The 57,671-nt window shown below is 60.2% G+C and carries 52 protein-coding genes (1 of these 52 running past the window's edge); 27 read left to right on the top strand and 25 right to left on the bottom strand.

What is annotated here, in order from left to right; all coding sequences use genetic code 11:
- From uvrC to D2E25_RS00250, 3 genes are all read right to left on the bottom strand, one after another.
- On the bottom strand, positions 1-270 hold the 5' end (the start) of the coding sequence (gene uvrC, locus D2E25_RS00260; protein WP_125979064.1) for an excinuclease ABC subunit UvrC. 2,088 nt of this gene lie to the left of the window's left edge; the window shows 270 of its 2,358 coding nt (coding positions 1-270); its start codon is at positions 268-270; its stop codon lies beyond the left edge, outside the window.
- Between the two features lie 151 nt (positions 271-421).
- Complete coding sequence (uvrA, locus tag D2E25_RS00255) at positions 422-3,376, bottom strand: excinuclease ABC subunit UvrA (protein ID WP_164514692.1); 2,955 nt, start codon at positions 3,374-3,376, stop codon at positions 422-424.
- Positions 3,377-3,676: 300 nt separating this feature from the next.
- A complete protein-coding gene (locus D2E25_RS00250) occupies positions 3,677-4,441 on the bottom strand; it encodes an SDR family oxidoreductase (RefSeq protein WP_125979063.1) in 765 nt (254 codons plus the stop codon).
- A gap of 177 nt (positions 4,442-4,618) precedes the next feature.
- On the opposite strand from D2E25_RS00250, the gene D2E25_RS00245 reads away from it, so the two are divergent.
- Positions 4,619-4,798: a hypothetical protein gene (locus D2E25_RS00245; protein WP_125979062.1), complete on the top strand. Its 180-nt coding sequence runs from the start codon at positions 4,619-4,621 to the stop codon at positions 4,796-4,798.
- 27 nt (positions 4,799-4,825) lie between these two features.
- Here the strand turns inward: D2E25_RS00245 and D2E25_RS00240 are convergent, their stop codons facing one another.
- Both D2E25_RS00240 and D2E25_RS00235 read right to left on the bottom strand, forming a co-directional pair.
- Positions 4,826-5,716 (bottom strand): deoxyribonuclease IV, encoded by an 891-nt coding sequence (locus tag D2E25_RS00240; protein ID WP_125979061.1) that lies wholly within the window; start codon positions 5,714-5,716, stop codon positions 4,826-4,828.
- Positions 5,717-5,737: 21 nt separating this feature from the next.
- Positions 5,738-6,169, bottom strand: coding sequence for a VOC family protein (locus D2E25_RS00235; protein WP_125979060.1), 432 nt, complete (start codon positions 6,167-6,169; stop codon positions 5,738-5,740).
- 210 nt (positions 6,170-6,379) lie between these two features.
- On the opposite strand from D2E25_RS00235, the gene D2E25_RS00230 reads away from it, so the two are divergent.
- Positions 6,380-6,994, top strand: coding sequence for an isochorismatase family protein (locus tag D2E25_RS00230; protein ID WP_125979059.1), 615 nt, complete (start codon positions 6,380-6,382; stop codon positions 6,992-6,994).
- A gap of 25 nt (positions 6,995-7,019) precedes the next feature.
- Here the strand turns inward: D2E25_RS00230 and D2E25_RS00225 are convergent, their stop codons facing one another.
- Both D2E25_RS00225 and D2E25_RS00220 read right to left on the bottom strand, forming a co-directional pair.
- A complete protein-coding gene (locus D2E25_RS00225; protein ID WP_125979058.1) occupies positions 7,020-8,285 on the bottom strand; it encodes a sensor histidine kinase in 1,266 nt (421 codons plus the stop codon).
- Positions 8,282-9,013 carry a response regulator transcription factor gene (locus D2E25_RS00220; RefSeq protein ID WP_164514640.1) on the bottom strand — a complete coding sequence of 244 codons (732 nt, stop codon included), beginning with the start codon at positions 9,011-9,013 and terminating at the stop codon, positions 8,282-8,284. The genes D2E25_RS00225 and D2E25_RS00220 overlap by 4 nt, the downstream gene beginning before the upstream one ends.
- Positions 9,014-9,177: 164 nt before the next feature.
- Here D2E25_RS00220 and D2E25_RS00215 point away from each other — a divergent pair, with 164 nt between their 5' ends.
- The 4 genes from D2E25_RS00215 to D2E25_RS00200 are packed head-to-tail and all read left to right on the top strand — an operon-like array spanning position 9,178 to position 12,231.
- Positions 9,178-9,363, top strand: coding sequence for a hypothetical protein (locus tag D2E25_RS00215; RefSeq protein WP_125979056.1), 186 nt, complete (start codon positions 9,178-9,180; stop codon positions 9,361-9,363).
- 42 nt (positions 9,364-9,405) lie between these two features.
- Entirely contained in the window at positions 9,406-11,139 is a 1,734-nt protein-coding gene (locus D2E25_RS00210; RefSeq protein WP_125979055.1) for a hypothetical protein, read from the top strand.
- Between the two features lie 19 nt (positions 11,140-11,158).
- A complete protein-coding gene (locus tag D2E25_RS00205) occupies positions 11,159-11,806 on the top strand; it encodes an ABC transporter ATP-binding protein (protein WP_125979054.1) in 648 nt (215 codons plus the stop codon).
- A gap of 50 nt (positions 11,807-11,856) precedes the next feature.
- Positions 11,857-12,231 carry a hypothetical protein gene (locus D2E25_RS00200; protein WP_125979053.1) on the top strand — a complete coding sequence of 125 codons (375 nt, stop codon included), beginning with the start codon at positions 11,857-11,859 and terminating at the stop codon, positions 12,229-12,231.
- A gap of 32 nt (positions 12,232-12,263) precedes the next feature.
- On the opposite strand, the gene D2E25_RS00195 is transcribed toward D2E25_RS00200, so the two are convergent.
- Positions 12,264-12,965, bottom strand: a complete 702-nt coding sequence (locus D2E25_RS00195) for an SOS response-associated peptidase (protein WP_125979052.1) — start codon at positions 12,963-12,965, stop codon at positions 12,264-12,266.
- A 70-nt stretch (positions 12,966-13,035) separates the two neighbouring features.
- The gene (locus tag D2E25_RS00190; RefSeq protein WP_125979051.1) at positions 13,036-13,335 is read right to left on the bottom strand and encodes a DUF2316 family protein; all 300 of its coding nucleotides are present in this window, start codon (positions 13,333-13,335) and stop codon (positions 13,036-13,038) included.
- Positions 13,336-13,647: 312 nt separating this feature from the next.
- Here D2E25_RS00190 and D2E25_RS00185 point away from each other — a divergent pair, with 312 nt between their 5' ends.
- A complete protein-coding gene (locus tag D2E25_RS00185) occupies positions 13,648-14,607 on the top strand; it encodes an aldo/keto reductase (RefSeq protein WP_125979050.1) in 960 nt (319 codons plus the stop codon).
- A 201-nt stretch (positions 14,608-14,808) separates the two neighbouring features.
- The gene (locus D2E25_RS00180) at positions 14,809-16,230 is read left to right on the top strand and encodes an amino acid permease (protein WP_125979049.1); all 1,422 of its coding nucleotides are present in this window, start codon (positions 14,809-14,811) and stop codon (positions 16,228-16,230) included.
- A gap of 103 nt (positions 16,231-16,333) precedes the next feature.
- Here D2E25_RS00180 and D2E25_RS00175 read toward each other — a convergent pair whose 3' ends face one another.
- Complete coding sequence (locus D2E25_RS00175; protein ID WP_125979048.1) at positions 16,334-16,978, bottom strand: pyridoxamine 5'-phosphate oxidase family protein; 645 nt, start codon at positions 16,976-16,978, stop codon at positions 16,334-16,336.
- A gap of 169 nt (positions 16,979-17,147) precedes the next feature.
- Here D2E25_RS00175 and D2E25_RS00170 point away from each other — a divergent pair, with 169 nt between their 5' ends.
- The 7 genes from D2E25_RS00170 (at position 17,148) to D2E25_RS00140 (ending at position 22,552) form a co-directional block, all read left to right on the top strand.
- Complete coding sequence (locus tag D2E25_RS00170; protein ID WP_125979047.1) at positions 17,148-17,783, top strand: GNAT family N-acetyltransferase; 636 nt, start codon at positions 17,148-17,150, stop codon at positions 17,781-17,783.
- A gap of 219 nt (positions 17,784-18,002) precedes the next feature.
- Positions 18,003-19,259, top strand: coding sequence for a Fic family protein (locus D2E25_RS00165; protein WP_125979046.1), 1,257 nt, complete (start codon positions 18,003-18,005; stop codon positions 19,257-19,259).
- 79 nt (positions 19,260-19,338) lie between these two features.
- The gene (locus D2E25_RS00160) at positions 19,339-19,632 is read left to right on the top strand and encodes a response regulator (protein ID WP_164514639.1); all 294 of its coding nucleotides are present in this window, start codon (positions 19,339-19,341) and stop codon (positions 19,630-19,632) included.
- Between the two features lie 63 nt (positions 19,633-19,695).
- Positions 19,696-19,995, top strand: a complete 300-nt coding sequence (locus tag D2E25_RS00155) for a helix-turn-helix domain-containing protein (protein WP_164514638.1) — start codon at positions 19,696-19,698, stop codon at positions 19,993-19,995.
- Positions 19,974-21,299 (top strand): sensor histidine kinase, encoded by a 1,326-nt coding sequence (locus D2E25_RS00150; protein ID WP_125979043.1) that lies wholly within the window; start codon positions 19,974-19,976, stop codon positions 21,297-21,299. Before D2E25_RS00155 ends, D2E25_RS00150 begins: the two co-directional genes overlap by 22 nt.
- A 232-nt stretch (positions 21,300-21,531) precedes the next feature.
- Positions 21,532-22,014, top strand: coding sequence for a hypothetical protein (locus tag D2E25_RS00145; RefSeq protein WP_125979042.1), 483 nt, complete (start codon positions 21,532-21,534; stop codon positions 22,012-22,014).
- Positions 22,015-22,174: 160 nt separating this feature from the next.
- Positions 22,175-22,552, top strand: coding sequence for an SdpI family protein (locus D2E25_RS00140; protein WP_164514637.1), 378 nt, complete (start codon positions 22,175-22,177; stop codon positions 22,550-22,552).
- A gap of 370 nt (positions 22,553-22,922) precedes the next feature.
- On the opposite strand, the gene D2E25_RS00135 is transcribed toward D2E25_RS00140, so the two are convergent.
- Positions 22,923-24,233 (bottom strand): DUF2142 domain-containing protein, encoded by a 1,311-nt coding sequence (locus D2E25_RS00135; RefSeq protein ID WP_164514636.1) that lies wholly within the window; start codon positions 24,231-24,233, stop codon positions 22,923-22,925.
- A 188-nt stretch (positions 24,234-24,421) separates the two neighbouring features.
- Here D2E25_RS00135 and D2E25_RS00130 point away from each other — a divergent pair, with 188 nt between their 5' ends.
- The 5 genes from D2E25_RS00130 to D2E25_RS00110 all read left to right on the top strand — a co-directional run bounded on the left by D2E25_RS00130 (position 24,422) and on the right by D2E25_RS00110 (position 29,001).
- Positions 24,422-24,943: a GNAT family N-acetyltransferase gene (locus D2E25_RS00130; protein ID WP_125979039.1), complete on the top strand. Its 522-nt coding sequence runs from the start codon at positions 24,422-24,424 to the stop codon at positions 24,941-24,943.
- Positions 24,936-25,394: an ASCH domain-containing protein gene (locus D2E25_RS00125; protein WP_241216884.1), complete on the top strand. Its 459-nt coding sequence runs from the start codon at positions 24,936-24,938 to the stop codon at positions 25,392-25,394. The genes D2E25_RS00130 and D2E25_RS00125 overlap by 8 nt, the downstream gene beginning before the upstream one ends.
- 56 nt (positions 25,395-25,450) lie before the next feature.
- On the top strand, positions 25,451-25,939 hold the full coding sequence (locus D2E25_RS00120; RefSeq protein ID WP_125979038.1) for a GNAT family N-acetyltransferase: 489 nt from the start codon (positions 25,451-25,453) through the stop codon (positions 25,937-25,939).
- A gap of 303 nt (positions 25,940-26,242) precedes the next feature.
- Positions 26,243-27,328 (top strand): glycosyltransferase family 2 protein, encoded by a 1,086-nt coding sequence (locus D2E25_RS00115; RefSeq protein ID WP_125979037.1) that lies wholly within the window; start codon positions 26,243-26,245, stop codon positions 27,326-27,328.
- Positions 27,325-29,001 carry a glycosyltransferase family 39 protein gene (locus D2E25_RS00110; protein WP_164514635.1) on the top strand — a complete coding sequence of 559 codons (1,677 nt, stop codon included), beginning with the start codon at positions 27,325-27,327 and terminating at the stop codon, positions 28,999-29,001. The genes D2E25_RS00115 and D2E25_RS00110 overlap by 4 nt, the downstream gene beginning before the upstream one ends.
- 109 nt (positions 29,002-29,110) lie before the next feature.
- On the opposite strand, the gene D2E25_RS00105 is transcribed toward D2E25_RS00110, so the two are convergent.
- Entirely contained in the window at positions 29,111-29,476 is a 366-nt protein-coding gene (locus D2E25_RS00105) for a phage holin family protein (RefSeq protein WP_125979035.1), read from the bottom strand.
- Positions 29,477-29,761: 285 nt separating this feature from the next.
- Between D2E25_RS00105 and D2E25_RS00100 the strand changes: the two genes are divergently transcribed.
- The gene (locus tag D2E25_RS00100) at positions 29,762-30,178 is read left to right on the top strand and encodes a peptide deformylase (RefSeq protein ID WP_125979034.1); all 417 of its coding nucleotides are present in this window, start codon (positions 29,762-29,764) and stop codon (positions 30,176-30,178) included.
- A 106-nt stretch (positions 30,179-30,284) separates the two neighbouring features.
- On the opposite strand, the gene D2E25_RS00095 is transcribed toward D2E25_RS00100, so the two are convergent.
- The 10 genes from D2E25_RS00095 to D2E25_RS00050 form a co-directional block, all read right to left on the bottom strand.
- Positions 30,285-30,755: an aminoacyl-tRNA deacylase gene (locus D2E25_RS00095; protein WP_164514634.1), complete on the bottom strand. Its 471-nt coding sequence runs from the start codon at positions 30,753-30,755 to the stop codon at positions 30,285-30,287.
- On the bottom strand, positions 30,752-31,948 hold the full coding sequence (locus D2E25_RS00090; protein ID WP_125979032.1) for a DUF3322 and DUF2220 domain-containing protein: 1,197 nt from the start codon (positions 31,946-31,948) through the stop codon (positions 30,752-30,754). The genes D2E25_RS00095 and D2E25_RS00090 overlap by 4 nt, the downstream gene beginning before the upstream one ends.
- A complete protein-coding gene (locus D2E25_RS00085; protein ID WP_125979031.1) occupies positions 31,945-35,490 on the bottom strand; it encodes an ATP-binding protein in 3,546 nt (1,181 codons plus the stop codon). Before D2E25_RS00085 ends, D2E25_RS00090 begins: the two co-directional genes overlap by 4 nt.
- A 1-nt stretch (position 35,491) precedes the next feature.
- The gene (locus tag D2E25_RS00080) at positions 35,492-36,175 is read right to left on the bottom strand and encodes a DUF4194 domain-containing protein (protein ID WP_125979731.1); all 684 of its coding nucleotides are present in this window, start codon (positions 36,173-36,175) and stop codon (positions 35,492-35,494) included.
- A 68-nt stretch (positions 36,176-36,243) separates the two neighbouring features.
- Positions 36,244-37,785: a DUF3375 family protein gene (locus D2E25_RS00075; protein WP_125979030.1), complete on the bottom strand. Its 1,542-nt coding sequence runs from the start codon at positions 37,783-37,785 to the stop codon at positions 36,244-36,246.
- Positions 37,786-37,903: 118 nt separating this feature from the next.
- On the bottom strand, positions 37,904-39,118 hold the full coding sequence (locus D2E25_RS00070; RefSeq protein WP_125979029.1) for an ABC transporter permease: 1,215 nt from the start codon (positions 39,116-39,118) through the stop codon (positions 37,904-37,906).
- Positions 39,111-39,809 carry an ABC transporter ATP-binding protein gene (locus D2E25_RS00065; RefSeq protein WP_125979028.1) on the bottom strand — a complete coding sequence of 233 codons (699 nt, stop codon included), beginning with the start codon at positions 39,807-39,809 and terminating at the stop codon, positions 39,111-39,113. The genes D2E25_RS00070 and D2E25_RS00065 overlap by 8 nt, the downstream gene beginning before the upstream one ends.
- Complete coding sequence (locus tag D2E25_RS00060) at positions 39,806-40,930, bottom strand: peptidoglycan-binding domain-containing protein (RefSeq protein ID WP_125979027.1); 1,125 nt, start codon at positions 40,928-40,930, stop codon at positions 39,806-39,808. The genes D2E25_RS00065 and D2E25_RS00060 overlap by 4 nt, the downstream gene beginning before the upstream one ends.
- A 58-nt stretch (positions 40,931-40,988) precedes the next feature.
- Positions 40,989-41,804, bottom strand: coding sequence for a hypothetical protein (locus D2E25_RS00055; protein WP_125979026.1), 816 nt, complete (start codon positions 41,802-41,804; stop codon positions 40,989-40,991).
- Positions 41,805-41,929: 125 nt separating this feature from the next.
- Positions 41,930-42,724: a hypothetical protein gene (locus tag D2E25_RS00050; protein WP_125979025.1), complete on the bottom strand. Its 795-nt coding sequence runs from the start codon at positions 42,722-42,724 to the stop codon at positions 41,930-41,932.
- A gap of 196 nt (positions 42,725-42,920) precedes the next feature.
- Between D2E25_RS00050 and D2E25_RS00045 the strand changes: the two genes are divergently transcribed.
- A complete protein-coding gene (locus D2E25_RS00045; RefSeq protein ID WP_125979024.1) occupies positions 42,921-43,592 on the top strand; it encodes a response regulator transcription factor in 672 nt (223 codons plus the stop codon).
- Positions 43,589-45,319 (top strand): sensor histidine kinase, encoded by a 1,731-nt coding sequence (locus D2E25_RS00040; RefSeq protein ID WP_125979023.1) that lies wholly within the window; start codon positions 43,589-43,591, stop codon positions 45,317-45,319. The genes D2E25_RS00045 and D2E25_RS00040 overlap by 4 nt, the downstream gene beginning before the upstream one ends.
- A gap of 40 nt (positions 45,320-45,359) precedes the next feature.
- Here the strand turns inward: D2E25_RS00040 and D2E25_RS00035 are convergent, their stop codons facing one another.
- A complete protein-coding gene (locus D2E25_RS00035) occupies positions 45,360-46,145 on the bottom strand; it encodes a M15 family metallopeptidase (RefSeq protein WP_241216880.1) in 786 nt (261 codons plus the stop codon).
- 295 nt (positions 46,146-46,440) lie between these two features.
- Here D2E25_RS00035 and abc-f point away from each other — a divergent pair, with 295 nt between their 5' ends.
- Complete coding sequence (gene abc-f / locus D2E25_RS00030) at positions 46,441-48,042, top strand: ribosomal protection-like ABC-F family protein (RefSeq protein WP_125979022.1); 1,602 nt, start codon at positions 46,441-46,443, stop codon at positions 48,040-48,042.
- A 357-nt stretch (positions 48,043-48,399) separates the two neighbouring features.
- Here abc-f and D2E25_RS00025 read toward each other — a convergent pair whose 3' ends face one another.
- The gene (locus D2E25_RS00025) at positions 48,400-52,230 is read right to left on the bottom strand and encodes a SpaA isopeptide-forming pilin-related protein (protein WP_125979021.1); all 3,831 of its coding nucleotides are present in this window, start codon (positions 52,228-52,230) and stop codon (positions 48,400-48,402) included.
- 145 nt (positions 52,231-52,375) lie between these two features.
- Positions 52,376-53,767, bottom strand: coding sequence for an LPXTG cell wall anchor domain-containing protein (locus tag D2E25_RS00020; RefSeq protein ID WP_125979020.1), 1,392 nt, complete (start codon positions 53,765-53,767; stop codon positions 52,376-52,378).
- Positions 53,768-54,064: 297 nt separating this feature from the next.
- Between D2E25_RS00020 and D2E25_RS00015 the strand changes: the two genes are divergently transcribed.
- The 3 genes from D2E25_RS00015 (at position 54,065) to D2E25_RS00005 (ending at position 57,357) form a co-directional block, all read left to right on the top strand.
- Complete coding sequence (locus tag D2E25_RS00015; RefSeq protein ID WP_125979019.1) at positions 54,065-54,430, top strand: YccF domain-containing protein; 366 nt, start codon at positions 54,065-54,067, stop codon at positions 54,428-54,430.
- Positions 54,431-54,602: 172 nt separating this feature from the next.
- Positions 54,603-55,478 carry a MurR/RpiR family transcriptional regulator gene (locus tag D2E25_RS00010; RefSeq protein ID WP_125979726.1) on the top strand — a complete coding sequence of 292 codons (876 nt, stop codon included), beginning with the start codon at positions 54,603-54,605 and terminating at the stop codon, positions 55,476-55,478.
- A gap of 238 nt (positions 55,479-55,716) precedes the next feature.
- The gene (locus tag D2E25_RS00005) at positions 55,717-57,357 is read left to right on the top strand and encodes a peptide ABC transporter substrate-binding protein (RefSeq protein ID WP_164514691.1); all 1,641 of its coding nucleotides are present in this window, start codon (positions 55,717-55,719) and stop codon (positions 57,355-57,357) included.
- Positions 57,358-57,671: the final 314 nt, after the last annotated feature.

The raw sequence follows: 57,671 nt of genomic DNA, 5'->3' as shown, positions 1-57,671 counted from the left end.
CGGCTGAAAATAATTGGTCAGGCGATTGCGCAGGCTTTTCGCCTTGCCGACATAAATGACACGGCCTTCGCCGTCGCGCCACTTGTAGACGCCCGGCTTGGCCGGAATGTCGCCGGTTTTCGGACGGAACAGGTCGCGACTGTCGCCCAGCAGCGGGGCGCCGTTTTTGTTGACTCCTGCCGACATGTCGATATCGGCCATGTCCTGCTGCAGGGCGCCTGCCGTTTTGCGCCACACGTCAGGTGCGTGGCGTTCGATGTCGTTGGTCATGATCCTCCCCCCTCCATGGCAAGAAGCCACGCGTCGTATGCGCACAAAGCGGGTGGAGCTGAGGATGCGTTGTCCGACCGTAAGCTTGGCCGAACGGCCTTGAGTGTGTCGGACAATGCATCCTCAGCGGAATCCCGCGCCATAAGCACGCTCAGTTTGCGTTCTTAGCGTTTTCAAGCATTGGCTTGAGGAACTTGCCTGTCCACGATTGCTCGCATTGCGCGACCTGCTCGGGTGTGCCTTCGGCGACGATCGTGCCACCGCCATCGCCGCCTTCCGGACCAAGATCGATGATCCAGTCGGCGGATTTCACGACATCGAGGTTGTGTTCGATGACGATCACCGTGTTGCCCTTGTCGACCAATCCCTGCAGGACGAGCAGCAGTTTGCGCACGTCCTCGAAATGCAAGCCGGTGGTTGGCTCGTCGAGAATGTACACGGTTTTGCCGGTGGAACGGCGCTGCAGTTCGGTGGCGAGCTTGACGCGTTGCGATTCGCCGCCGGACAGGGTTGGCGCCGGCTGACCAAGACGGATATAGCCCAGACCCACCTGCACGAGGGTGTCCAAGTAGCGTGAGATCGATGGGTACGCCTTGAAGAACTGCGCGGCCTCCTCGATTGGCATGTCAAGCACGTCGGAGACGGTCTTGCCGTTGTACTTGACTTCGAGCGTCTCGCGGTTGTAGCGCTTGCCGTGGCATTCCTCGCATTCCACGTACACATCCGGCAGGAAGTTCATCTCAATCTTCAACGTGCCGTCACCATGGCATGCCTCGCACCGGCCTCCCTTCACGTTGAACGAGAAACGTCCCGGGCCGTAGCCGCGCACCTGCGCTTCGGGCGTCTTGGCAAACAGCGTGCGGATCTTGTCCCAGACTCCCGTGTAGGTGGCCGGATTCGACCGCGGCGTGCGCCCGATCGGGTTCTGGTCGACGTGGATCACCTTGTCGCACTGGTCGACGCCTTCGATGCGCGTATGCTTGCCGGGTACGATGCGTGCGCCGTTGAGCTTGTCGGCGAGTACCGGGTAGAGGATCGTGTTCACAAGCGTGGATTTACCCGATCCGGATACGCCGGTGACGACCGTCATTACGCCCAGCGGGAAGTTCACGTTGATGTTCTTCAGGTTGTTCTCGCGGGCACCGACGACGCGCAGTTGCCGAGTTTTGCTGACTTTGCGGCGGCTGTCCGGGGTTTCGATGGCACGCCTGCCGGCGATGTAGTCGCCGGTGATCGACCGTGGCGCATCGACCAGCTTGCGCGCTGGACCCGAATAGACGACCTCGCCGCCGTGTTCGCCGGCGCCCGGACCAATGTCGACAACCCAGTCGGCTTTCTCTATGGTTTCCTGATCGTGCTCGACGACGATCAGCGTATTGCCGAGGTCGCGCAGATGGTGCAGGGTTTCGATCAGGCGCTCGTTGTCGCGCTGATGCAGGCCGATCGATGGCTCGTCAAGCACGTACATGACGCCGACGAGCCCGGAGCCGATCTGTGTGGCGAGCCTAATGCGCTGTGCCTCGCCGCCGGACAGGGTTTTCGCAGCGCGCGACAGCGTCAAATAGTTCAGTCCGACGTCGTTGAGGAAGCCGAGACGAGCGCGAATCTCCTTGAGTACCTCGCCGGCGATGCGCGCGGCTGCGCCGGTCAGCTCGAGCCCGTTCACCCATGCCAGTCCCTTTTCGACCGGCATATCACATACGTCGGCGATGGATTCGCCATCCACCGTTACCGCCAGCACTTCGGGGCGCAGACGCCGCCCCTGGCATGCCTGACACGGCACCTCGCGCATGTACGACTCGTAGTACTGCTTCATCTGGTCGGAATCGGTCTCGTTGTAGCGGCGCATCAGCGTGCGCACCACGCCTTCGAATCCGGTGGAGTATTCGCGCAGACGCCCCCAACGGTTGCGGTAGGAGACGTTCACCTTGAAATCGTGACCGTAGAGAATGTCATGTCGCACATCCTCGGGCAGATCACGCCACGGGGTCTTCATCGAGAAGCCAAGCTCGTCGGCTAGGCCTTGCAGGATGTGCCCGTAGTATTCGGTGGCGGTTTTGCCGCCTCCCCACGGTTCGATTACGCCATCAGCGAGCGACTTGGAATCGTCAGCAATAACGAGATCTGGATCAATTTCCAGTTTGTAGCCAATACCATCGCATGCGGGGCAGGCACCATAGGGGGCGTTGAACGAGAATGTGCGCGGCTCGATCTCGTCGAGTTGCAGCTGGTGCCCGTTCGGGCATGCACGATGTTCCGAGAACGGCTGGCGACGGTTCGGGTCCTTCTCGTCAAGATCGACGAAGTCGGCGACCATCACGCCTTTGGATAGTTTCAACGCTGTCTCAACCGAGTCGGTGAGACGCTGACGGATGCCGTCGCGGATGACCAGACGGTCCACCACGACCTCGATGGTGTGTTTCTTCTGCTTCGTGAGCTTGATGTCGTCGCTCAGCTGGCGCATTTCGCCGTCGATGAGCGCACGCGCGTAACCGTCGCCGCGCAGCAGTTCAAGTAGATCCTCAAACTCGCCCTTACGACCGCGTACCACCGGTGCGAGGATCTGGAAGCGTGTACGTTCCGGGTTCTTCAGTAGCGTATCGACCATCTGCTGCGGGGTCTGCGCACTGACCGGCTCTCCGCATTCGGGGCAGTGCGGCACGCCGGTGCGAGCGAACAGCAGACGCAGATAGTCGTAGATCTCCGTGATCGTGCCGACCGTCGAACGCGGGTTGCGGTTCGTGGTCTTCTGATCGATCGACACGGCCGGGCTTAGACCTTCGATGAAGTCGACATCCGGTTTGTCCATCTGCCCGAGGAACTGGCGTGCATACGCGGACAGCGACTCCACGTATCGACGCTGACCCTCGGCGAACAATGTGTCGAACGCGAGCGATGATTTGCCCGAGCCGGACAGGCCGGTGAATACGACCATGCGATTGCGTGGTACCGCAAGATTTACGTTCTTCAGGTTGTGCTCGCGCGCACCCTGAATCGTGATCTTTAGATCGTTTGGAATATGCGAGATGTCAGCGACGAGCGCACCGTGATCCTCGCGCATCGGAGCCTTTTTGATCTCGCGCGTGAGGAACGAATCGCTGGTCATCACACGTTCCACCACCACGTCACCGTTCGCGCCGGTCTTCGTGCCCGCCCGTTTCGTCGCCACGATCCCCGCCTTTCGTTGTCATCCGTCTGGGTTCGATCCGACCTCTAGGATACCTGAACGCGCGACAGATTTCGAACGCATGTTCGATGGCGTGTTGTGTGCGGGAAACGCACCTTCCACCTCTTCGCCTAGACGGGACAAATACCAGCAGAAGCGCAAACGGGGGCAGCCAACCGCCATGTGGCAGATAGCCGACCCCGCTCTAGAATGCTTGGATCATGATCGCAGCAGCGCGTCTCAGCGCTCGCGATACACCTTGGTGTAAGAGCCTTCGGCGCGCGGACGCACGACGATCGAATCGATATCCACCGTGTCCGGCTGGCCGAGCGCCCAGCGCACGCATTCGGCAACATCCTCGGCAGTCAACGGACTAGGCACACCGTCATACACAGCCGCCGCCTTCGCTGCGTCACCACCGAAGCGCTTGAGTGAGAACTCATCGGTGTGCACCATACCGGGCGCGATGTCGATCACGCGCACCGGCTCGCCGATCTGCTCGAGACGCAGCACGCGCGCCATGACCTTCTCGGCGAACTTCGACGCACAGTATCCGGCACCGCCCTCATACGGTTCGATGCCGGCCGTCGACGAAATAACGAGCACGGTGCCGCCGCCGGGGGCCTGCTTGAGCGCCGGCAAGAGCTTTTGCGTGATGCGCAACGTGCCGATCACATTTAGCTCGTACATGTTGCGCCAATCGTCGAGATTTGCGGTTGCCACCGGATCCTTGCCGAACGCCGCGCCCGCACAGTTGACAAGCGCCTTGACTCCACCGCCCTCCAATATCCGGTCCACGGCCGCCTGAGTGCTCTCCTCGTCGGTGATGTCACACACCACATAGCTGACCTTATCGCCGAGCTCGTCGGCGAGCGCCTTGAGTTTTGCTTCGCGTCGTGCGAGTGCGACGACGGTCCATCCGTCTTTGACGAGTGCGCGTACGCTTGCCGCGCCGATGCCGCTGGATGCGCCGGTGACGACAGCGCGTTTATCAGTGTCCTTCATCGCGAACCTCCTTGGTTTCGGGATGCGTGGCCGTGGATGTAATCGTTCACGGTTTGTCGCTGTCCATGATAGCTGTGCCGTGGTGGCGGCCAGGGTGTGATTATTCACGTGTGGGTCACCGTGCGGCAAAGTGTGCTGGCTATGGTGGGAGCCGTCCGCAATCCAAAGGAGGTTGCTATGTATAAGACTGTTGTGGTTGGCTATGCGCCGCATGCTGCGAGTATGGCTCAGCAGGTGGAGGCGAAGTCGAATGAGATGGAGTTGCAGGGTTGGCGACTGGTGTCGTTTTCAGTGACGAATTCTGCGAAGGGGATTCTGGTGTTTCATCGTGATGAGTCGGCCGATCGGGGCGAGTGACGGGTAGGAATCGGCCGGCTCGATCGGTTAAGCGTCGCGTAGTCCGCGCAGGAGTGTGATTTCGTCGCGATGCGTGGTGTCGGTGAGCTCCTTGGTTTCGAGAATCATCGGCAGCTCGGCTGTGCGCTGGTCGTTCACCAGCTGTGTGAAGAATGCGGTGCCGAGTTGACCGTCGCCGATGTTGGCGTGACGGTCCTTGTGTGAGTTGAGACCGAATTGCGAGTCGTTCGCATGGATCGCCTTGAGTCGTTTCAGACTGATGGCGTCGTCGAATGTGCGCAGTACCCCGTTGAAGTCGTGGAGCAGGTCGTATCCGGCGTCGTAGACGTGGCAGGTGTCGAGTGTGACGCCAATGTGCGCTGCGCCGTCCGTGTCGCCCACGCCGTCGATGATCGTCGCTAGTTCTTCGAAGCTTCGCCCGCATTCGGTGCCTTTGCCGGCCATGGTTTCGAGCAGAATCGGCACGTATGCCGCGTCCTGCGCATGGCCGTTGGCCGCGAGCGCGTCGAATACTTGGTTGAGTCCGTCGGCGATGAGTTTGCAGCCTTCTGCGGCGCCTTGGCCGACATGTGAGCCGGGGTGGATGTTGAGGTAGATCGGCTGTCCTGCTTGCCCGATCGGTGCGAGCAGCTGGATGTCTTCGGCGAGCGCGTGGATGGCGAATTCGCGTTTGGCTTCGTCTTTGGCGGCAAGGTTGTACACGTATGGGGCGTGCGCGACGAGCGGCCCGTAGTGTTCGGCGGTGAGTCGGTGCGCGAAATCAGTTGCGCCTGCTGGATCGAGTGATTTGGATTTTTTGCCGTACGGCGAGCGCGGGAAGAATGCGAACGTGGTGCCGCTTTCGGCATGCGAGCGTTCGATGAGCTTGTTCCAGCCGCCGCTGGTCGATAAGTGTGATCCGATAAGAAGTTCTGTCATGGTCGTCTCGTTTCGTGTTGGCTATTGCTGGTTGTGTTCGTCGTTCATCGCATCGGGCCAGCCGCTCCAGTCGGTGACGGCCTCGATATTATTACCGTCCGGGTCGAGGACGAACGCCGCATAGTATCCGGGATGGTAGGCGCGGGGCCCGGGGGCTCCGTTGTCGGTTCCTCCGGCGGCGAGTGCGGCTGTATAGAAGGCTCGGACGGCGTCTGGACTGTCGGCGAGGAATGCGATGTGGGTGACCGGGCAGGCTGACGTGTCCGGCACGATGGCCGCTTCGTCCATCGGCGACACATAGAAATCGGAATGCAGCGTGCCGTCGTCGACGCCGAATCCGATGGTGGGTTCATGGTGGGCTTTGGCGATGTAGCCGAGCGGCGCGAGTGCTTTCGTGTAGAACGCGATGCTGCGGTCGATATCATGTACTTTGAGCGTCAGATGGTCAAGCATACTGTCACTGTAGCGCGGCACCTTGTTCTTGGACAGTTTGGAACATTAGGTACTCATCCGCATTGGCATTACATGGTTGAAAGCATTCCCGGGACGATGCGGCGGACATCGCCGCAGCCGGAGGCCAAGTGGCGGCCGAAGTCGAACAGCTCCATAGCTGAACCGTTAGAGTAGATGGCGGTTTATCGGCATTCGTTTGAGGAGGCAAGCATGACAGGGAAGGCGTTGATCATCGTGGATGTGCAGCCGACGTTCTGCGAGGGTGGCGAGCTCGGCGTGGATGGCGGCAATGCGGTCGCCGAACGGATCACCGCGTACGTGACCGCGCATCGCGGCGAATACGCGTATATCGCGACTACGCAGGACTGGCATATCGAACCGGGCGCGCACTGGTCGGAACATCCCGACTATGTGGACACGTGGCCGGTGCACGGCAAGGCCGGTTCCCCGAACGCCGAACTGCATCCGGCGATCCGCGCGCTTGACATTGAGCATCACTTCAAGAAGGGCCAGTATTCGGCCGCGTATTCCGGATTCGAAGGCATCGAAGACAACACCGACCGCATCCAGTCGCGCGAGGAGGTGGCGGCCGCCCAGTCGGCCGGGCGGACCTTGGCCAACGCGTTGAAGGCCGCCGGCGTCACGCAAGTGGTCGTGGTCGGCATCGCCGAATCGCATTGCGTCAAGGAGACCGCGCTCGACGCACGCAAGCTCGGCTATCAGGTCACTGTGTTCGAGGATCTCACGGTGCCGGTCAGCGAGGAGCTCGGCGTCGCCGCCCGCAAGGACATGGCCGCCGCCGGTATCACCCTGCGTCGCTCCTGATCTTGTTGATCTTCTTCTGACCGTTCTACGAACGCAACGGCAGACGCGCGGACAGGGTCCAGTCGCTGCCGCGCACGGTGTGGTCGAGCGTGCCGCCGAGACGGCGGACGCGCGCGGCTTTGACATGCAGCCCGGTTCCGGAGTTCAGGACATCGCCAGAAGGGTCGGGACCAGTCTGCATGCGGTTGTGAGAGGTCAGCGTCGCCTGCTGGTCGTCGAGCGCAATATGAATGGCGCAGTCGGTGTGCGGTTGCGCGTGTTTGGCGATGTTGTTGCCGGTCTCGTCGATGAGATCGTGCAGTTCGTTGACCGCATCGACGTCGTAGCGTTGCGGCAGCGAACCGGATACCGCGGCGCCCACGGTGAAGCCGAGCGATTCGAGACGCCCGGCGACCGTGTCGAGATGCTCGCGCAGTATGACGGTCTCGCCGGCCGGATCGGCGTCAGTGGCGGTCTCCACGACCGGCGGCCGACTGCCGTCGAGAATGCCGATGACGTCGCGGGTTTCGTCGAGCACACCCTGCGAGATGCCGGACAGGTCGGCCAGTTCCGCGCGCAATCGCGCCGCGTCCGGCGCGTCGGCATCCCATTTGGCCCGATCGTTGGCGATGCGCAGGATGAGATAGGCGAGCCGGTTGGTGACCTGATCGTGGATACGCGTGGCCGCCGCCGTACGCCGCTCCTGCTCACGCATGACGCGACGCCGCTGCTCCAGCTCCCGTTCGGCTTCCCGCGCATGGTCGAGCCGTTGCTTCCACGCCATGAGCAATCCCACAAGCGGAGCGACGGGAATCAACAGTAATACCGCCATCGCAGCGGGATCATCGGCGACCCGCACAACGCCCATCATCGTCCCTGCCGTCAGCGTCAATAATTGTGCACCTGTGGCAACGACCCCGTGCCGTGTATTACAACGCGTCGCCAGCATGCCGCCGACCGCGGCCGGCATTGTCATCAACAGCACTCCCCCGGCCAACGTCGGCGACAGACACGCGCACGCCCACACCAATGTGACGGCATAGCCCGAAAACAGCGGATGCCAATACGCGACGACCGACAGCACGCAGGCGACGGCGATCATCAGCGCCGACGGTATCATAACGGCCCCGTTTGCGAGCGCCGCCGCCGCGAACGGTATGGTCAGCCCGGCCGAGGCTGCGACGATTATCGCCGTGAGACGATTCATGACGGTATTGCGGACGCTGCTGTCCGTCGTGCAGTCACCTTGCGGATCATTGACGCTGACATTGATGCCGGTTGCGGCGTTCGGCTTTGCGCTGGGACCGCTCATAGCAGTCCCCTGCGCTCGCAGATGGCGACGAGGTTGGCGCGGTTGAGTGCGCCGAGTTTGTCGCAGGCGCGTTTGAGATACGTGGCGATGGTGTAGCGGCTCAGTGAGAGCGATCGGGAGATGGCGTCGGTTTCCATGCCGTCGGCGAGCATGCGGATGATCTGCAATTCGCGCGTCGACGGCATGGTCGTCGCGGGATCGGCGACCGACGCGACCGGTGACGTTGCACCGGTTTGCGCTGTCGCCGCACCGTTGTCCGTCTCGCCGGCGGCTGCTCCGCTGTCGGGCGCATCCGTGTCGTGAAAGATGACGCCGTCGACCGGCGAGGAACTGGCCTTGCCGCGCGCAGCTTGCAGGATGGCGTTGCGCATGCCGGATAGGTCGGTTTTCGACACGATGGCCTGTGCGCCGGCGCGAGCGGCCTGTGCCGCGTAGGTACGCAGCGTGAACGACGTGATGCACACCAGTCCGATGGTCAGTCCGGCGGCGCGAATGCGTTGGCAGACTTCAATGCCGGGTAGGGGTTCCATCGACATGTCGACCAGTAAGACGTCCGGTCGGGTATGCGGATCACGGCACAGGTCGACGGCGTGGTTGCCGTCGCCGGTCGTCCAGGCCACATTGATGCCGCTCATACGTGTCAGCAGCGAGCGCAATGCGCCGAGGGTGAGCACGTCGTTGTCGGCCACGCCCACCGTGACCGGCGCAATGGTTTTCTTCGTCTGCATGCCTCCATTATCCGCCGCCGCATTGCGTGCGCACATGATGTCCCTCACCGGGGGACATCGCTGGAACCCGAGGTTCGTCGCACGTACGCTGAAGCCGATTCTCGACGGCGTATCAGAACGTCAGGAAGTCGCTCAAATCGTTTCGCGCGAAAAAGGAGGCCGTCATGCATCGCAGACTGTTGATGGTGTCGTCCGCGCTGATGTGCGCGCTGGCCGTGTTCGTGGCGTGGGTGCTGTGCGATCTGCATGACCGTTCCCTGCCGCAGGAGTTGCATCCGTCCGCCGTGGTCACCGTGACGCTGCCCGACGGGATGGATGACGCCGATGCGTTGCGGCAGTTGGTCGAGTAAAACGGCGAGCTCGGCTTGGGTTTGGTGAAGATCGTGCCGGATATGGAGCATGGCACCGACGCGCAGGTTTTTGTGCCGCTGGCCGGTACTGCGCTGCCGGGTTTGGAATCGGGTGCGTCGATCCGTCGGTTCGGCGGTCTACCCGACGGCAAGGTCGCCGGATCGGATCGTCTGGACAGTGCGTCGGCGAGCGGCCAGTATCTGGTATGCGGGCGATGGGATGATTCTGCTCGCAGCGCTTTGGACGATTGGGCGACGAGTATGGGCGTGCGACTGGAATACGGCGACGACGATCTGGCTGGTGATCTGCGCATGCTGTTGGGACAGTCGAGTTTTCGCGTCGCCGTGGGTGCCGCGGTGGCGTTGACGGCCGTGCTGGTGTTGTTCTGGCTGTCTTTCAAGGCACGATCGCGAGCGCTGCGTGTGTTGGCCGGGGTGCCGGCGTGGAAGATCCAGGTCGATGACGCGGTCGGTCTGATGCTGCCGATGCTTGCGGTCGCCGTGATCGTGGACGCGGCGGCCGTGCTGGGCGTGCTTGTGTCGCGTGGCTGGGTGTTTGTCCCGTATCTGCTGCGTGTGACGCTGTTGCTGGAGGCTACGGTTGTCGCCTGCCTGTTGGCGTTTGCGTTGGTGTTGTCGGCCGTCTGCTGGCCGTCCGCGTGCATGATCGCCGATCGGCGGCCCATGCCGCAGGGATTGCTGTGGGCGAGCGTGCTGGTCAAGGCGGTGGTGTTCGTCGCGGTACTGGCCGTGATCGCACCGTCGGCGTCTTCGTTCCGGGATGCGACTGATGCGGCGCGCGAACAGTCTGTATGGCAACGGTTGCGCGATCAGGTGTCCGTGTCCGTCACGTTCGGCCCCGACCAAACCGATATGAACGTGAAGACCGCCGCTTTGATCCATGCGATGGAGCGGCAAGGCAAGGCCGCATTGTCGTATACGTTCACGGACGGACCGGAGCAGCGAACCACGGCGGATACGCCGGTGACCGGCATCGTGTCCCGCTCTTGGCTCGATCTGGTCGGCATCGATCCCGACGCCACGACCGGTATCGCGCCGGTGGGCGCCGACCGGCTGGACGAGCAGTCGCGGCAGGTCGTCGATCAGTTCTCCACGTGGGCCACGGATGACGCGCAGGCCAAACGACTGCGCACCGAATCACGGTATTACGTGTTGGACGGCGTGACCGTGCCGTTGCTCAAAGGCGGCTCCGACGACATGCTGTTCTCCCGTCACGCGACGATCATCGTCGTACCGGATCTCGACGGATTCTCCGATTCCGGATTCCTCACGCCGGCCCTCTCCTCGCGCAACATCATCCTGACCGGGCTCGACGACACACGCCGACAGGTCGCCCGCGCTGGATTGGGCTCGGCGGTGTCGGTGCGGTACATCGCCGAAGCGCAGATCCTGCGCGCCCAGTTCTCTGCGTATTTCGCGTGGATGCAGGCCGCGGCGATCATCCTGTTGCTGGCCGCGTTCGCGATGGTCGCCCTCGTCGGTGCCGACGTGCGTGCCACGCTGCGCGCCGGTCACGACTATCCCCTGCTGCTGGCCGGATACGCGCCCGGACGTCTCGCCGCGCCGACGATTCTTATGGAGACCCTGTTCGCGTTGGTCGCAGCCGGCATCGTCTGTGTCATCCTCGTCGTGCAACAGCTGGACGGCATTCCGATCACTCTGTTCGTCGCAACCATCGCCGCGCTGTTCTCCGCCGTCTGCCATCGCACGGCCACCGCCAGCCGGTTCCGCGCGATCAACGACCGCACTCTATAAACCTTCAAGGAGCATCACCATGACCACCATCACTTGCCGGAACCTCTCGACTGGCATCAACGGACACACCATCACTGACGGCATCAACCTCGACATCACGCCCGGCACGATGACCGCACTGACCGGGCCGAGCGGCTGCGGCAAGACCACGCTCCTGCATACCATCGGCCTGTTGCAAACCCCGACGGCCGGCACGCTGGCCATCGACGACATCGACGCGACCGGCTGGAACCAGCGTCAACGTCGACGGTTCTGGCGGGACAAGGCCGCGTTCATCCTGCAGGACTACGGCATCATGGACGAGGAGACTGTCGGTTTCAACGTCAGCATGCGACTCAACCGTCTCGGATTGTCGGTCGGTGGCGACCGGCGACGTATCCGCAACGCCCTGCGTCTGACCGGACTCGTCTCCCGCGCCGACGAGACAGCGTCGCACTTAAGCGGCGGCGAAAAGCAGCGTCTCGGCATCGCCCGCGCCATCTACAAGAACGCGTCCGTGATTCTCGCCGACGAACCCACCGCCTCGCTCGACGCCGGCAACCGCGCCAACATCATCCGGCTCCTGCGCGAACGCGCCACGCAAGATGCGGCGATCATCCTTGCCACCCATGATCCCGTGCTTGTCGACGCATGCGACAACGTCTATCAGGTCACCCCGTCCTCGTGACCGCATCATCAGCAACATCGTTCATCAGCACAGACACAGGAGAATTCACCATGACCATTTCATCTCGTCCCCGCACCACCGTCATCACCGCAACGGCCGCGTTCCTTGCAGGCGTACTCATCGCCGCGGCACTGGCCGTCACTGGTACGATCACGTTCCATCGCGCAGACAGCGTCCCCTGCAACAGCCTCACGTCCTACGCGCAGGTGCAGGCCGCGTTCAGCGACAAGGCCAGCATCATCGCGCGCATCAAACACGTCGGCACCGATGTGAGCGTAACTCCAGTCAAAGCCGATTGCCCGGATTCGTCTGAACGGCTCGGATACCTGCGCGTCACCTATGCCAATGACAGCGAACGCGACGCCATTCAACACATCCTCGGTAATGAGGAACTCGGCGTATACGTCACTCTCGGCAAGCGGTGAGCATGAATGGCGATTTCTTCCGGTATTCCGCGTCAGAACAAACTGGGCGTGTGTATCTGCGGCAATGGGCGAATCAGCGTGCGGCCGTCGTCCTCAGGGCCGAACGCGGCGACCTCATGGAAGGCGAGGCTTCGGGACATTTCAGTGCCGCCCGCTCGCATATCCGTCATCAACGACGCACCGTCGATCGAACGATCAAGCCATGCGTCGGCCATGTCGTGCGGCACGAGCAGAGGCATGCGGTCATGGACCGTGGCCGGACCGTCTACAGCCTGACAGGTGAGTATCGTCGCGGTCAGCAGCCAAGGGGTCGAGCCTTGCGGGGCACGCCACCATGAGAACAGTCCGGCCAACATCAGCGGCGCGTCATCCGGCGCATGAAAATAATACGGCCGGCGACCGCGATATTCGTAGTATCCGGAGGCGGGGATAATCGCGCGCATGGATTTGGCAGATGCGGCGAACGTAGGCTTGTCGCGCGCCGATTCGATACGCGCATTGTACGTGGGATACGGCAGTTCTTTGTCCGCGCTCCACGCCGGAATCAGCGACCAGTAGGCGCCGGCCAGATGGCGTTTGCCGTCCCTCCCCTGCGCCACGATGCCGATGCCGTGTTTGGGCTGGAGATTGTACGAGGGCGCCGGAAGCGCGGCGGGATCGATGTCGTCCTCATCCACGTCGAAGCGGGCCGCAATCACATTCCAATCAAAATCGGCCGCAAAGCATCTGCACATGGCGTCAATATCCTTTTTGTCAATCCATTACCGTTACGGCATCATGTGAAGCCACATACGTCGGCACGGCTCAGTCGAGTCGGTTCGCGTCGATGACCCGGTCGTCCAAAAACCAGTAGTCGTGCGGGTCGCCACGCAATGCGCTGAACGGCACCGGCTCCACGCCTGCGGCTGCGGCCTTATCCAACAGATACTGGCGCACGATCCACGGGTATTCCAGCACGCCGGACCGCAATCCGATAATGCGCTCGATGCTCTTGCCGGGCACGCCGAAGTCGGCGCCGATCTGTTCCGCGCTCAATCCCAGCAGAGCCATGTTCTCGCGGAACTCGCGAATGGTCGCTGCACGCTGCTCACTGGTTAACGACATGCTGCACTCCCCTTGCAATTGGTGGCATATGTTCCTCAAACATGGTAGTTGCACGCCAGTCTTGTGCAGGCAGAGAACACGATCCGCGCACAACAACCGGTATCATCTCGCGTCACGAAGTCAGTGTCATCAAATTCGTAAGCACTCTCAGCTGGGAGCGGAAACCGGGCGCGTCCCCTGCTCCCGACTCGCCGAGCTGAGAGACAATAAGCATGATTTGCAGCCGATCGTTCAGCCAACCCAGTATTCGGTAAAGTGACAACGGCGGTCTGCAACAGCGACAATCGACAATGCAGATGAAAGGACGGCAACATGACCGATCAGCGCGTGAAGGTGGGCAACAGCGATCTGGAAGTGTTCCCACTGGTATTGGGCGGCAACACGTTCGGCTGGACGAGCGACGAGGCGACCAGCCGCAAGGTGCTTGACGAATACGTCGAAGCCGGCGGCAACTTCATCGACACCGCCGACGTGTATTCGGCGTGGGCGCCGGGCAACGCGGGCGGCGAATCCGAGATCATCCTCGGCCGCTGGCTGGCCGTGCGCGGCAATCGCGACAAGGTGGTCATCGCCACCAAGGTGAGCGAACACCCGCAGTACAAGGGGCTTTCGCACGACAACGTGATCGCTGCGGCGAACGAATCGCTGCTGCGCTTGGGCGTCGACACGATCGACCTGTACTATGCGCACTTCGACGACAAAAACACGCCGCTCGAAGAGACCGCCGCCGCGTTTGACGAACTGGTCAAGGCCGGTAAGATCCGCGCGATCGGGCTTTCCAACTACACGGCCGACCGCATCGAGGAATGGTTCCATATCGCCCGCGAGCACGGCTACGCGCTGCCGGTCGCCTTGGAGCCGCACTACAATCTCGTCACCCGCGGCAACTACGAGCGCACACTCGCACCGGTCGCCGCACGTGAGAACCTCGCCGTGTTCCCATACTTCTCGCTGGCAGCCGGCTTCCTGACCGGCAAGTACCGTTCCGCCGCCGACGCGGAAGGCAAGGCGCGCCAAGGCATGGTCGCCGACTACCTGACCGCTGATGGATTCGCTCTCATCGACACGCTTGACGCCGTCGCGAAGGCACACAATACGGCGATCGCGACGGTCGCGCTCGCATGGCTGCGCCACCGCCCGCAGGTCGCCGGCCCGATTGCCTCCGCTCGCACGCCCGAACAGCTGCCCGCCCTGCTCGACTCGGTGACGCTCGACCTTGCCGCCGACGAGATCGCCGCACTCAACAAGGCATCCGAACCGTTCACCAAGTAGCCATCAAATAACGTCGATACGCGCAACCCGTTCGGCTAATACTAGGAAGCCGGCGCTCAACCTGAACACAAGCAGGTTGATCGCCGGCTTCGTCATTTCATCCCCGCACAGTCTGCAAATACGCACACCATCTGCTCACCCCGGTATCATTGGTTCGTCACAATCCGAACAGCGGCCACGCGCAATCAGAGGAGCCCGAACATGGCGGATGCCGGCAAAGACACAACCAGCGCAACGAACGGACAAACCGGGCTCGAACGGAAAATGGAGTCGCGCCACTTGACGATGATCTCATTGGGCGGCGTGATCGGCACCGGCCTATTTGTTAGCTCCGGCTACACCATCCACCAGGCGGGCCCGCTCGGCGCGATCCTCGCGTACGCGGTCGGTTCGCTGCTGGTCTACTGCGTGATGGTCTCGCTCGGCGAACTCTCGGTCGCCATGCCCTACGCCGGCAGCTTCCACCTGTACGCCAAACGATTCATCGGCCCCGGCACCGCGTTCACCATCGCCATCCTGTACTGGCTGAACTGGGCGGTGGCGCTCGCCAGCGAATTCACCGCCGCCGGACTGCTTATGCAACGCTGGTTCCCGCATTCGCCCGCATGGGTGTGGTCGGCCGTGTTCATCGCGGTCGTGTTCACGCTCAACATCATGTCGGTGCGACTGTACGGCGAGGCGGAATTCTGGTTCGCCTCGATCAAGGTGCTGGCGATCGTCGCGTTCATCCTCATCGGACTATTGGCGATGTTCGGCGCGATCCCCATCGCCGGGTACGATCACGCGCCGCTGTTCGCCAATTTCACGGCGGACGGCTGGTTCCCGAACGGTTTCGCCCCGGTGTTCTCCACGCTGCTTACCGTCGTGTTCGCGTTTTCTGGAACCGAAGTGGTGGGCGTGGCCGCCGGCGAGACGAAGGACCCGTCGAGCGCGATCCCGAAGGCCGTGCACACCACGGTGTTCCGTCTGGCGATCTTCTTCATCGGTTCGATCGCGGTGATGGCCTCGCTGATCCCCTGGCACAAGGCCGGCGTGGAGACCAGCCCGTTCGTGCTGGTGTTCCAGTCGATCGGCATGCCGTTCGCTGGCGACGTGATGAACTTCGTGGTGCTGACCGCCGTACTGTCCGCTGCGAACTCCGGCCTGTACGTGTGCTCGCGCATGGTCTGGTCGCTTGCGAAGGAGCATCTCATCCCAGCGCGTTTCGCCAAGACGAACTTCCACGGCGTGCCCGTGTGGGCCGTGCTGTTCAGCATGGCCGGCTCGCTGCTCGCGCTCCTGTCCTCCGTGATCGCCGCATCCACCGTGTATCTGGTGTTGGTGGCCGTTTCCGGACTGGCCACGTTGGTGGTGTGGTTCTCGGTGTGCGTGTGCCATATCCGCTTCCGGAGCGAATGGATGCGCGGCGGGCATTCCGTTGAGGAACTGGGTTACCGAGCGCCCGGATATCCGCTGCTCCCCTGGCTCGCCATCGTGATGTGCATCGGCGCACTGGTGCTTGTCGTGCTGGATGAGACGCAGCGTTCGACCCTGTATTGCATGATCCCGTTCGTTATCTGTTGCTATGCAGGCTATTACGCGTTGGAGCGGCGGCGTGCGCGGCACGAGCGCGACGACGACTGACGGCATCTGTCCCCGCATAGTGGCGTTGCCGCATGTGCGTCGGCGTCACGCGCGATCGGAACGGACGCACGCGCAATAGTCGCGGCGTTCTCCGATCCCCTAATCACGATGCCGTCGGACCGTTTTCGGCCGACTCACCGGCGTGATGTGCGCGATTCGGTTTGGCGTGTGCCTTCGCGGTGAGCCGGGTCGCTTCGATCTTCCACACGGTGACGCTGTTCACCTGCGCGTCGGTGAACTCGACGTGCGGCATATGCGCCTGATGCGCCATGAGCAGCTGCAGTCCGCGACGGCGTTCGTCGAGATCGTCCACGATCGAGGCGACGCCATTGCCAACGATCGACGTGAACGCCTCACCCCAGTTGCAGGCCGTGCGTCCCTCGATCACCTCGCAGTCGGTGCGCATGGCGAACGACACGGGCAGTCGGTTGCCGGCCGCGCGGATCGCGTCAAGCTTGCGCCCGCGCGACGCGGAATGCATCCACAGCGTAAGGCCACCGGTTTCGTAATCGTATTCGTAGCCGAAATTCAGCGGCACGATCGTCAGCCCCTCGGCATCCATGTACGCCATGTCGATAATGTCGCATCGGCTGATGATCTCGACTATCTGCGCGTGGTCAATAATCTCCCGATCCGCACGCCGCATCCTGCGATGCTCGCCGGCGACCGTGCGTTCGTCGTCGCGCCGCTTCGTCCGATGCGCGCTGCCGGTCAGTTCATTGGCATTGCCGGTATTCTCTGCGCTCATGATCGTTCACTCCCGTCTTCGGTCATCGTTGTCGATAAGGAACATGCTATATCGCTGCGCTACAGGCCCGATGAGATTCTTACCGACTGGGATGCATCTCCTCAGCAACTGGGCACAGCCGTGTAATGTTGGCATACGATCCACACGCCTTAACTAATCAGGAGGTCCGATGAGCGAGATTATTGAAACCTCGCGCCTACTACTGCGCCAGTGGAAGACCGGCAACCGCGCCGAGGCCGCATCCCTGTTCAGGTACGCTTCGGACCCGCGGATCGGACTGCCGTGCGGCTGGCCACCGCATCAGGACATCGAAGAGAGCATGGGCGTCATCCGTGACGTGTTCTCCCCGACCGAGCACAACTGGGCCATCACCATTCGGGACGCCGCGGCGGAAGACACCGATACCGGCGCTGACGAACCCATCGGCTGTATCGAACTGAAACCGCTCCGTCACATCGATGACGGGCCGGACTACACGATTGACGAACGCTACGCCCGGCACGTCGGCGGCAACGCGCTGGAACTCGGCTATTGGATCGGCCGCCCGTTCTGGGGCAAGGGATACATGCCCGAGGCGTTGCGCGCCGTGCTCGGTTACGCGTTCGGCACGCTGCATGTCGACGCCGTGTGGGGTGCGCACTACACGGACAACACGCAGTCCGGCCGCGTGATGGACAAATGCGGCATGCAGGTCACCGGCGAATCGAAGCACAACCATTTCCCGCTCATCGACGAATACCACGACGAGACACTCCGCATCATCACCGCCGGCGAATGGCAGACGGAGCGCGGAACCATCCGGTAGGTTCGCGGCAGACGATTCAGCACCAACCCAGATCGTTCGTCGAAACGCCGTGGGGAATCGTAAACATCCGATCCTTCCCCGTGAATATGCGTCGCCATGACCAATACCAACCGATAGCCACCACGATATAGACTGTCTATAGGTCGATATTGCCAAAAACGACCTATAGCATCATTGTTGCGACCCTTGCAATGGTCGACTGACTGGAAAGCGGCGCATATGGGAACAGGCTACAAAAGCATCAGACAGACCGCGCATATGAGCCGGTCAACGAAGAGACCGGAGGAAATCGCCGACGAAGAATATTTGCGGCGTCTTGACGGATGGAGCACGTTCCGCTCCGGCATCACCCTGCGCGGGCATGAGGTTTTCGTCGTCAACTTCCGTGAGCTCGCCACGCTTGCCGACAATATTCGAGAACGGGAAACGCAGGTCATTGCGCTCTGGGAAGAGCTACCGCCAATCGCGCGGCGAGCCTACCTGTACGATCTCATCGGCGAGGAGATGCAAAGCACCAACAGCATCGAGGGCGTGCGATCCACCCGACAGGAGATCAGCCTCGCATTGGAGGCCGCCACGGAACATGGAGGGCACGCGCGGTTCAGCGAGTTCGCCCGCCTGTTCCTCGCGCTCAGCGACGACGACCCGGCACGCTACGCGCTGCCGGAAACGCTCGAGGACATTCGCGGCATCTACGACAAGGTCGTCGCCGGGGAACTCGACGACAACGACAGACCGGACGGCGACCTGTTCCGCAACGGCCCCGTGTACATCGACGAACCGGCCACCGGGCGGCGCATCCACACCGGCATCACACCGGAATCCGAGATCAAGGTCGCGCTCACGCAATGGCTCGCTCTTACCCGCAACCGGGACGTGCCGCCATTGATCCGCGCCGCCATGTGCCATTTCGCGTTCGAGTACGTCCACCCGTTCTACGACGGCAACGGTCGCACCGGCCGTTTCCTGTTCGCCCTCCAGCTACGACAGCATCTGAGCGTGCCGACATCCATCAGCCTCAGCCCGGTCATCTCCGACGGCAAGAACCGGTACTACAAGGCGTTCGAGGACGCGCAGCACCCGTTGAATCGTCTCGACGCCAGCCTGTTCTCGTATCGGATGATGGAATTCGTCACCGAAGCGCAACGACGCATCATCGACGACTTGTCTGTCAAACGATCCATACTGCTGCGGTCGTTCGCGGCACTCGACCAGCTGCGTTCGGAACGAGACTGGAACGACGATGCCACGAACATCGTAGCCGCACTCATCCAAGAAGAACTCTTCGGGATCGCCCCCCACAGCATAACCAGACCACGGCTGCGAGAATCGATGGGATTGGGACGGAACAGAACCAATCATGCACTGGATGCCCTCGTCGGCGATAGAACCATCATCGCCACCGGGCAACGACCAGTGCGATACGAATTGTCAGACACCATGCGCACCGCGATCATGGGAGAAGGCCAACGATGAGCCGTCGATATGATGTCCGTTGAACGGATTTGTTATGGGATGGTGGTGTATGTACGACAGGAGACGGTTCCGTCTTGGGATGGTGGACAACGACCAGTTGACGTTGACGATGCTGACGTTGCTGGTTCATCGCGATCTTCCCGAGGTCGACGTGACGTGGGCGTGCCGACGTGGCCGGGATGCGGTCGCCCGCTGCCTGTCGGCCGATTCGCGTCCGGATGTGCTGCTGGTGGACATGTCGCTGGAGGGGTTGAGCGGCGTCGAGGTGTGCCGGCAGGTGCGTGCGGCGACGGCCGATGTCGCGTTGATCGGCGTCACGTCGTTCTCGTTGGAGTATTACGCGGCCGATGCGTTGGCCGCGGGTGCGCAGTGAGTGATGGACAAGGCGCGGGTGAGGGATGTCTGCGAGGCGGCGGTCGCTCTGGCCAACGGTCGTATGCCGCGCACCAGGTATGTGTCCGATCTGACCGCCACACAGTCGCACGCGTTGCTCGCGGCGCAAGTGGTAACCCTCCCCCACGATCTAGCACAGTCAACTACGACCGTCGTGTCGCTGACGGAGCGTGAGCGTGAGGTCATGCGACTGTGTGCGCAGGGACGCAGTTCGCGTGAGATCGGCGAGCTGCTTGGCGTTGGCGAGTCGTCGGTGAAGACGTATGTGATGCGTGCGGCGAAGAAGCTTGGTGCGCGGAACCGGACGCAGGCGGTGGCTGAATGGCTGATGTTGCAGGACTGATCAGACGCTCTGGCGCTCGTATCGGCGAGCGTATCCGCGCGGCCGGCGCGGGGCCGGTCATGTGGTGCGTTGTGTTGTTGTCCGCTGGGTTGACGGTGTTGGAGATGGTCGAGTATCCGGCGCAGCTTGTGGCGACCACGGTACTGACGGTCGTGCATATCCTGTGTCTGCTGGTGTTGCCGTTCTTCCCGTTGCCGATGAGTGTGGCGGTCGCGGTCACGTATGTGGCGTGCGCGTTCCTGCCGGATATGAGCGGCGCGAGCCTGTTCTACGGCATGTGGGTCGCGTTGGCGGCGGTCGGTCGATACGGCAGGTCGCGATGGTGGTGGCTGATGCCGCCATTGATCGCCGCGGTGCGTTGGATGGTCTCGGCCCGAGCCGGTATCCCGTTCGGCGACTACGTGATACTGCTGGTGTCGTTCTTCGTCGTGTACGCGTTTGGCCGCGCGATGTCGTGGAGGGCCGTGGCCGTGCAGGCGGAACAGGATCGACTGCGTTACGAACGGGAGCGAGACCGTCTGGAGGCCATGCGCCGCGACGCGCGGGCCGCGAGCCGGATTCATGACGCGGTGACGAACAATCTCGCATACATGGCCATGCGATTGGACTACGAGCGCTTACGTTCGACGCACAACGAGCAACGTACGGCGTTGTTCGATGATCTGTACCGACGCACGATCGACACGCTCAGCGAGGTGCGCACGGTCATCGACATGCTCGACGGGGACGATGACAGTACTGATACCGGATCGCATCACGGCGACGGTGACGCATATCGGAGAGACCACACCGGTGACGGCAGTACCGGACATTCCGGAGACGACGATATCATCGCAATCAAAAACCCGACTGCGACGTTTTCGACTTGCACCGCGTTCCCCGAACGTATCCGTGACGTACTGGACCACGGCGACCGATACCTGTCCCAGCTTGGTTTCGCCGGCGATTCGACGCTAATCGACAATCCACCCACGGACAAGTCGACGGATGCGAATGACGTCACTCGCGACCGTGAGTCCGCGGTGATCGACCTGCTGCGCGAGCTGTATACCAATATCGCCGTGCACGGCGACCCGTCCGGCGAATACCGTGTGGTCGTGCGCCGCAACCGTGACGGCCTGTCCGTCGATCAGGTCAACGACATCGCCGAGCGTTCCCTCCTACCGGACAAACCCCACTCCGGTAAAGGATTGCCCCTGCACCGCACCCGGTTCGCCGCTCTCGACGGTTCGATCAGCACGTCCGCCGAAGACGGCACATGGATTCTGCACGCGACACTGCCGTCCGATTCGTCTCAACGGTAAGACCCACGATCCCAGCTTCCCGAATCCGCTGTCATGCGATTGCTTGACAGCACGTTGTATGCGCGCACAATTCATGTCACGATGGGGCTCATATCACAAGTGGCTTCAACGATAACGAACGTCACCGTTGTCGTCTTTGGTTGACAGGGATTTCTATAAGTGGCGCTATTCCCTTTCTGCAGTCATCATGGATGTATAGGAAAGGTGCCGAACCTCGAAGAGGAGGCTAATCATGGCCGATAACACTATGCAAGACTCCAGCAATAGGCACGCGGGCATGAGCGAAGGAAGGTGGCGTTTATTCGCGGCGGCGGGAACCCTTGCGCTGTATTCCGTTGTGTTGGCCGCATGCGGTCTTATCCGGTACGGATGGACTACGGAATGGTTCTGGAATTCCGGATCGCAGGCGATCGTGTTTCTCCTGCTGGGCGCCGGCTCGCTTGCCGCAGGAGGATTCGCATATCGCGGCAAAGTGGCCGAACGGCTGGAGCCGGATGCCCATGACCGGTTGCTCGCCGATAGATCCGACGCTATCGCCGCGAAGATAACATTCGTCATCTGCATCAACCTGTGCGTCAACATGTTCACTATCGCCTTGCTATTCGATATTGCATGGCTGCAGTATCTGGCTTGGGGCTTGACGTTGCCCTGTATGTTGTATGTGGTGGTTTCGGTCATCGTCAAAGATCTGTTGCGCAAGACACGAGGAGCATGATGAGAAGGAGCGTTCTGATTTCCGGCATTGCGCTGGTGTTGGCATGGCGCTACGCGACAGCATCGACACCGCACAGCTGATGTCGGTCTTCGAACCAAACCAATGATGGTTATCACTGTCTACCTCTGAAATGGAGTTAGTGCCGGAAAGGACTCGAATCATGCTCATCATATTGATTGCTTTGTTTGCATGGTCAGCTCAGTTGTGTTTTTCCGCCTATCGGGATGCAAGGAATGGCCGATTGGAGCGAAATTATCAGATCGGTATCAAGACACGCTGGACTATCGCCTCGGATGAGACATGGGAATACATACACCGCAAGTACGCGTTCGTGTTTCTCGGTAGTGGTGTATTGGTCTCTCTGATGCCGGTGGACGTGCTGATCGGCATGATCGCGGCCCGTGACATCAATACCATGAGCATGATCTGGTGGTGGATGCTCCTCGTTCTCGCCGTCATACTCGTCGCATGGCTAATCATCTGCGGGATCATTGCGAATCTCGACGCTAGAAAACACTATTTGAAATCACAGGCATAAAGCCAAGACTCTGATCCCGATGAGAAACTGCTTGTTTTTGTAACGAGTAATCCTGACGAACAACGACTACCAACATCTCATGTCGTCTTTGGTTGACAAATGCTTCTCCGATTGGCACGATTCCTCGTGGCCGATCATCATGGAGGAATGAAACGCAGTAATACGCAACAGCAGGGTTATCGAAACGACACGACGGTGTCGGAGACGGAACGTCGTCAGCAGACCATCATCGGAATGTTGACCGTCACGATCATTGCTGTTCTATTGGCCGTATGCGGCGTTGCCCCTGTATCGCAATAATCCAGCGAACCCGCACAACGGTAAACGCCCCACAATTGGAACAGGACACGTACGATGTCATTGCGCAAGGTCAAGGGCAGGTCGTCGCTCGCGGACGATTGATTGCATGCAGCGCGTCAGCGCATTGCATGGCCAGCGGCGGTACCAGCGGCAGGAAGTATCGGCTGTTGATGCCGACGACGCCGGCCTGTCCGGTCAGCGTGAATTGCGTCCATATCGCCGCGTACACCAGCGTCACGCATCCCATGACCGCCGTCCACGAGATCAGCCAGAACAACAGTCGCCGCCGATCACGTCTCCATGCGATGACGGTCAGCATCAAGGCCGCAACGGTCAGCGTCCAGAACAGGAACAGCAGCGGCGGTTCCCACCATGACCAGCCCTGCAAACGAACGATACTGTAGAACATCCGCGGCAGGAACCTGTGCGGGGCGGCCAGCAGTTCCCGCTGCCTCTGCCGCACCTCGTCGTACGGGACGCGTGACGGGTTCGTGGCGAACCCGGTTCCCAGCTTCAACCACGCCAGCAACAACATAACCGACAGCACGCATCCGGCGACGAGGATGAGCCGGGATCGCACCGGAGTACGACGGTGAGCGATCATCGGCAGCAGCGTCATGAGCAGGCACGGCGCGTACGCGAACTTCGACAACGCCAGCACCCCGGTCGTTCCGACCAGCAGTATGCAGTCGCCGGCGCCGAGCCGATCGGATTGCAGGCATCGGATCAGCACGCAGGCCAATGGCAGGGATAGGGCGACCACCGTCGAGTCGGGAGAGAACATGAACGAATCCGGCACCGCCAGACACACGGACAGTAGCCCAGTCAACAGTCGAAACCAGCGTGACAAAGGAATCCCGTCCAGCAAACGCAGTCCGATCCACACCGCCGCGAGATAGACGGCCAACTGGAACACTTCGGCGAGATAGAACCGCCATGCCGCGTCCAATCTCAGCAGCCGTCCGGCGGCGAAGGCGGCCAGCTGCGGCAGGTACGCGATCGGCGGGTACACGGCGGTGTTGTCGAACGGCACCTCGCCGCACTGCCCGTCGCGGACGGTGACGGACGCGGCGTTCACCAAACCGGATACGTAATGGCGATTGTTGGCCAGTGAGAACGCGATCACGTCATCGCTGACCCATCCGCCCGTGTTGTGTTCCGCGTCGGGATGATAGTCGGACGTCGCGCGTACCGGGCGGGCGATCACGTCGCCGTTGAGCATCGCGTCCACACGGTACACGTGCGCCCACACGTCCGGCGTCGACCCCGGAGGAGTCAGTATAATGCCCAACACGCCGCACAGCGCCACCAACGCGAGCACGACGGCCGTCGTTCGACCTTGACGCGACCGGCCATCGTGACCATTCGGATACGAATTCATGACAAACCACCACAGGACTCCGCGGACCGGCACCATGCCGGACGGATTCCATAATGACCACGCGCCGGCGATTCACGCCAATCGAAGCGAAATCCGTCATCTTTAGACGACAGCAGAAGACGAGAACACGGCAATTCGACCCGACGAGTGTAATGTGATCCGCATCGTGATAAGGGAGGGAGGTGGCTATGCGGTTGATTGAAACATGGCTGGCGGACCCGGAGCGCGCGTTCGACCTGTTCGCGAAGTTCCCGGCGGAGGAGACGGGATTCGAGAACCCCGCGGCCGGCATGAGCCGTGAACGGTTCGCCGCATACGTGCAGGGTCTGCGCGACGAAGCGTTGGGTATTGGGTTGCCGGACGGCTGGGTGCCGGCCACCAAATACATCCTCGTCAACGACGAAGGCGACTACGTGGGCATCTTCAACCTGCGCCACCGGCTCACCGACTTCCTGCGCAACGGACCGGGCCACATCGGCTACGGCATCGCCCGCGAATACCGCGGCCGCGGCTACGCGACTATCGGATTGAAGCTCACGCTCGCCAAGGCGCACGAGCTCGGCATCCGGGAAGCGTATCTGAGCGTGCGCAAAACCAATCCGGCGAGTCTTGCGGTGCAGCAACATTGCGGCGCGCGCATCGACCACGAGGACGAGTGGGAATACTACACGCGCATCGACACGAGCGAAGGAACAATGCGCGATGAATGACGATACAACGATGCCGTCCCTGTCTCTGCCGCCGAAATACGAGAATCTGCCGAAGGCCGAGTTCATGACGCCCGGACCGGAACGTGATCGGCTGGTCAAGCTGATTCTCGATGGCGTGAAGACGGCTACTGCCGCACTGCTGATCGACTATACCAAGTGCGGCGATCCTCTGCCCCGTATCGGTGATCGTTCCGTACTGGTCGATTCCGACGGGCAAGACGTGGCGGTATTGGCCACCACCGACGTCGCGGTGACCCGTCTGGCCGATGTCACCGACCAGCACGCATTGGCCGAAGGCGAGGGCGATACGACCGCGGCGCAATGGCGGCGCACGCACGAGGAGTTCTGGAACTCCGCTGAATATCGCTCCTATTTCGCCGATCCGACGTTCCCGATCGACGGCGACACCCTCGTCGTGCTCGAACGCTTCAAGGTCGCGGAACGGCTCTAGCAAGACATAACCTAGCAAGACATAGATGGGGGCATCCGAAGAGAAAGCAGGATGACATGACGATTCGTATCGCTCCGATCGAACCGCAGTGGTTCGAGGAGAAGGCGCACGTGCAGTCCCGGACGTGGCGGGAACTCAACCAAGGCAAGATTCCGCAGGAGATCGTGGACGCCATCACTCCGCAGTTCGCGCTGAAGCTCACCGAGGCCCACGCCAAGGACCCTAGTCAGGTCGCGTTGGTGGCGCTTGACAACGATCATGTGATCGGGTTCGCGGAACTGTTGCGCACGCCGCGTCCGCCGGTCGACCGTCCCGAGGCGGCGGAACTGGCCTCGCTGTACGTGCTGGCAGACCGGCATCGGCAGGGCGTCGGACGCATGCTGGTCGAGGCCGGCAAACGGGCCATCGGCAACGACCGGCTCGTGCTCTGGGTCGCCGGGTTCAACGCCAACGCGCAGGGCTTCTACCGGCACATCGGCTTCCACGAGACCGGCCGCACCCAAACCGAGGACATGGGACCAGAGCTCGAAATGATCAACTGCTGAATGATCAACTCCTGAGACGCCATCGAGGCCAGCGAGCGCCAGACTCCCGCATACTCGCTCCCCTACCACCCTGACGCGACGGTCAGGGACATCTCGGGCACGTGATCAGGGACGATACAGGCATGTTCCGTATGCGGCGATCGCACACTGGAACCGTAAGGAAATGAAGGGTTTCCAGCGGATCGCAAAGCAGCGAATCGCCAACTGGGAGGGGTGTGGATCATGATCTGTAATCAACGGCATTCGCGGCATCACCGCACAGCGTACGTTCCCGTAAGGCATATGCTTCACGCCACGACGTGCATGACCGATACGCCGATCACGGATGACGCCCATCCTAGTCGTCACGCTACGCTGTCCATCGTCGTGCCTTGTCACAACGAGGAGGAATGCCTGCCGTTGTTCTTGTCGCAGGCCGCGCAGGCCGTCCGCGAGATCATGACGGCGTATCCGGGCACGACGGTTGAACTGGTGCTGGTCGACGACGGTTCCACAGACGGCACTGTGAAGCTGCTGCGGCGTGCGGCGGCAGGCGACGACGGGCACGCCGCTTTTCCGTTTGCTATCCGTTGGCTGTCGCTGTCCCGTAATTTCGGCAAGGAAGGCGCATTGCTCGCCGGCCTCGATGCGGCGAACGGCGATGTCGTGGCGGTGATGGACGCGGATCTGCAGGATCCGCCGTCGCTGCTGCCGCGCATGTTCGCGATGCTGGCCGACGACCCGACGCTGGACTGCGTGGCGACGCGGCGTACCACGCGCGCGGGAGAACCGCCGATTCGGTCCATGTGCGCGCACGCATTTTATCGTCTGATGAACGCCATGTCGCCGGTCACAGTGCCCGATGGGGCGCGCGACTACCGCATGATGCGCCGCCGGGTCGTCGACGCGTTGACGTCGCTGACCGAACGCAACCGGTTCTCCAAGGGACTGTACGCATGGGTGGGATTCCACACGGCGTGGATCGACTATCCGAACACGCGCCGGGCCGCGGGCAAGTCCAGCTGGAACTTCTTCGCGTTGGTCCGCTATGCGATCGAGGGACTGATCTCATGCTCCACCGTACCGTTGGCCGTGGCCTCGTACATCGGGTTGCTGCTGTGCGCCGTCGCGTTCGGTGCGACCTGTTTCATCGCGGTTCGCGCGGCCATGTTCGGCGACCCGGTGGCCGGCTGGCCGTCGCTCGCGTGCATCATCACGTTCATCGGCGGATTGCAGTTGATGTGCCTGGGCATCATCGGCCGGTATCTGGCGAACACGTACCTGGAGTCCAAACGCCGGCCGAACTACATCGTGCGTGACGGCAACATCAATAACGCCGACGTTTGCGATACCGGCCACGTATGTCGCTCCGAACATCCGGCATACAACGCGGAGGCACGGGCACGATGATGACCACCAAAAATGCCGGCAACTATGCCGGCAGCACCGGCGGCGTTTTCGCTATTGCAATACGCCGTCTTTTCCCCACGATGGCCGTCTGCTGCGCGCTGACAACGACCGTGCTCAGTTGGCTGATGGGCCGCAACCAATCATTGTGGTTCGACGAACAGTATTCGCTGATGCTGGCAAGCCGGCCCGTGCGGGAGCTGGTCGCGCTCACTGCCGTTGATACGCATCCGCCTCTGTACTATCTGCTGCTCAAGGCGTGGATGCCCATCGTCGGCGACAACGTCGCGCTGCTGCGACTGCCGAACTGTGTATGCCTTGGCCTTGCCGTGCTCGTGCTGATCCTGTTGATGCGCGACTCGTTCGGCAGCCGTGCCGCTGCGACGTGCATGCCGATGCTGGTGTGCGGCGGGTTCATGCTGAGATATGGCTATGAACTGCGCATGTACTCGCCGGCAATGCTGCTGACCGTGGCCGGCACGGCGATGCTGATGCATGCGGCCGGGGTGATCGAGCCGCGCGACCGCCGGCATCGCGTTGCAGATGCGGGTGAGATCGACAGGCATGATCGACAAGATGGACGTTGCCAGTCGCACGATCGCCGTCGTCGCATCGCATGGTGGTGCGCGTATGCCGTGACCGTCGCGCTCGGCATGCTGACGTTGTATCTGACCGCGTTCGTATGGCTGACGCACGCGATCTGGCTCGCCGCGAGCTCATGGCGCATGCGCCGGTTGTCCGCATGGCGATGGCTGTTCGCCTATACCGCATCGGTTGTGCTGTTTGTACCGTGGATGCCGGCGCTGCTGGGCCAGCTCGGCAATTCCGTATTGCCTCCGGTTCGCCGACGCGCGAACATGTCCGGCGTGGCCAGCACGTTCGACGTCATGCTGCTCGGCATGACGGAAACGGAGTTGCCGTCGATCGTCTCGCTGATGGTCGCGGCCACGATGACATCGATCGTCGGCATACTCATCGCACAGCGACTATTTCACGCGCGGCCCGCCAGCCAATCCCCGGCATCGCAGCGGTCCGCTGCAACCGTGCAGCTGACCGTCATGCTGTTCGCCGTGCCGACGGCGTCATTGATGATCTGGTCCGCCGTCAAGGAACTGTTCAGCGGCGGATACGGCATGTTCTCCGTACGCTATCTGAGCGTGGTCGCACCGTTCTTTTATGCCACGCTCGCATTGGCATGCGTCATCACATACCGGTTGTGTGGCCGTCGCGCAATGGTCGTCTACGTCACAGCACTTGCGATGCTGGCCGCCGGAACGATCGTATACGGCGTGCGCGGCAATCACAGCTTCGACCGCAACGATACGCCCGGATCGGCCGCGCTCAGCCAGCAGGTCGTCTGTTCTGCCGAGCAGCCGGTCGTCGCGCAGGATGAGTACACGTACATCGACGCGTACCGGTACTACCGCGACTGCCCGCACTACTACTTTCTCGACGCCGACGACGTCCCCACACGAGGCGGATACGCGCCATTGCACGGTTCCACCGTCCAGTTGAGAACCATCGCCGGCCTTGACGCGCAGCAGTTCACCCTGCTGTCATGGTCCACGACCCGCAAATACGACAGGCTCCTCGGCGACGCGGCGGACCAATGGATGCAAACCAGCATCATCACACGCGACGCCAACGCGGCCGTCACGTATAACCGCATATCGTAGCTACGCAAGATGAAAGCATTATCGTTCACGGCCACTATTCGTGGACAGTGCGGGCATTAGCGACTGATACCAACAGCGGCCGATCGCTGCAGCACGCGGCTGATTCCGACTATTCGCCGATAACGTTGCCGACGATACTGGAGACGATCGCCATGATGAGCGAACCAAGCACCGACCACCAGAAGCCGTGAATGATCACGCCCACGTCGAACAGGGTGAGTGCCAGCCACGAGGCGAGTTCCATGAACAGCCAGTTCAATATCAACGCGAACAAGCCAAAGCTCAGGATCGAAATCGGTAAGGCGAGCAGGTGCACAACGGGTTTGATCGACGCGTTGATAAGCGCGAGAAACAAAGAAAATGCGGCAATGCCGAGGATCGGCGGCTCTCCGACCGCCTCCATGCCGGGCAGCAGGGCGACCATGACACCAGCCGCAATCGTCAATACCAGCCAACGGGAAATGAAATGACTCATATCACCCGATTATTCCAGTCGAAATGTCATCGGACTGTGACTTTAGCATTATGACTACTACCCGGATCCCTAACCGTCACATACGCGTTGATGGGATATTCCAAGGTCGCGGAACGGCTCTCACAGGGCATGGAATAAGGGCATGACTAGATAGCGCGCATAGATGAGAGCATCAGAAAAGAAGCATGTTACGCCCGGCCTTCATCGGGGTGCGAAGTGGGAAAGGGCTGGTACCATGCAGCTTACATACAACACGTCTATGCGCCACCGGGAAAGGGAACGACTATGCAGCAGCCGATCATGACCGACGAACGATTCTTGAGCCAACCATCCGAGCCAGCAACTGAAGCCGATCTGAATGTGGCCGCCGACCTTGCGGACACGTTGGCCGCACACGCCGACTCGTGCGTGGGTATGGCGGCGAACATGATCGGCGTGGCCAAGCGGATCATCGTGTTTGCTGATGAGGCGACCGGCCGCAATATGGTCATGTTCAACCCGCGCATCATCGAACGTTCCGGCAGGTACGAGACCGAGGAAGGCTGCCTATCACTGACCGGCGTGCGCAAGACGACCCGTTACGAGCGCATCACCGTCACCTATCAAACGCGTCGGTTCCGCGAGGTCACTGCCACGTTCGAGGGGTTCACCGCGCAGATCATCCAGCACGAAGTCGATCACTGCGACGGCATCATCATCTGAATTTTTCGTAGTGCGCAATGCTGGTTCGCCAGTGCCGGTTCACTGACATCGCTGTCATCGTTGGCGCTAATTCGTACTATTCGCGCCTGCTTGCATCTATCCGCATCTATTGTTGTTCGAATTCGCCGCCGTCGAACCAGCCGGCGACATTGTTCTGCTCGACGATAAGCTGCGGGTCGATGGCGAGCGTGTGATGCGCGTCCTCCGTGCCGCAGTAGACCATGTCGTGTGCAAGTAGACGTCGGTCGATGTACATGGGGATGTTGAGGAACAGCGGCCCTACCGTGCCGACATCGTAGCCAGTATACTCCTTGACCAGATCAGGCGCCGCCAGGTGAATCTGCCGCAATCCCAACGCGCGACCAAGCGGCCGCCAGCGAAGATGCCCGGACGCGAGCGCAACCACTGCGAATACGCCCTCCTTTGCCTCCACAACATAAGTCGCCGCCGCACAGCTCACGTCGAATACGCTGGCCGCGGACACCAGATCCACGATCGCGGTCTCATGTTTGATAAGTCGCGCACGATTCGCGTGTTCGGCTGCAAACCGTACGATTTGCGCGTATTTATCGTTCATCCGACAGCTCCTTGTCCCTCTGCTGCAACCTGCCCCGCTACGGGGAACCCGATCGCCGACAATGCTTGTGCCGCGTCGGCAATGGGAATGCGCTCCTGTTCGAGCCGCAAATACGGCACGCCCTCTCCCGTGCATAGCGCCTCGTACAGTTCCCGTTCGCCGTCGCGCAATCCGGGCAACGGTTTCGGCACTTGACGGCTCAGTGGCTTGTCGTCCTGGTCGAGGTTCGTGCCGAACATGCCGTACCGGTTGTACGCAGCACGATCCATGAACAGAGAATCGCAGTCGACCCCCAATTGACGAACTGATGAGAGTATCTCAAAGCCGGCCGCGTCCATATCGCCCCAGTACAGCACGCGAACGTTCGTGGAACGCTCGTCGAACAGCCATGGCAGCAACGCCAAACCGTCCACCGCAGCTTTGCCGGATCCGAACACGCACAATCCGTCACTGATTGGCGGCATCAACTGGTACGTGTCCTTGTTCTCCACGATCACCACGTGTCGAATACTCATTTTCGCGCCGTCGTCCCACGGGCGAATGGCCACCACGTCCGGCTGCAGCGCACGAGTCGGGTCAAGGTGCCGGAACCGCAGCTCCCGAGGACGATCATCCAATTCCAGCGACGGTTTGCCACTCAACAGTTCCACTACCTTGCGGCGTTTCGCGGCCTTGCGGTCCAGCCATTTCGCGCTGAACCCGGCAAGCGGCACCGCGCGCGGGCGCAGGCCGGCGACGTCATGCGAGGCGCAGTAGCCGGCCACTTGCAGCAGCAGCGCGAAGTCCACGTCCGTCTCATCCTTCGCGAGCCGGACGGCCTGCATGGCCGTTTCCTCGTCGATCGGGAACGTTTCACGCACGGTACCGTACCGTTTCCGGGCGGAACGATACCGGGCAGCGAGCGCGTTGCCGGAGACGCGCAGCGCGGTTTGTTCGTCAGGAATGATGACGTGGGAGATCAATTCGACCGGTGTCCCTATTGTGCGGACAACGGTTTCGACCGGGCAGCCATGACGGCGCGCCCATGTGCGGATCTCGTTGTTGTTGTCGTGCACGGCGACAACATTCGTTTCCAGATCCGCACGGCCCGGCAGACCGATCGGAATGGTCATCGGCAAGCGCGGCTCGAGTCGAAACATGTCGGACGTGAGTCGGCGCTCCACCACGTCAACGATCTGTCGCACGGTTTTCATGCCAGTTCCTCGTCCGTCTCGTATCCGCTCCACGTGGCTTCGCGCAGCGACGTGCGCCCACTGTTCGGATCCTTGACCGTCACGTACGCCTTGGTGGACACTTCGATGATCTCCCCCGTTTTGCTTTCGGGCGCGGAGACGATCACCTGGAAGCCGAGCCGCGGCAGTACGGTGAGCGCGCGCCGCGTGTATCGGCCGTCGGCCTTGATCAGCGCCTCGTCAAGGAACAGGGTCGTGTAGCTGGGCTTGAGCCGGCGTTCCATGCCGCCGCCGAGCATGTAGATGAGCGCCGCGCCGTACACGAACGACGTGAGTTCCTGCAATGCGCCGCCGGAACGTCCGCCGGTCGACGTGATGCGCTCGTCCTGCCCGTCGCTGTGATGCACGAGCGCATAGAACGCCGAACGGCAGCGAGGATCAAGATTGCGTGCGCCATAATCGCGTACGCCGTTGACGTCCTTGACTTTCGCCAGATCAACGCGCAGCAGTTCGATGATCGCCGCGCATGCCGCGAACGTGCGTTTCGGGTCGATCGCGTCGACCTGCCCCTGCGACGTCTTCCAATCGTTGAGCGTGCCGATGGCGTGCTGCAGTTTTGCCGAGAAATCCCTGTCCGGCCGACGCACATCCGCGTGCAGGGACAGGCTGCCGTGGCGTGGGCCGAACTGCTGGCCTTGCAGCATCGCGTTGATGCGATCGAGTTGGTCACGGATATCGCCCGCATCCGTGTCGAGGGTGCGTTTGAGCGTGAGCAGGCTCATCAGCAGATGGTTGAGACAACGATGGTATTCGCCCGCGGTGGCAGTGGTGGCGACCAGTTGCGACAGCCCTTCGAGTTCCTCGAGATAGTACCGGTAGTCGTTCACGCTGGCGGTGAGCGCGTCGTCGTCGGACGCGTATTGTTCGGCGTATCCGGCCATGCGCAGTTCGACGGCGGTGCGCTTGGCTTCGACCGTATTGTTGAGTCTGGCGATGATCGCACTCATGTCCTTGCCGATGCCGTCGATGATTCGCTCATCGAACGGTTTGCCAGCGGCTACGGCAGAGTTGCCGACACGATTGCCGGCGCCGATGATCATGTGCGCACGCATGGTGTCGTTGGGGAGGCTGTCGAATCGCTGATCGTAGGCGGTTCGGAGCGTGGCGGCGACATCGTCATCCAGTGATGCGGATTGTTGGCCGTCGGCCGTTGCCGCATTCGTGGCCTCATGGTGATCGGCCAGCCATGCGCGGGCCGCGTCGACCGCCGCAGCAGCCTGGTCTGCGGCTTGCCGTGCTTCGGATTGGCGGCGCAATGCGTGGCCGAGCTCATCGCCGAGCGCGTCTTTCAGATCGGTGAGTTCGGCGAGCTTGGGATTGTCTTTGATCGATTTGATGGTGGTTTCGATATCGCGGATGCGCTGTTCGGCGCCTTCCATGTCCACGTTTTCCCATGTCGTGTAGGCGAGCTGGTCGGCGAGCATGTTTTCGTTGCGAAGACGTTCGGAGGCGGCTTTGGCGTCCGCGTATGCGTGTTCGGCCTTGTCGGCTGCGGTGCGGGCGTCGTCGATGTGCTGGCGCAGTTGTTCGAGGTATTGTTCGTTGACGAAGCCGATGATCTGCTGACGGTCTTTGACGCCGTGCTGGCCGCGTTTGCCGGATTTGATCTGCCCGTCGACCTGGACTTGGCGGGTGGCGCGGTCCGTGTCGTCGATGGCTTTGACGCATCGTGCGTCGAAGCGTTCGGATCGGGTTTGCTCGCGCAGCCATGCGGTGAACGGGGAGTCTTCGCGGAAGCGGAGTTTGCTGGACATCCAATCGCTGGCATCGGCATAGACGGGATCGGCCTTGCCGTGGTCGACGTCGGCGTAACCGTCGGCGGCATCGGCCAGTGCGGCCGCGATCGTATTCCCGTTGTCCGACCGTCGTGTCGTGTCGACGAACTGCCATGTGCGTCGGATCATGGCGTGCGGGTCGATGGTGCTGACTTTGGCTGCGAATCCCTGTTCGTGGCGTTTGTCGACAAGGATGGTTTGCGCGATGGGCGCATATACGACGTTCATCGCGAGGCGCCATGCTTCGTCCGCGTCATGCACGTCCATGAGTTCGGCGACGTACGGCAGTTCTTCCGGTTTGAGCCCGGTGGCACGGCAGAGCATGGCGCGGGCGTCATCCATTTGCTGTGTAATACGCGTGCGTTGTGCGCTTTGCCGCCGATAGTCGCGTTCGAGGGCGCGCAGCGTGGCGTTGGCGTCGGCTCGTGCGCTGGCCGCGGTGTCGCGTGCGGCTTCGAGCTCGTCGTTGCGCTGTGCGTATTCGCGTTTGAACGTGGCCGCGTCGATGCGCGCCTGTTCCCATGCCTTGCCGTCGGCGGGCATGGCTGTGCCGATGGCGTTGTAGGCACGCGTGATGCGTTCACGTGTGGACGCCACGGTTTCCAGCGTGTGCCGAGCCGTGGCGAGCTCGTATTCGAGACGTGCGAGGTTGCCGCCGTCCAAGCCGTTGATTTGGCTGCGGATCGCGTCGATGCGCGCGTTGAGTTCGTCCGCGTGGCGGCCGGCCGCGTCGGCGTCGGACTGTCTGGTGTCGCGTTCGGCTTCGTCGGCCGGCAGTTGCGCGGCGACCGTGGCGGCCATGCGGGCGATGGACCATCGCCGTATGGTGTGCACGCCGTCCGGCGTGGACGGGTCGACCGTTCGGAACCGGTTCGCTTCCCGGCGTGCCGCATCATAGGCTTCGTAGCTGTCGCGAATGTCGCGCAGCTTGTCCATGCGCTTGGCCTTGTCCTCCATGCTGCGGAAGTTTTCCGCGTACCGGTCGTAGTCTTCGACCGTGCTGCGTGCCAGTCCGAGCGCTTCCGGCACGCCGAGCACGCCCTGCTTGAAGATGTCGTCGAGGCGTGAGGGCGCGTCGGCGGACTGGATTTTGGCGAGCAGCCGGCAGGCGTCGGCGCTTAGGCCCATGATGGGCCAGATGTGCGCGTGGAATGCTTCCGCGCTGGGGAACGTGAGGCATTGCGGGTATGCGGTTTTCAGCTGCGTGGGCGTAAACGGCGCATCCCGGTACTGGTCCATGGCTCGCGGGTCGATCGGCTTGTCCCACACCGCATACTGGCGGCGGACGGCGTTTTTCTCGTCGCCCGGCAGCAGGTACAGGAATTTGCCGCATGACAGCGTCTGCCCGTCAGTCAGGTTGCGGTACGTGTCGACGATCGCACCCCACACGGCCTGCGGTGCGCCGTCGCTGTCGTGTCCGCGCAGGTAGTTGGGTCGGTCGTCATCGCCTGTGCCGGTCATGCCGAGCAGATACGTGTAGTCGTTGCGTTCGGAGCGACCGGAGTTCGATGCCTTGTTGAACGGCGTGCCGGTCGGGTACAGGAGCGAGATCTGCGCGTCCACGAGCGTCGATTTGCCGGATTCGCTGGCGCCGGCGAGCAGCGTTACCGGCAGATTCTTATCCATCGACGGACGGAACTCATGGTAGCCCTCGTATGAGCCCCAGTTGACGAGCCGGCGGCTTTCCATCATCCAGCGATCGGCGATCATCTGCAATGCTGCGGGCATGCTACTCCCCTTCCTTGTCGTCTGCGTCCGTCACATCCGTCACATCCATATCCGTCGCGGTTTCATCGCCGCCGGTGGCGATATCCAACCATGATTCGGCCAGTTCGCGGCCGAGCACCACCGGCACCAGCGGTGTGATCCGATAGATGGTCTCATCGTCCGCACTGCGTTCGAGATATCCGTACGTGCACATTGAGGACACGACCGCTCCGACCTGTTTGAGCACGCTTTCCTCGTCGTTGCGTGAGGCGAAGTATCCGGTGCCGGTGGCGAGCGCCGACCGTATTTCCTCAAGGCTGATCAACCAGTCTTCCGCGCTCTCGCGCGCGTTGTCGTATTCAAGCACGCGGATGCGCAGGAATGCGAGCAGTGCGGCTTCCTCGCGTTTGAGGCTGACGCGGGTTTTGAGCGAGCGCAATGCGACGTCGTCGCTGGCCACCGGCATGGCGATCATGATGCGATAGCGCTGGCTGACGACCAGTTCGAGCAGGTCGTTGTTGAGTGAGCGTTCCACGGCGTCGCGGTTGTCGAGCGCGATGTCGTACAGTTCCCCGTCGATGTAGCGTTCGCGTTTGAGTGCGATCGCGGCCCGGCGCGCGTCGGCGGTCATATCGCCGAGATCATTGTCGAACAGGGAGTATGGGTTGACCGACGGCTCCGTCTGTCCGTCGCCCGCATTCGGCATGTCGTCCGTATCCGGCGCGGCCAGCGCGCCGCGTTCATCGTCGTTGTGCATGGTCGGGTTCGGTTCGTTCATGCCTGCTCCCCTTCTTCCTTGATGATGTCGTCCAGTTCGTCGTGGCTGGCCAGAATCGGCGGCGTCGTCCAATCCCGCGGTTCGCCGTCGAGCGACGTGCAGCGCCATGTGGCGGCATCCGGCCCGTCATGTTCCGGCAGTGCGCCGAGGAAGCCGACAAGTTCGCTTTCCCGACGTTCCTCGTCCGGCAGCTGATTGAAGCTGGCGGCGATGTCGATGAGCCCGTCGTCGAGGATAACCGGGTTGAGACGGATGAGCGAGATCATGCGTGCGAGCCGTGGCCCGCCGCCCACGATCATGGCTTTGAGATCGATGGGTTGGCCGTCATATCCTTGCAGGGCATCCGGTTCCATGTCGGCGAGGCTGCGGGTCGCGGTTCGGGTCATGGAGCGGGCCGGACGCGTCGGCAGTGCGGCGACCTGTGCGACCGAACCGTTGGTGCGGTAAGGGCGCGACGGATCGTTCGGATGCGCTTTCGCATCCGCGTTGAGATGGACGAACAGGCGGTTAAGCATGCCGAGCATGGTGCGGTAACGCGTATCGGTCTGCTGGCGGACGAGTCGGCTGACCGCTTCGTCGGAGACGCGCTGCTGGCGTCGCACCGCTTCCAACCCGTCATAAATCAACGCGAGTTCGTCGCGAACCTGATCGAGCAGCGCACCCGAGGAACCTGCCAGATACGGGGTTTTGGCGATGTCGCGTAGCGCATCGTCGATCTGTTGGCGGCCTTCGTCGGTGATGATCACCTGGAACGCGTCATTGAACCGGCGGCCCGAATCCGAATCGTCGAACGCGTGCCGGTACTCGTTGTGGTAGGCATTGAGAATATCATCGACGCTCATGTCGCCGCCCTGCATGCGCCGGCGTAGTGCGTCGCCATTGTCGCGTTCGGCGAGCACGAGCTCGCGCAGGTCGATGGGCACGCCGCGCAGCGTGTTGTGGATGACGGCGATCACGTCCGCGACCTGCGCGTCGGTCAGGTCGGCGTTTGCCTGGCCCTGTTGGATGCGTTCGATTTCGCGTTTCCGTTCGTTGATTTCCTCGGTGAGCAGGCGCACGCGTTCGCTTGGATCGGAGGTCAGCTGCATGCGCGCGTGCTCGATCTCCATGATGATGCTGTTGGCTTGGGCGCCGGACAGTGTACGAGTGTCGTCCTCAAGCTTGGATAATGCTTCAATCGCGCGATGCGCGCGGGCGGTGAGCCGGTAGAGGAAGCGGTGTGATGCCGCGTCGTGCGCATTGGCAAGCCACGCGTAGTCGCCGTCTCCTTCGCGGCTGAGGTCTATAAGGATCTGTCGGGCCGCCTCAGCGTAAGTTTGATCCGGTTTCGGCGCGTATTCGCCGGAGTCGGCAAGCATGGAGAGATCCTGCGCGAAGTGTTCTTCAAGGGCTTCGCGCGGCAGTTCGCTGGTGAGCGGGTCGAATGCGGCGCGCAGCAGCGCCACATAAAGCCGTGAGGTTTCTCGTCTCAGCAGGCGCAACACGCCGGTATCATAGACCGGTCGCAGCCGTTCCATTTCCCGTCTGACATCGCCCATGAACCCTGCCGCCTCGCTTTCTCGATGCAGAAAACAAGGCTATCACGCCGTTCCCCATGAAGCGCGAGACGGCACCCGCCGTGCCGCGCGCGCCCTGTGCGGGAAGGACCGTGGTCGTCTATTCGCTGCGCAACGCTTCGGTCGGAGTAAGCCTCGCGGCGCGTGTGGCCGGATATAGTCCTGCGAGAATGCCAACGAGCACGGCCGCACCCCATGCGAGCGGCAAAGCCTGCCAGTCGAGGGCGAGCGGCTGGCCGGCCGCGAACGCCACGCCAGCGGCCGCGCCGGCGCCGATCAATATGCCGGCAAGGCCGCCGAACATGGAGAGCATGGCCGCTTCGGTGACGAATTGCATGCGGATGTTGCTGGGTGTGGCTCCGAGCGCCCGCCGCAAGCCGATTTCGCCGCGGCGTTCCATGACGGTGACGATCATCATATTGGCGATGCTCATGCCGCCCACGGCGAGCGCGATCACGCCGATCATCAATCCCAGCGCGGTGAGTGAATCGTCGGTGGTGCTGCGTGCTTTGGATAGGTCGGCGGACGCGTTGACGGATACGTTGCCGCCTGTGAGGTTCGCCGCGTGGGCGAGCATGCGGCGGATTGATTCAGCGTCGCCGGGTTTGGTGCGCACGTACATCGCGCTGATAGCGCTGATGGTTGCCTGTTGGTCGGGATAATGCGCGAGTGCCCACGATTCGCCGATGATGACCGCCGAATTGAGGTTTTCGGCTTGCGGCAGCGAGTTGAGGATGCCGATCACCCCATACCATTCGTTGTCGATGAGGATACGATCACCGGGCTCGTTGACGCCGAGCCGGTATGCTACCTCGGAGCCAAGCACCGCGACCGGCAGATGCTGGTTGGCCTGGTCGATGCCGTGGCCCTGCGCGAAACTCGCGTCGATGGCGTCGAGCGCACCGGGGCGCATGACGGCGAGCGCGAGCGCATTGCCATTAGATTTGGGCACGAGCTCGTTTTTGAAGATTTGCACGCCGCTGGGCGCGGCGTCGAAGACGCCGACCTGTTCGACACCGGGTTGCCGGGCGATTGTCTCGGGCGCATATGCGGGCAATGGAACGGTTTGCCCGGCGGCATCCTGCCCGGGAGCGACGATCTGCAGGTTCGCGCCGAGCGCATCAAGCTGGGCGAGCAAGGCAGCCTGATTCGATGCGGCGATGCCGGACAGAGCCACATAGGCAGCGACGCCGAGCGCGATGCCGAGAGAAGCGAGCACGGTGCGCGAGATGCGGCCGGTGGCACCGATCCATGCGGTGTGCAGAAGGTCCGCGATGCGGGTTCGCCAGGGTTTACGCATGACCGATTTACGCATGATCGTCTCCTGTTATTTCGGTCACTACGCCGTCGCGGATGTGCAGACGGCGTGGGAAGCGCGCGGCTACGGTCATGTCGTGTGTGACGACGACCAGACTCGCATTGTCGCGTTCCGCATCGAGTAGTAGGTCGATGATCGCGTGCCCAGTGTCGGTGTCGAGCGCGCCGGTCGGCTCGTCGGCGAAGATGATGTCTGGCTGTTTGACGAGCGCGCGGGCGATGGCGACGCGTTGCTGTTCGCCGCCTGACAATTGCGAGGGCCGATGATTCAGTCGCCCGCCCAATCCGACTCGTTCGAGTGCGGCAACGGCCCGTTCGTGGCGTTGCCGGCGCGGCAGATCGGTGTATTGCAGTCCAACCATCACGTTCTCCAATGCGGATACGGTGGCGATCAGATGGAACTGCTGAAAGACGAATCCAATCCGAGCAGCGCGCAGGATACTGCGCCGTCTCTCCCCCATTGCGGCCACGTTCTCGCCGTCGTAGCGCAGTATGCCCGAGGTGGGCATGTCGAGCGTGCCGAGCATCGATAGCAGCGTCGACTTGCCAGAACCGCTGGGCCCGATGATCGCGATGCGTTCGCCGCGGCCGATCGTCAGGTTTGCCGGATGCAGGATTTCCAGCATCGACCCGTCTTTGCCGGGGAACGATTTGGTGACGTTTTCGAGTGTCAGTAGTGCGTCTGTCATGACACCACCACCTTGTCGCCTTCTTTCAGTCCGTCTGCCTTGGTGAGTTGCACTTGCGCGTTCGCGACCTGCCCGAGTTGGACGGTTATGCGTTCGAGCTTGTCGCCGCGCACGACCTCGACCGCGTACGTGTTGCCGGCGGATGCGATGATGGCGGTTACCGGCACGATGAGCGTCTCTTGGGTGGAGGCGGCCTGAGCGTTGGGAATGATGATGCTGATTGCGGTTGCCCCGAAGCCAGCGACCTGCGACTGGTCGGGGAAGTCGATGCGCGCCGACGGCGAGGTGACCTGACCGTCTTTGCCCGTCGACTGGCCGCCCTGGTCGACGGCGGATAACGTCGTGTCAAGCGTCGTGTTGTCCGGCAATACGACCTGCGCCTTGTCGCCGGCCTTGAACGTGGCGGCCTGCGTGGCGGTGAGCGTGGCCTGCGCGTGCAGGGCGACGCCCGTATAGGTGCCGGGGCTCACGTTCGTATCCCCGAGTTTCGCGCCCACGGTGGCGATGCGGATCGGCGCAGTGGCGGCGAGCGCCACCGAGGACGGTTGGAAGACCCCATTGGCTGCTTCCCCGGTAAGTCCCAGCGTCTTGGTCTGCCATTGACGTACGGCCTCTTGCGTATGCCAGTCGAAATGCCGGTCGGCCTGCACGTGCAGGTAGCCAAGCTCTTTGAGGTTCTCTTCGAGCTGGGCCACGTCCGGGCCATCTGAGACGCCGGTTTCGAGCGTGCGCCAGAACGGGCGGGAACCGTGGAACAGGGGTACGAGTACGCCGTCCATCTCATACACCTGTTCACCGGTGTTGATCTGTTTGCCAGCGACCGGCAATTGGGTAATCGTGCCGGATGCGGGCAGTAGATCCTGCGCCGCATCGTATTGCAGACTGGCGCCGAGGCGGGTTTCGGCATTGAGCACGCCTTTAACGACTGGCTGCGTGCGCAACGTGGTGACATCCACCTGTGTTGCCGATGCTGATCGCCGGCTTGCAGCCGCACCGCCGATCATCGTCCACGGTTTCGTGATCATGACCGCGACTGCCAATGCGGCGATGATGACGATCGTAACGACGGTTGTGACGATCTTACGGACCGTATTGCCCGATCGTGTCTGTTTGCGTGCCATGGTTGCTCCTCCCCTTGCCCGTTTGCGCTTGTTTGCGCCGGTACGACTGTCCGGTCGTCTAGTTGACGCCGTATACCTCGTCCATCACCTTCGTGTAGTCGTAGCCGTATTCATCCGGCGTGCCTTCGAATCCGAAGGTGACGGGCAGGTTGCCGGTCGGACATTCCTTGAGGAAGCGGCGGAAGTCCGCTTCGCTGACGGTTTTGGGGATGATGATCGTCGTCGGCTCGTCGCCGTTTGGATCGGCCACCCAGTCGAAGCCCTTATCGCGCGCGTCCTTCGCATACTGCAATACGGACTGCTTGTCCTCCTCGGAGAACGCGTTGCTAGGGTTGCTGCTTTGCGCCGGCTGCGCGAAGGTCGGGTTTGCTGCCTCGCAATCCGCCCAATCCTGCCGTTTCGACTCGTAAGGCGAACCGGTCAGCGCGGTGGAGTCCTTGAACATCACCCACACCTTGCCGTAGTCGATCGACGTGTACATGATGTTCGCGTACATCTTCTGGGTTTCGTCGTCGCTGCTGACGGTCATGCCCGACTCGTCGGCAGCAATGGGCTGGCCAGCCTTGTCGATCATACGCACTTCGACCGCGTTTTTAACGGCCGACGTGTCGTTCGGCTTCACACCGGGCGCGATTGTCGTCTGCGCCTCGATGCCCTTGGATGTCAGGCATGCGGCGAACTTGCGCGCGGTCTCGTCGACGCGTGCGGTGGAAGTGCCACCGCCGGCCGTGTTTCCGCCCGTCGCACTGTTCGCATCGTCTGTACTGTTTTGAGTGAACGGCACAGAGCAGGCGGCGAGCGCCATGACACACAAGCCTGATGCAATGGCGGTCAAGGTTCGGCGCATGGTACGGAAATCAGATGAGGTGATCATGATCAGCTCCTTGTTAATTGTCGTTATCGAATGTCATGTTTTCATCCAACCGTGCGCTCCGTTGCGTGTCGGTAGGATTTCGCATCACTTTCGCTTTACCTTGGCGCGGCGCCGTTTGCCGCAGCTCACTGTTGCACGTCGTTGATGTCGTACGAATAGTCACCCACCCAGCTGAACACGACCGGAACACCGTCGGTCGAACATTCCTTAAAGAAGCGGCGCACGTCGGCTTCCGGCGCGGTATTGGGAATCACGATGTGCAGCGGCTCGTCGCCACTTGGGTCAGCTACCCAATCGAAACCCTTGGTGCGCGCGTCCTGCGCGAATTTCAGCACGGCCGCCTTATCCTCGGCACTCGCGTTAGCATCGTCGGTCGTGTACACGGTCACGCCCTGTGAGAAATTCGGGTACTGGGCTTCGCACGCCGCATAGTCGGCCTGCTTGGCGGCGTACGGCGAGCCGGCCAATTGCCCCGAGTTTTGCGCGATGATATACGGGAAATCACTTCCAGTGACGGCGTTCGAACTGACGCCGGTCGACGTGATATTCGGATACAAGCTCGGGTCTCCGGTCCAATCCCGGTTGACCGTGCCGTCATCCTCGACCGTGGTCTTCGGCTGTACGGCATTGCCGGCCGAATCGATCTCCAACAAGGCCACCTGATTGTTGCGCTCCCCCATAATGCGCGCGTCGAAACCTTTGGAAACCAGGCACGCAGTGAACTGTTTGGTAAGCGTCGACGCGGGATACGTCTCCATGCTGCTGTCGTCATCCGTCGTCGTTCCGGTCGGATCGGCCGTCGAAGTGGACGCTGGATCGTCGGCATGATCGCTCTGCGTGAACGGCGTCGAACAACCACCCAACAATCCCAACATCGTCAGGCATACGGCCATGCCCGCGAGCATACGATTCGGTTTCATCACAAGCTCCCTTCCCGCACGTTGCCGCCGCCCGTTTTGTGTCACGGGTCGGGTGATGCAACGTCCTTACCATCCATGGAACCTCCGAGCCGGTGGCGTGACAGTAGGAGAATCCATTACCCTCGCATTACCGAGACGGCCGGAAGATAAACAGGTACCATCAGAATGGGGAGAAACCGCAGGAAAGAGGCACGATATGCGAATCCTGATCGTCGAGGACGACCGCGAGCTGGCCGCCGCATTAGACGACGCGTTGCGTTACGAAGGGTATGCGACCAGCCTCGCTGCAACCGGCACGGAAGCGTTGCAGGCGCTCGCCGATCAGAACATCGACATCGTGCTGCTCGACCGTGACCTGCCAGTGCTCTCGGGCGACGCGGTGATGGCAACGATCGCCGCGAACCGCATTCCCGTCGCTGTCATCATGCTCACCGCAGCAGCCGAGGTGAGCGACCGGGTCAGCGGGCTGGATCTTGGCGCCGACGATTATTTGACCAAACCATTCGCTTACCCGGAGCTGCTCGCTCGTATTCGTGCATTGCAGCGTCGTGCTGGCAAGGGCGCCGCGCCCGCCGCGGTACTTGTGCGCGGGGATATTACGCTCGATACGACGCGACGATTGGTGTTCCGCGATCATGGGCGCACGCTCGTCAAGCTCACGCCAAAGGAGTACGGCGTACTGCTCGAGCTTATGCGCGCCGACGGCGGCTATGTGAGCGTGCCGGAACTCTACGAATCGGTGTGGGATGATCCGACCGCCGCTGAACCGGCCGACGTGATCAAAACCACCGTGTATTCACTGCGCCGCAAACTCGGCGATCGTGAGGCGATCGTCTCGACGCGCGGGGAAGGATACCGGCTACAATGAACGACATCGTTTCCAAGACCCCTGTGCTCGAACCCGACGTGTCCAAACCCGCCGCGCACGTCGATGAAGGCACAGCGGAATCCCCTGCCTCGCACAAGCGGTTCCGCTTGTTGCGACGTATCGGCCGCAGTATCAGCGCATTGTTCGACCGGCTGCGCCCCCGTTCGTTCCGCGCGAAGCTCACGCTCGCCATCAGCATCGTGTTCCTACTGGCCATCGGCGCGGCCACCCTCGTGCAGACAATCGTCGTCAACGGCATGTTCTCATACGCGCTGACAATCAGCACCTATGAGAAAGGCGAGCTCGGCGGTGCGGACGGTACCACCAGCGGCAGCACCAAGGGCCCGGGCCTCGAATGGAATATATGGCAATGGGATCCGCAATCGTATGCACAGGCGCACCCCGACTCCGACTCGAGCGCAGATTCCAGTTCCGGCTCCGATTCCGATTCGATGAGTGTCACCGGTTCCAGTAGCGGCGGGATTGCCGACAATAAGACAGGTTCCGCCAGCGGAACGCTCAGCGACGGCCACTATCGCGTCGAGTGGGGGCAGGACGGCTCATACACGATCAACACCCCATATGGCATATCCATTTGGAATCAGGACACGATCGCCAACGGCTTGCGTATCAGCGCTGCGATCATCTTCGTGTTCTTCGGTACGACCAGCATCCTCGTGATCTGGATTGTTACTTCGCGCATGTCCCGCCGATTGCGTTCGATCAGCGAGCAGGCGGCTGCACTCGATCCCGATCGGCTTGATACGCGTATTGATGTGGACAGGCGCACGCATCCGCGCCGGCGCTGGTTCCGCAGGCATAACAGCAGCACAGCCGACGCCAAGTCAGCCACGCATAATGCTCTCACCCATGACGATGATTCCTCAACCGCGGTATCGTCCAAGGAATCACAGCGACATGGTGACGCGGATGAAATCGCACAGCTTGCTAACGCGCTCAACGGCATGCTTGAACGCATCCAGGCCGCATCCGTTGCGGAAAAACGCTTCGTATCAAATGCGTCGCACGAACTGCGCACGCCGATCGCCGCCGTGGAAACGAATCTTGATGCGCCGCTCGCCCAAGGCCGCTTCCCCGCTGATGTGGAGCCGTCTGTTCGCCGCGCGCTCGCCGCGAACCGCCGTGGCGCCCAGCTTGTGCAGGCACTGCTAACGCTTTCGCGCATCCAAAACGGAGCAATCGGCGGACATGCAGCTCCGGCTAGCAACGGCACTGCATCATCTGCACCGTCTGTCGCCAATCTGACCGACTGCGTGAACGATGCGATCGATATCGTTGCCGACGACGCTGCCGAACACGGCATTACCATCGACGCCGACGAGCTGCCGAAAACCACAGTCGCCACTGACCCGGCATTGCTGGAATTGGCCGTCGGCAATCTCATTCGCAACGCTGTCGTGCACAACTCGAACGGCGGGTCAGTACGCGTAGCCGTCAGCCAACCGTCCGCAAACGCCGCCGGCGGTTCCTCGGCGCATGTGACATTGACCGTCACGAACACCACCAGCGAAACACTGCCCGATGATCTGAACGAATTAACGCAACCGTTCCATCGTGGCGAACACTCACGTATCAGCGCGGTACCCGGCGTCGGATTGGGCCTGTCAATCGTGTCCGCCGCCTGCGAGGCAATGGGCGCGCGGCTCACGCTGTCCCAACCCAGTGACGGCCTGTTCCGCGCGACGCTCGACCTGCCGGCTGCCTGAAATAAACCGACCGCATACAGCACAAACCGGTCGGCAGCGTTCAGCCTTGGTACTCCTCCAAAACCTTGCCGGAATCGTGGATGGCTTTGGCAGCTTCTGCGCCTACATACCGATAGTGCCAGGGCTCGTAGATGTTGCCGGTTACGTCGGTTTTGCCATTCGGATAGCGCAGAATGAATCCGTACTGCCACGCGTTTGCTGCTAGCCACTCATGCTCGCGTTGCGAGTCCGCTGTGCTGCGCGCGCCCTTCGCGTTAATGTCTACCGCTAAGCCGATCTCATGCTCGCTGGTGCCGGGAATCGCCACCCATTCGCGCGCTTTTTCTTCAGCAGCTTTCTCATCCATGCCTTCGTTCTTGTATAGGAACACCTTTTCATCCATGAGTGATTGCTGTTTGTCACGTGTACGATAACCGGCGGTGACATACGGGTTGAGGCCAGCAGCACGCATATCGTCAAACATGCGCTGCAAATCCGGATAGATACGCGAATCCACTTGCTCCCCGTTCGACAATGTCGTCAACTCTGGTTGCGGGTAATCGTCAGGAATACGATGCCAACGGTTCACCACAATCAGATTCCATCGCGCAGCATCATACGAGGCTTCAGGAATGCCCGCGGCGAACGGCCCAACGTTGGCAATACGCCCCACGCCAAACAGCACTGCGAACAGCATCACCGCAGCAACCGCCACCGACAGCACTACTTTGATACCGATACGCGCCCTGCGATACCGGTAGTCGGCAAAATACTGTACGCGATTCTTTGCGTTTGCTGGCATACGATCGTGCTCTCGTACTGACGCCACGCCCATCACCCGTGCCATTTCGCCCTCCTGCCAATCTCACCTGGAATCTGGGTCAACCCCACACCAGCGTGTTCCCTACTCTTGTTAAGCGATCGTATGATGTATCAACGGCTTGTTCTATCAGGCACAAGACGGATTTATCCCTCATTCATGAGGATGATCACCCTTAAGGGTGCCAGGCTCATCCTGCCGATTCGCACCCATTCGCTATGATGGAACGTTGGACTTCGCCGCAGCACGCATGCATGTAACACATAGTGCAGCAGCCGGCGATATGACGACACAGCCGTATGGAAGGGCGAAACGAACAGGCATGGCCATCGAAGCGCAGGAACTTGAAATTCAGATCGGTGCACGTACACTACTGCATCCGACGAACTTCCACGTCGCTAAAGGCGACAAAATCGGTCTCGTTGGCCGCAATGGTGCTGGTAAAACTACGCTCACTCGCGTGATCACCGGCGACATGCTACCCACCGCCGGCAAAGTGCGCGTCTCCGGCAAACTCGGCTATCTGCCGCAGGATACGCACGCTTCCGATCAAACGCAGACCGCGCTCGACCGTATGATGAGCGCGCGCGACATTGCTTCCATTATTTCCCGCATGCGCAAATGCGAGAAGGAAATGACCGATCCGGATCCGGATGTCATGACTCGCGCAATGAACCGCTATGACAAGATCATGCAGGAATTCGACAAGGCCGGTGGTTATGCAGCGCAATCTGAGGCGATCGCCATGGCTGATAGTCTCGGCCTCGAACAAAGCGTTATGACTCAGCAGCTCGGCAATCTCTCTGGCGGTCAGCGCCGTCGTATCGAACTGGCACGCATTCTGTTCTCCGATGCTGACACGCTAATCTTGGACGAGCCAACCAACCATTTGGACGCTGACTCCATCGAATGGTTGCGCGGATTTTTGAAGAAATTCGAAGGCGGATTCCTCGTCATCTCTCACTCCACTGAGTTGTTGGACGAGGTCGTCAATAAGGTGTGGCATCTTGACGCGCAAACTGGTCAGATCGACATGTATTCGCTCGGCTGGAAAGCCTACCTGCACCAGCGCGTGGTAGATGAAGAACGGCGCCGTCGCGAACGCGAAGTTGCTGAAAAGAAAGCCGAGCGTTTGATGAAGCAAGGCATCCGCCTGCACGCGAAAGCCACCAAGGCTGTCGCCGCACAGAATATGATGCGCCGCGCCGAACGATTGCTCAGCGAAACCAGCGAAGCACAAAAGCAAGAAAAGGTTGCTGACATTCGCTTCCCCGAGCCTGCGCCCTGTGGCCGCACTCCCATCATGGCCAAGGACATTTCTAAAGCTTATGGTTCTAACATCGTCTTCGCCGGCGTGAATCTTGCGGTTGACAAGGGTTCTCGCGTGGTGATTCTGGGCTATAACGGTGCTGGTAAAACCACTACGCTGCGCCTGCTCGCGCATATTGAAGAGCCGGACACTGGTGTAGTTGAGTATGGTCACGGCTGCAAAATCGGTTACTTCGCGCAGGAACATGACACGCTTGATTTGAACGCAACCGTGTTGGAGAACCTTACGCACGTAGCTCCTGAATTGAACGATACGCAAGCGCGTTCGATTCTTGGCTCGTTCTTGTTCTCTGGAGACGATGCATTGAAGCCTGCTCGCGTGCTGTCTGGTGGTGAGAAGACACGACTGGCATTGGCGACTTTAGTGACTTCTCGCGCGAACGTGCTGCTGCTTGATGAGCCCACCAACAACCTCGACCCCGCGTCACGCGATGAGATCCTCAAAGCCATCGCTAAATATGAGGGTGCGATCGTGCTGGTTACCCACGATGAGGGCGCCGTGCAAGCACTGAATCCTGAGCGCGTACTGTTGATGCCTGATGGCGACGAAGACTTGTGGAACGACTCGTACTTGGAGCTTGTGGCCGAGGAGTAAACCAGCTTTTCGCATTGTAATGTGTATGCAATGCCTGTTGTATCGGGATCGCGCTGTCGCGCGATGCTGTGTTCTCAGCAGCAGCTACAGCCGCCACGCTAATAGGCGCTCAACGCTTCTCAATGCTGGCGGTAGCTCTCGGCCCCCTCGGCTGAGGGGGCTGTCAGCGCAGCTGACTGGGGGAGCGTCGCGGCGCTGTGCGCTGCCAACAACACAGCATCGCACGACAGCGCGATTCCACAATCAAGGCCACGATAGTCACGACCTTCCCCCCCCCTCAGCTGAGGGGGCTGAGGCTACCGCCAGCATTGAAACCGGCCACACGCATATAGAACGCTCGCAGCGACTTGCTCACACTCAGTGCAACAACGCGTTACGTCGTTTCATCCACTCATAAGCCAACACTGCGCCTGCAGCAAACAGTGCCAAGCCGCCACTCACCCACATCCACGACCGCGCATCGCCACCAGTGAGCGGCAGTTCACTGAGTGCTTTTGCGTTAGTGACCTTGTTATCAGCAAGAGCCTCATCACCCAGTTTGAGTTGAACGACTGACTCGTCGTAACCGATTGCGAACGTATACTGCGCATCTTTGAGTACATACCCTGTTGGCGATTGAGTTTCCTTCAGAGTAAACGTATATGTCTCGCCCTGAGCCGGACGCGGCAAACCACTGATACGCAGTACACCAGCAGCATTGTCAAGATCACGATACTCAGTCACTTGCCCCTTATCGTTCACTGTATTAGTCGTGTTCTTTGAGCAAGCCTCCTGCGCTGTATCAGTGGTTGAACAATCTACAACTGTTGCCGTAGGAGTACCCTGCGGTCCACCACTGATCTCCCATTCGCTACCTTCAAGAAGCTTATTGCGATCATCTTCGTCAACTTTGCTCCATGAGACAGTCGGTTTCTGATTCGTAATCACACCATTAGTGGTGACAATAGGAAAGACAGTCTCTTTGCCAGCAGTAACCGTGAAGTGGTACTTCACATTCGTATGCCAATATCCATCAGGAGTACTAGCCTCCGTGAGCAAGTAACCACCTACAGGCAGATTATTGACGAGGAAACGACCAGGCTGCGCATCATAATCCTGAACGTCACCGTTATTAGTCTTGCAGTCGTTTTCCTCTGTGCAATCCGTAATCTGATACGAGGTATCCGTTGGATTACCTTGGGCATCAAGTTTGGTAATCGTCCACTTGGTGTCAGCAATAGTCGTATGACTATCGGCGTCCTGCTTCTCCCATGCAACACCTGGCATAGCAGTATTACCAATTGCTTTGTCTATTGCTGTTGTCTCATTGCCAGCATCATCCAACCATTTAGCTTGACCATCGCGCACGTTGAACTTATACGTTTTTGTGCTGCCACCAGTCCCAATTTCAGGCGAATAGCCAACAGGAGCTTTGATTTCAGTAAGCGTGTACTGGCCATTGGCAAGATTGTTGAGATCAAACCCACCTGCTGCTGGATTGTTATCGAATGAGCCCTGATATGAGTACTTATCGTCTTCACTAGTGTGCTCATCAGCTTCATTATCAGTGATGATGGCACTTACCTTGATCACATTCCCATTAGCGTCAGTGTCTTTTTTCCAACATTTGCCAGCGTTGTATGATTCCTCGTCGCCAGCCGTGCAGTACGTCGGGTAGAACGTTTCCGTGTGCGGACCACCGATCACGGTTTGATCGGTCTGCGTACTGGAGTCACCCTTAACCGACAAGGTGGTGGGTACGCTCGTTAATTCCCACACGCTACCTGCCAGTTTTGTATCGGTGAGGTTCCCGTTGGTATTGAGTGCGACTTTTTCCCAAGACGCAGTATATGGGGTGGAAAACAGGACGCGACCATTCGTGCCGAATGCGCCACCGGACAGGCGGGACTGGTTGCCCGTGAACTTGACCGACGCGCTGTTCTTCGCGCGCTCCTTACTTACGTCGGCCACGTTCGTGGCCTTCAATGCGACGCCCTTCTGATACATGCCCGTCTCGCCGTGGAAGCTGAGCTGGATGAGATACATGTGATCAGCGAACTCGACTTTCGTTGTTCCGTCAGATTTGGTGAAAGCCGTGTCCTTCGGGCTCTTGTACGCGGTGACGGCAATATTGCCGACTTTATCTGCTCCCATGCCGGCCTGCCAACTGTCCGAGAAACCACTAGCCCGTTGGATCGGCATGCCGTCCCACTGCCAGGTGACGGCCGTTTTCGTACGGTCAGTGAACCACGTGTCCATCAACTGGAACGTGTTCGGTTTGCCGCTCTTCGCCCACGGGTTCATGATCGCGAGATCCGCACCAGCCTGATTCGTGAACTCAGTCGAATTAGTCGGCTGAGCGCCCTGAACGTTCGATTCGCTGTTGCCATCGTTCGGGTCGATCCTCGGGTCGGTCTGATTGTCGAACAATGCGATGTTGCCGCCCTTGGATGCTTCGCCGTTGCCGGACGGGCACAACCAGAACCCGCCGCCGAAATGGCCCGCCGTGTTCCCATAGGCGACGGCCTTGGCGATATACGTGGTGGAACCCTCCTCTGTGTACACGGCGCCACCAAGATAACCGGAACTATTGTTTTTGAACTCGCCACCCATCAGATAGCCCATCGAATTGTTGTTCTGGAGGAAGATCGCACCGCCCGCACCACCGACCGGAGACTTGTTGACCGTAGTCTGTTTGCCCTGCTCGTCGGTGACGGTCTCGGTCTGATACTGGTCATCGGACACGCCTGCCCAGTTGCCAGTGAATTCCGGTGCATGTCCCTGCGCGTCGGACTTGACCCACAGGACGCCCTGGACATAGACAGCGCCACCACCACTGAATGCCGTCCAATCCCTCTCATAGTTTCCAGTGAACCGCACGCTGCCCTGAATGGTAAGTGTTCCTCCATCCGTGTGGATCGCGCCACCTCCGCGATACCCGCCCTTCCGACAGTTATGCTTCGTTTCCCCGTCGGTGGAGCAGTCGGTGTACGTGATAGTCTGGTCGTTCAGCGTGCCGTATGTCTGCCGGTTCGACTCGAACTCGCCGCCGGACACGGTGACGGTGCCTTGCGTCTGGTAGATCGCGCCACCGCCTAGACCATTGACGCTCTCGTTGCCTTTGAACGTGCCGCCTGTAACGGTCAGTTCGGTATCTCCGACAAAGATCGCGCCGCCGCCGGTTCCCAGTGACATGTTGTTCTCGAAATCACCGCCCGATACAGTGACCACGCCGGCACGGCTGCGGATCACGCCGCCGCCGTTCCAGTTGATATCAGACTTCAATGACTTATTCCCGGTAAACGTGCCACCCGACACCGTCAATGTCGATTTCACATCATTAGACACATTTTGCTGCTGAGTGATCACGCCACCGACCTGGGCGCTGTTGCCGGTGAACGTGCCGCCGGCGATCGTGGCGAAGCCCTTGTCCTTATAGACAACGCCACCGTTATCAGATGTATTGCTGTCGAATGTGCCACCGGTAATGGTTAGTGATCCAGACCCTGATTGCCAAATAACACCACCATGAGTGGCCTTGTTGTTCGAGAACATACCACCGGCGATAATGACTTTGCCGCCGTCGTTGTAGGCAAGGGTGCCGCTGCCGCCGATGGCGGTCGAGTCATTGCCAGTGAAGGTGCCATTAGCGACAGCAAGCGTGCCGCCCGCGTTGATATGAGCGAATACGCGGACATTGTCACCTGTATTGCCAGAGTATTCAAAGCTAGCTCCACCTGCAGCACCAACGGTGAGCGTACCGCCCTTGTTGATAACGAATAAGTCAGTTGAGCCAGCTTCTGGCTTCTGTGCTTCTATAGCAGTTCCCTTTACAGTAGATAGGATTGTGCTAGCAGTTGCAACAGTGATAGAACCGCTGGTTGGCGCAATGATCTTCTCTGTAATAGTGACGACACCACCTGCGGCGATGCACTTGTTCAGCCCATTCCAATCTGTCACTTGTGCGCAGTCATATCCATCAACAGTAGCAACGTTCGTCTGCACTTCCGGCATGGAATCGGGCGTAGCTGCAGTGTCGGTCGTGATGTCCGCTACCGTGCTTATTGGATCAGCATAAGCTGTTAATGCTACGCCAGAAACAAAACTGATCGCAGCAATACTGGCAATGAACGTATTGGCGAATCGCATAACATGCCGCCTTGCCTCAGGAATCTCCCGTTGAGGCATGTCGAGCTTGCTGTTCGTCATTGGGGACTGTTTCCTTACCACTGGTACCGCTTCGTCACTATCGGATTACTCGTCTGAAAAGTCGTACGCGGTTGTGCAGGTTACGCTGCTGTGAGCTAGCGCAATCTGCACAACCGTGCGTGATGATGAATTACCGCGCGACTAGTCAGTAGCGCAGGGCTTGCTTGGTCTTGCGAGACTTGAGGAAGACCATGCCGGCAGCACCGACGAGCAGTACTGCGATCGCAGAGAAGATCGCCGTACCAGCTGCACCAGTCAACGGCAGTTGACCGATGTTCTGGATATCCATGTACTGGTCGTACTGGTTCTTGTTCTGATCATCCTTCTTCGTGAACAGGCGAGTGTCTGAAACAGCAGTGAGGTTATAGGAAAGAACGTCACCAGTCTGAGTGACTTGCAGGAGCAGACGAGCCAAATACGCATTGTCCTTCAGGTAACCGTTAGGAACACTATTGGAATCTTCCTTGATGAGGTACCAGCCCGCAGTCAGATTAGTCAAAGAGACTACGCCATCAACTCTGTCCACAGTAGCAGAGGTTGCTTCCGTGCTTTCTGTGATCTTGTCAAACTCAGTATCAAATGCCTTGTAGTCAGAGAAACTTGGATCGCCCTTGGAGTCGTCAAACTTCTTCACGATGAACGTCACGTTGTTGAGACCATCTTTGTCGTTCGCGGCAGCACCAGTCTTCTGGAATGCGAAACTACCGCTACAGGATGGCGACACATTGGTCTTTGCTACAGCATTACCGCTACCAATGCCAGATGGATTCTTATCGATGATGAGCGTGCCGTCTGCATTCGCGATATCGCCTTCGACCTTGGTGCCGATCAGAATAGTGGAGAGCGGACCATACGTGTACGTGCAGTCATCGTTCTCATTGTTCTTCTGCTTAGGCGCATTGGCAGCACTCGTGTTATCTATAAGTAGGTACAGGCCTGGGCCGGACGGATTGGTCGAATTAGGAGTCTTTGTGAAATCAAATACTGCGGTGGCCTTGCCATCATAAGCATCATTACTGTCGGTTACCGTCGGAGTTACCGTACCATAGTCATTATCCGTCAGTTTGCCTTTAACGCCATTAATAAATTCACTCCATTTACCAGCAGAAGGATTCTTCTTTGTCAGCCACACTAGCGGATCAGTACCGTTTGTATTCTCGGTCGAATAATTCGGATAAAGGTTTTCGCTTTTAACCGATTCAATAACTGCATCTTTCACACCAGAAGCAGTCTCAAGCGTCAGATACTGACTCTGTCCGTTAGTAGGGCTCTCAGGAACAAGCTTATAATCCGCGAGCTTCACATACTTAAACTCGCGGTTCGCTCGCGGATCGTCATTACCACTCTTGAAGTTCAGTACATTATCGCTTTCCAGCGTAATCGTGCCGTCATCAATTGAAGTGACTGTCGGATCTGTAGTCGCCCCACCGTCACTACCATTTCCATCAGCAGCCATTGCGCCAGCGGAACCAAAGGCCATGCCGCTAAGCATCATTGCTGTTGCGGCAAGTGCCGCGAATGCTCGTTTCATACTCATATGAGTTGTCTCTCCTGCTCGTTGTACGGTATGGGCCGGCTCCGAGGCTGGACAGCGCTGAAAATAACACCCCAAAATCGTGACCGGTCACAAGCCATCTCAGTAAAGGGTCATCACTCCCCTTACCCCTATACGAATTACCCCCCCCACTATAAGCATTGTCAAGTTGTTCGAAAAACTCCATAATCGCGTAAAATAGCCATTATCGGCCGGTACAACGGTTCCCCAACACCCTTAATCATTCATCCGGTATGTCCCCGATACCGCCACACTCCCCTTCATGGCATGATAGAACCTATGAGACTTCTCGGTAATATTCTGTGGCTCGTACTCGGCGGATTAGCCATCGCCATCGGTTGGGCAATTGTCGGATTGATTCTATGCGTCACCATCGTAGGCATTCCACTGGGATTGCAAGCATTCAAAATGGCAGGGCTCACCCTTACTCCGTTCGGCAGTACCGTCGTATACGGCGGCGGTATCGGTTCCACACTCGTAAATATTCTTTGGGTGCTCTTTATTGGCTGGTGGATGGCTGTAGCATACTTGGGCGCCGGCCTACTGAACTGCATCACTATTATTGGCATTCCCTTCGGTCTGCAATCATTCAAAATGGCCAAGCTCGCCCTATGGCCATTCGGCGCGCGCATCGTCTCCTTGTAGACCCGCCGCGCGACGCACAACACGCAACACGCAACAACACGTTCGCACCCAACGCCACAAAAAATTCAACTTGCATTCACCTACACTCCAGCCGCGTTTACCCCATACGCCGCCAACTGCGGATAGGCTCGAATACGACACGATGATAGAGCACGCACAAGGAGGCATGATCGTGCAATCCCCGGTGGGTATCCGCGAACGCATTGACCACGTGTTTCCATCCCTCAGGCCGGCGGAACAGGCAGTCGCACGATATATTCGCGACCATCTCGAAACAGCTGCAGAACTCACCGTCGGCCAACTTGCAGAAGTATCGCAAGTCAGCCAGCCTACCGTTATCCGCTTCGCTCGCAAACTCGGCTTCGGCGGCTACCGTGAACTGCGGTACGTATTGCGCCACCCACAAGAAGAGCGCGCAGTCACCTTTGACCCACTCGAAGGATTCGACCTCAATCCGTGGGATGATCCAGACAGCGTACCTGCTAAAGCAACAGCTAGCGCAAAAACCCTCATCGACGAACTGCGCGCATCACTCGACACCAAAGCCTTGCGCAAAGCCACCACGATCATTGCTCAAGCAGGCATTATCGATATTTACGGCGTAGAAGATTCCGTTGCTCCCGCACTCGACCTCAACACCAAACTCACCTATTTAGGTTTGGAATGTCGATTCAACCAAGACACGTACCTGCAGCAGATCGGCGCCGCACATCTCCACCATGGTGATGCGGCTATCGCATTCTCACACTCTGGCAGCTCAGCCGACACTGTCAAAGCGTTACGAACCGCAAAATCCAGCGGCGCGCACACTATCGCCGTCACCAACAACGCAGGCACACCAATCGCCAATTGGGCTGACGTAGTACTCCTGACCGGACGCGGCAATCATGCGATTTACGGCAATGCGATCTTCTCACGCGTCGCACACACCGCCATGGTAGACATGCTGTACATGAGTGTGATTCTCTCCGACTACGGGCGTTTCTCTACTGAGCTAGACCGCTCCGGGCGCGTTATTGCCGACCGCGAATACACTGGCCGCGCCTAACATCCTTTACCCCCGTAGCCATCATCTACTCCCCTTTGCGGGGCTCGCATGCCATTATTTACCGTCCCATATGCGGGACGAAACTTCACGTTAACCATTTCGAACCGTACAATGGCTTGCGCTGCCGGGCGAGGTGTAATCGTCCGATCAATCCCGACAGGTTCTTACGCTGCTCATCTCCATGAGCCGCACGAACCATGGTCGAAGGAACAAGGAGAAGTAGATGGCAATTAGTGGAATGCACTCATGGGCGTCCCGATTCACCGCACTGTGCGCTGCTGGCGCAATGCTCGTGTCGGTGGCTGCATGCGGCAACTCGGATACTAAGAGCACAAGCGGCGCAACCGACGCAAACGCAATTATTTCGGTGAACAACTCAGAACCACAGAACGAGCTGGTTCCCTCCGACACCAATGAGATGGGCGGCGGTAAGGTCATCCGCTACCTGTTCGAAGGCCTCGTCAGCTATGATGCGAAAGGCAAGCAGCACTTAGAAGTTGCTAAGTCGATTACGCCGAACGAAGATGCTTCCCAGTACACGATCGTGCTCAACGACGGTTGGAAGTTCACCAACGGTGAGGCTGTGACCGCTGAATCCTTCACCAAGGCGTGGAGCTACGCGGCTAACGTGAAGCACGCGCAGAAGCAGGCCAGCCGTATGTCCATTATCAAGGGCTACCAGGAGCTGCAGGATCCGAACGTGGCTGATGACGCGCAGCTGTCCGGCTTGGAAGTCAAGGATGATCACACCTTCGTCGTCACGCTCAACAGCCCCGACTCGGTGTTCCCAGTGCAGATCGCACACCAGTCCTTCTTCCCGCTGCCGTCCGTCGCCTACAAGGACATGAAGGCGTTCGGTAAGTCCCCGATCGGCAACGGCCCGTACAAGTTCCAGTCTTGGGAGCCGGACAAGAAGATCACCGTCACCAAGAACCCCGATTACAAGGGTTCTCGTACCGTGAAGAACGGTGGCATTGAATTCCGCGTATACACCACTGAGGATGCTGCATACTCTGACGTGCTCTCCGGCAGCCTCGACGTGCTCGACGAAGTGCCTTCCACCGCGCGTAAGACCTTCCGCAACAACAAGAACATTACTGCTTACAGCCAGGTTGGCTCCACCTACCAGGGCTTCGTGATTCCTGAGCGTCTTGAACACTTCGGCAATGATGAAGAAGGCCACCTGCGCCGCCAGGCCATCTCGATGTCTATCAACCGTAAGCAGATCGCTGAGAAGATCTTCTCCAACACCGTCACCCCTGCTACCGACTTCACGTCGCCGGTCGTGCCGGAGTACACGAAGAAGCTCGAAAACAGCGAAAACCTCGAGTACAACCCGACCAAGGCTAAGGAACTGTGGGAGAAAGCTAACAAGATCTCCCCGTGGAGCGGCACGTTCCGTATCGCATACAACGCTGATGGCGGCCACAAGCAGTGGGCTGACGCAGTGAGCAACCAGATCAAGAACGCGCTCGGCATCGACGCACAGGGCCAGTCCTACCCGACCTTCAGCGATATTCGCTCGCAGGTGACCGACCGTACGATCAACTCCGCATTCCGTTCCGGTTGGCAGCTCGACTACCCGTCCGCTGAAGACTACCTGACCCCGCTGTACGCGTCCGCTTCTGCAGACGGCCACGGTTCCAACGATGGCGACTACAAGAGCGACGAGTTCAACGCTGCCCTGTCCGACGCACTCTCCCAGACCGACGAAGCCAAGCGCACCGCAGGCTTCCAGGCTGCTCAGGGCATTCTGCTCAACGATCTGCCGTCGATCCCGCTGTGGTATTCCAACGTTGCTGGCGTATCCGCGAAGGGCGTGAAGAACGTGAACTTCGATTACACGAACATGCCGACGTACAACACGATTACTAAGTGATTGTGATCGCGTGATTGCGTGATTGAAGTAGTCAGCGAATAAGTGCTGATACATAGCGATGGGGTGGTGTTCCAATTGGAACACCACCCCATCTTTGTATTGTTGCTCGTATTGTTGCCACACGTCACAGCATGCTATGGAATCGCGCTACGCGCGATACTGCGTTATTTAGCGGCCTACGGCCGCGGACGCTCCCATTACCGTGGTAGGTGGGTTTCATGAGAGAGTGGAACTTGTACGGGTCGCGGTCCCCGGTATGGCTTTTGCTCCCTGCCGTCGTTGTCAGGACGAACGGTTTACTGAGTGATGCCGCC

The sequence above is a fragment of the Bifidobacterium goeldii genome (assembly GCF_003951095.1).
GTDB lineage: Bacteria > Actinomycetota > Actinomycetes > Actinomycetales > Bifidobacteriaceae > Bifidobacterium > Bifidobacterium goeldii.
The sequence above is the reverse complement of the archived record's forward strand: the minus strand, read 5'-3'. Positions and strand labels throughout refer to the sequence as shown.

Bases quoted from the DNA above. Each gene is read 5' to 3' on its own strand.
- uvrA (WP_164514692.1), bottom strand. From the start codon at position 3,376: ATGACCAGCGATTCGTTCCTCACGCGCGAGATCAAAAAGGCTCCGATG.
- D2E25_RS00250 (WP_125979063.1), bottom strand. From the start codon at position 4,441: ATGAAGGACACTGATAAACGCGCTGTCGTCACCGGCGCATCCAGCGGC.
- D2E25_RS00245 (WP_125979062.1), top strand. From the start codon at position 4,619: ATGTATAAGACTGTTGTGGTTGGCTATGCGCCGCATGCTGCGAGTATG.
- D2E25_RS00240 (WP_125979061.1), bottom strand. From the start codon at position 5,716: ATGACAGAACTTCTTATCGGATCACACTTATCGACCAGCGGCGGCTGG.
- D2E25_RS00235 (WP_125979060.1), bottom strand. From the start codon at position 6,169: ATGCTTGACCATCTGACGCTCAAAGTACATGATATCGACCGCAGCATC.
- D2E25_RS00230 (WP_125979059.1), top strand. From the start codon at position 6,380: ATGACAGGGAAGGCGTTGATCATCGTGGATGTGCAGCCGACGTTCTGC.
- D2E25_RS00225 (WP_125979058.1), bottom strand. From the start codon at position 8,285: ATGAGCGGTCCCAGCGCAAAGCCGAACGCCGCAACCGGCATCAATGTC.
- D2E25_RS00220 (WP_164514640.1), bottom strand. From the start codon at position 9,013: ATGCAGACGAAGAAAACCATTGCGCCGGTCACGGTGGGCGTGGCCGAC.
- D2E25_RS00215 (WP_125979056.1), top strand. From the start codon at position 9,178: ATGCATCGCAGACTGTTGATGGTGTCGTCCGCGCTGATGTGCGCGCTG.
- D2E25_RS00210 (WP_125979055.1), top strand. From the start codon at position 9,406: ATGGAGCATGGCACCGACGCGCAGGTTTTTGTGCCGCTGGCCGGTACT.
- D2E25_RS00205 (WP_125979054.1), top strand. From the start codon at position 11,159: ATGACCACCATCACTTGCCGGAACCTCTCGACTGGCATCAACGGACAC.
- D2E25_RS00200 (WP_125979053.1), top strand. From the start codon at position 11,857: ATGACCATTTCATCTCGTCCCCGCACCACCGTCATCACCGCAACGGCC.
- D2E25_RS00195 (WP_125979052.1), bottom strand. From the start codon at position 12,965: ATGTGCAGATGCTTTGCGGCCGATTTTGATTGGAATGTGATTGCGGCC.
- D2E25_RS00190 (WP_125979051.1), bottom strand. From the start codon at position 13,335: ATGTCGTTAACCAGTGAGCAGCGTGCAGCGACCATTCGCGAGTTCCGC.
- D2E25_RS00185 (WP_125979050.1), top strand. From the start codon at position 13,648: ATGACCGATCAGCGCGTGAAGGTGGGCAACAGCGATCTGGAAGTGTTC.
- D2E25_RS00180 (WP_125979049.1), top strand. From the start codon at position 14,809: ATGGCGGATGCCGGCAAAGACACAACCAGCGCAACGAACGGACAAACC.
- D2E25_RS00175 (WP_125979048.1), bottom strand. From the start codon at position 16,978: ATGAGCGCAGAGAATACCGGCAATGCCAATGAACTGACCGGCAGCGCG.
- D2E25_RS00170 (WP_125979047.1), top strand. From the start codon at position 17,148: ATGAGCGAGATTATTGAAACCTCGCGCCTACTACTGCGCCAGTGGAAG.
- D2E25_RS00165 (WP_125979046.1), top strand. From the start codon at position 18,003: ATGGGAACAGGCTACAAAAGCATCAGACAGACCGCGCATATGAGCCGG.
- D2E25_RS00160 (WP_164514639.1), top strand. From the start codon at position 19,339: ATGGTGGACAACGACCAGTTGACGTTGACGATGCTGACGTTGCTGGTT.
- D2E25_RS00155 (WP_164514638.1), top strand. From the start codon at position 19,696: ATGCCGCGCACCAGGTATGTGTCCGATCTGACCGCCACACAGTCGCAC.
- D2E25_RS00150 (WP_125979043.1), top strand. From the start codon at position 19,974: ATGGCTGATGTTGCAGGACTGATCAGACGCTCTGGCGCTCGTATCGGC.
- D2E25_RS00145 (WP_125979042.1), top strand. From the start codon at position 21,532: ATGGCCGATAACACTATGCAAGACTCCAGCAATAGGCACGCGGGCATG.
- D2E25_RS00140 (WP_164514637.1), top strand. From the start codon at position 22,175: ATGCTCATCATATTGATTGCTTTGTTTGCATGGTCAGCTCAGTTGTGT.
- D2E25_RS00135 (WP_164514636.1), bottom strand. From the start codon at position 24,233: ATGAATTCGTATCCGAATGGTCACGATGGCCGGTCGCGTCAAGGTCGA.
- D2E25_RS00130 (WP_125979039.1), top strand. From the start codon at position 24,422: ATGCGGTTGATTGAAACATGGCTGGCGGACCCGGAGCGCGCGTTCGAC.
- D2E25_RS00125 (WP_241216884.1), top strand. From the start codon at position 24,936: ATGAATGACGATACAACGATGCCGTCCCTGTCTCTGCCGCCGAAATAC.
- D2E25_RS00120 (WP_125979038.1), top strand. From the start codon at position 25,451: ATGACGATTCGTATCGCTCCGATCGAACCGCAGTGGTTCGAGGAGAAG.
- D2E25_RS00115 (WP_125979037.1), top strand. From the start codon at position 26,243: ATGACCGATACGCCGATCACGGATGACGCCCATCCTAGTCGTCACGCT.
- D2E25_RS00110 (WP_164514635.1), top strand. From the start codon at position 27,325: ATGATGACCACCAAAAATGCCGGCAACTATGCCGGCAGCACCGGCGGC.
- D2E25_RS00105 (WP_125979035.1), bottom strand. From the start codon at position 29,476: ATGAGTCATTTCATTTCCCGTTGGCTGGTATTGACGATTGCGGCTGGT.
- D2E25_RS00100 (WP_125979034.1), top strand. From the start codon at position 29,762: ATGCAGCAGCCGATCATGACCGACGAACGATTCTTGAGCCAACCATCC.
- D2E25_RS00095 (WP_164514634.1), bottom strand. From the start codon at position 30,755: ATGAACGATAAATACGCGCAAATCGTACGGTTTGCAGCCGAACACGCG.
- D2E25_RS00090 (WP_125979032.1), bottom strand. From the start codon at position 31,948: ATGAAAACCGTGCGACAGATCGTTGACGTGGTGGAGCGCCGACTCACG.
- D2E25_RS00085 (WP_125979031.1), bottom strand. From the start codon at position 35,490: ATGCCCGCAGCATTGCAGATGATCGCCGATCGCTGGATGATGGAAAGC.
- D2E25_RS00080 (WP_125979731.1), bottom strand. From the start codon at position 36,175: ATGCCGAATGCGGGCGACGGACAGACGGAGCCGTCGGTCAACCCATAC.
- D2E25_RS00075 (WP_125979030.1), bottom strand. From the start codon at position 37,785: ATGGGCGATGTCAGACGGGAAATGGAACGGCTGCGACCGGTCTATGAT.
- D2E25_RS00070 (WP_125979029.1), bottom strand. From the start codon at position 39,118: ATGCGTAAATCGGTCATGCGTAAACCCTGGCGAACCCGCATCGCGGAC.
- D2E25_RS00065 (WP_125979028.1), bottom strand. From the start codon at position 39,809: ATGACAGACGCACTACTGACACTCGAAAACGTCACCAAATCGTTCCCC.
- D2E25_RS00060 (WP_125979027.1), bottom strand. From the start codon at position 40,930: ATGGCACGCAAACAGACACGATCGGGCAATACGGTCCGTAAGATCGTC.
- D2E25_RS00055 (WP_125979026.1), bottom strand. From the start codon at position 41,804: ATGATCACCTCATCTGATTTCCGTACCATGCGCCGAACCTTGACCGCC.
- D2E25_RS00050 (WP_125979025.1), bottom strand. From the start codon at position 42,724: ATGAAACCGAATCGTATGCTCGCGGGCATGGCCGTATGCCTGACGATG.
- D2E25_RS00045 (WP_125979024.1), top strand. From the start codon at position 42,921: ATGCGAATCCTGATCGTCGAGGACGACCGCGAGCTGGCCGCCGCATTA.
- D2E25_RS00040 (WP_125979023.1), top strand. From the start codon at position 43,589: ATGAACGACATCGTTTCCAAGACCCCTGTGCTCGAACCCGACGTGTCC.
- D2E25_RS00035 (WP_241216880.1), bottom strand. From the start codon at position 46,145: ATGGCACGGGTGATGGGCGTGGCGTCAGTACGAGAGCACGATCGTATG.
- abc-f (WP_125979022.1), top strand. From the start codon at position 46,441: ATGGCCATCGAAGCGCAGGAACTTGAAATTCAGATCGGTGCACGTACA.
- D2E25_RS00025 (WP_125979021.1), bottom strand. From the start codon at position 52,230: ATGACGAACAGCAAGCTCGACATGCCTCAACGGGAGATTCCTGAGGCA.
- D2E25_RS00020 (WP_125979020.1), bottom strand. From the start codon at position 53,767: ATGAGTATGAAACGAGCATTCGCGGCACTTGCCGCAACAGCAATGATG.
- D2E25_RS00015 (WP_125979019.1), top strand. From the start codon at position 54,065: ATGAGACTTCTCGGTAATATTCTGTGGCTCGTACTCGGCGGATTAGCC.
- D2E25_RS00005 (WP_164514691.1), top strand. From the start codon at position 55,717: ATGCACTCATGGGCGTCCCGATTCACCGCACTGTGCGCTGCTGGCGCA.